Origin of the sequence: Gracilimonas halophila, from assembly GCF_042684365.1 — a bacterium.
Classification (GTDB): Bacteria; Bacteroidota; Rhodothermia; order Balneolales; family Balneolaceae; genus Gracilimonas; species Gracilimonas halophila.
The window spans coordinates 1-57,671 of record NZ_JBHULI010000005.1 but is presented as its reverse complement, the minus strand read 5'-3'; the positions used below and the strand labels follow the sequence as shown (position 1 = coordinate 57,671).

Annotated in this window: 48 protein-coding genes, 2 tRNA genes and 1 rRNA gene (1 of these 51 running past the window's edge); 11 read left to right on the top strand and 40 right to left on the bottom strand. The window is 41.5% G+C overall.

All coding sequences use genetic code 11. From position 1 onward, the window contains the following. The 3 genes from ACFSVN_RS04060 to ACFSVN_RS04050 form a co-directional block, all read right to left on the bottom strand. Nucleotides 1-1,212: the 5' portion of a PhoH family protein gene (locus tag ACFSVN_RS04060; RefSeq protein WP_390299003.1), read on the bottom strand. The gene continues 120 nt to the left of window position 1, outside the view; 1,212 of the gene's 1,332 nt are visible here — the first part of the coding sequence; the start codon lies at nucleotides 1,210-1,212; its stop codon lies off the left edge, out of view. Nucleotides 1,213-1,384: 172 nt separating this feature from the next. Beyond that, on the bottom strand, nucleotides 1,385-1,792 hold the full coding sequence (locus ACFSVN_RS04055; RefSeq protein ID WP_390299000.1) for a four helix bundle protein: 408 nt from the start codon (nucleotides 1,790-1,792) through the stop codon (nucleotides 1,385-1,387). A gap of 94 nt (nucleotides 1,793-1,886) precedes the next feature. Further along, nucleotides 1,887-2,654, bottom strand: a complete 768-nt coding sequence (locus ACFSVN_RS04050; RefSeq protein WP_390298997.1) for a TrmH family RNA methyltransferase — start codon at nucleotides 2,652-2,654, stop codon at nucleotides 1,887-1,889. A 118-nt stretch (nucleotides 2,655-2,772) separates the two neighbouring features. Here ACFSVN_RS04050 and amaB point away from each other — a divergent pair, with 118 nt between their 5' ends. Together amaB and ACFSVN_RS04040 are read left to right on the top strand one after the other, a co-directional pair. Next, nucleotides 2,773-4,281 (top strand): L-piperidine-6-carboxylate dehydrogenase, encoded by a 1,509-nt coding sequence (amaB, locus tag ACFSVN_RS04045; RefSeq protein ID WP_390298994.1) that lies wholly within the window; start codon nucleotides 2,773-2,775, stop codon nucleotides 4,279-4,281. Between the two features lie 196 nt (nucleotides 4,282-4,477). Then, nucleotides 4,478-4,741 (top strand): hypothetical protein, encoded by a 264-nt coding sequence (locus ACFSVN_RS04040; RefSeq protein ID WP_390298991.1) that lies wholly within the window; start codon nucleotides 4,478-4,480, stop codon nucleotides 4,739-4,741. 63 nt (nucleotides 4,742-4,804) lie between these two features. Here ACFSVN_RS04040 and ACFSVN_RS04035 read toward each other — a convergent pair whose 3' ends face one another. The 7 genes from ACFSVN_RS04035 to ACFSVN_RS04005 form a co-directional block, all read right to left on the bottom strand. Next, complete coding sequence (locus ACFSVN_RS04035) at nucleotides 4,805-7,030, bottom strand: sodium-translocating pyrophosphatase (RefSeq protein ID WP_390298988.1); 2,226 nt, start codon at nucleotides 7,028-7,030, stop codon at nucleotides 4,805-4,807. Nucleotides 7,031-7,080: 50 nt separating this feature from the next. After that, on the bottom strand, nucleotides 7,081-7,638 hold the full coding sequence (gene pth, locus ACFSVN_RS04030; RefSeq protein ID WP_390298985.1) for an aminoacyl-tRNA hydrolase: 558 nt from the start codon (nucleotides 7,636-7,638) through the stop codon (nucleotides 7,081-7,083). 44 nt (nucleotides 7,639-7,682) lie between these two features. Continuing rightward, nucleotides 7,683-8,405, bottom strand: a complete 723-nt coding sequence (locus ACFSVN_RS04025) for a 50S ribosomal protein L25 (protein WP_390298982.1) — start codon at nucleotides 8,403-8,405, stop codon at nucleotides 7,683-7,685. A gap of 19 nt (nucleotides 8,406-8,424) precedes the next feature. Further along, on the bottom strand, nucleotides 8,425-9,357 hold the full coding sequence (locus tag ACFSVN_RS04020; RefSeq protein WP_390298979.1) for a ribose-phosphate diphosphokinase: 933 nt from the start codon (nucleotides 9,355-9,357) through the stop codon (nucleotides 8,425-8,427). Between the two features lie 103 nt (nucleotides 9,358-9,460). Next, a tRNA-Gln gene (locus ACFSVN_RS04015) sits at nucleotides 9,461-9,531 on the bottom strand. A gap of 48 nt (nucleotides 9,532-9,579) precedes the next feature. Further along, on the bottom strand, nucleotides 9,580-10,746 hold the full coding sequence (locus ACFSVN_RS04010; protein WP_390298976.1) for a DUF2851 family protein: 1,167 nt from the start codon (nucleotides 10,744-10,746) through the stop codon (nucleotides 9,580-9,582). After that, on the bottom strand, nucleotides 10,739-11,017 hold the full coding sequence (locus tag ACFSVN_RS04005; protein WP_390298973.1) for a YtxH domain-containing protein: 279 nt from the start codon (nucleotides 11,015-11,017) through the stop codon (nucleotides 10,739-10,741). Before ACFSVN_RS04005 ends, ACFSVN_RS04010 begins: the two co-directional genes overlap by 8 nt. 120 nt (nucleotides 11,018-11,137) lie before the next feature. Here ACFSVN_RS04005 and ACFSVN_RS04000 point away from each other — a divergent pair, with 120 nt between their 5' ends. From ACFSVN_RS04000 to ACFSVN_RS03990, 3 genes are read left to right on the top strand one after another with little or no spacing between them, the layout of a single operon-like run. Further along, nucleotides 11,138-11,635 carry a phosphoribosyltransferase family protein gene (locus ACFSVN_RS04000; RefSeq protein ID WP_390298970.1) on the top strand — a complete coding sequence of 166 codons (498 nt, stop codon included), beginning with the start codon at nucleotides 11,138-11,140 and terminating at the stop codon, nucleotides 11,633-11,635. Between the two features lie 11 nt (nucleotides 11,636-11,646). Further along, nucleotides 11,647-12,522, top strand: coding sequence for a DUF3078 domain-containing protein (locus ACFSVN_RS03995; RefSeq protein ID WP_390298967.1), 876 nt, complete (start codon nucleotides 11,647-11,649; stop codon nucleotides 12,520-12,522). Then, nucleotides 12,522-13,862 (top strand): pyridoxal phosphate-dependent decarboxylase family protein, encoded by a 1,341-nt coding sequence (locus ACFSVN_RS03990; RefSeq protein WP_390298964.1) that lies wholly within the window; start codon nucleotides 12,522-12,524, stop codon nucleotides 13,860-13,862. Before ACFSVN_RS03995 ends, ACFSVN_RS03990 begins: the two co-directional genes overlap by 1 nt. Before the next feature lie 42 nt (nucleotides 13,863-13,904). Here ACFSVN_RS03990 and ACFSVN_RS03985 read toward each other — a convergent pair whose 3' ends face one another. Both ACFSVN_RS03985 and ACFSVN_RS03980 read right to left on the bottom strand, forming a co-directional pair. Next, on the bottom strand, nucleotides 13,905-15,374 hold the full coding sequence (locus ACFSVN_RS03985; RefSeq protein WP_390298961.1) for a hypothetical protein: 1,470 nt from the start codon (nucleotides 15,372-15,374) through the stop codon (nucleotides 13,905-13,907). A gap of 11 nt (nucleotides 15,375-15,385) precedes the next feature. After that, a complete protein-coding gene (locus ACFSVN_RS03980) occupies nucleotides 15,386-18,304 on the bottom strand; it encodes a TonB-dependent receptor domain-containing protein (RefSeq protein WP_390298958.1) in 2,919 nt (972 codons plus the stop codon). 451 nt (nucleotides 18,305-18,755) lie between these two features. On the opposite strand from ACFSVN_RS03980, the gene ACFSVN_RS03975 reads away from it, so the two are divergent. After that, on the top strand, nucleotides 18,756-19,424 hold the full coding sequence (locus tag ACFSVN_RS03975) for a hypothetical protein (RefSeq protein WP_390298955.1): 669 nt from the start codon (nucleotides 18,756-18,758) through the stop codon (nucleotides 19,422-19,424). Nucleotides 19,425-19,506: 82 nt separating this feature from the next. Here the strand turns inward: ACFSVN_RS03975 and ACFSVN_RS03970 are convergent, their stop codons facing one another. Further along, complete coding sequence (locus tag ACFSVN_RS03970) at nucleotides 19,507-22,845, bottom strand: amidohydrolase family protein (RefSeq protein WP_390298952.1); 3,339 nt, start codon at nucleotides 22,843-22,845, stop codon at nucleotides 19,507-19,509. A gap of 228 nt (nucleotides 22,846-23,073) precedes the next feature. Between ACFSVN_RS03970 and pyrF the strand changes: the two genes are divergently transcribed. Then, nucleotides 23,074-23,913: an orotidine-5'-phosphate decarboxylase gene (gene pyrF / locus ACFSVN_RS03965; RefSeq protein WP_390298949.1), complete on the top strand. Its 840-nt coding sequence runs from the start codon at nucleotides 23,074-23,076 to the stop codon at nucleotides 23,911-23,913. Beyond that, nucleotides 23,906-24,355, top strand: a complete 450-nt coding sequence (gene rnhA / locus ACFSVN_RS03960; protein ID WP_390298946.1) for a ribonuclease HI — start codon at nucleotides 23,906-23,908, stop codon at nucleotides 24,353-24,355. Before pyrF ends, rnhA begins: the two co-directional genes overlap by 8 nt. A 64-nt stretch (nucleotides 24,356-24,419) precedes the next feature. Here rnhA and tsaD read toward each other — a convergent pair whose 3' ends face one another. Together tsaD and ACFSVN_RS03950 are read right to left on the bottom strand one after the other, a co-directional pair. Beyond that, nucleotides 24,420-25,403 carry a tRNA (adenosine(37)-N6)-threonylcarbamoyltransferase complex transferase subunit TsaD gene (tsaD, locus tag ACFSVN_RS03955; protein WP_390298943.1) on the bottom strand — a complete coding sequence of 328 codons (984 nt, stop codon included), beginning with the start codon at nucleotides 25,401-25,403 and terminating at the stop codon, nucleotides 24,420-24,422. 188 nt (nucleotides 25,404-25,591) lie between these two features. Continuing rightward, a complete protein-coding gene (locus ACFSVN_RS03950; RefSeq protein WP_390298940.1) occupies nucleotides 25,592-27,442 on the bottom strand; it encodes a T9SS type A sorting domain-containing protein in 1,851 nt (616 codons plus the stop codon). 78 nt (nucleotides 27,443-27,520) lie between these two features. Here ACFSVN_RS03950 and ACFSVN_RS03945 point away from each other — a divergent pair, with 78 nt between their 5' ends. Further along, complete coding sequence (locus ACFSVN_RS03945; protein WP_390298938.1) at nucleotides 27,521-27,760, top strand: helix-turn-helix domain-containing protein; 240 nt, start codon at nucleotides 27,521-27,523, stop codon at nucleotides 27,758-27,760. A gap of 53 nt (nucleotides 27,761-27,813) precedes the next feature. On the opposite strand, the gene ACFSVN_RS03940 is transcribed toward ACFSVN_RS03945, so the two are convergent. The 11 genes from ACFSVN_RS03940 to ACFSVN_RS03890 all read right to left on the bottom strand — a co-directional run bounded on the left by ACFSVN_RS03940 (nucleotide 27,814) and on the right by ACFSVN_RS03890 (nucleotide 40,358). Then, the gene (locus tag ACFSVN_RS03940) at nucleotides 27,814-28,161 is read right to left on the bottom strand and encodes a hypothetical protein (RefSeq protein WP_390298935.1); all 348 of its coding nucleotides are present in this window, start codon (nucleotides 28,159-28,161) and stop codon (nucleotides 27,814-27,816) included. 20 nt (nucleotides 28,162-28,181) lie between these two features. Beyond that, nucleotides 28,182-28,288, bottom strand: a tRNA-OTHER gene (locus tag ACFSVN_RS03935). Between the two features lie 11 nt (nucleotides 28,289-28,299). Continuing rightward, on the bottom strand, nucleotides 28,300-28,536 hold the full coding sequence (locus ACFSVN_RS03930; protein ID WP_390298932.1) for a DUF2188 domain-containing protein: 237 nt from the start codon (nucleotides 28,534-28,536) through the stop codon (nucleotides 28,300-28,302). A gap of 69 nt (nucleotides 28,537-28,605) precedes the next feature. After that, nucleotides 28,606-30,555 (bottom strand): molecular chaperone DnaK, encoded by a 1,950-nt coding sequence (gene dnaK / locus ACFSVN_RS03925; protein ID WP_390298929.1) that lies wholly within the window; start codon nucleotides 30,553-30,555, stop codon nucleotides 28,606-28,608. 161 nt (nucleotides 30,556-30,716) lie between these two features. After that, nucleotides 30,717-31,151, bottom strand: coding sequence for an Hsp20/alpha crystallin family protein (locus tag ACFSVN_RS03920; RefSeq protein ID WP_390298926.1), 435 nt, complete (start codon nucleotides 31,149-31,151; stop codon nucleotides 30,717-30,719). 224 nt (nucleotides 31,152-31,375) lie between these two features. Beyond that, nucleotides 31,376-32,668: a 3-phosphoshikimate 1-carboxyvinyltransferase gene (aroA, locus tag ACFSVN_RS03915; RefSeq protein ID WP_390298923.1), complete on the bottom strand. Its 1,293-nt coding sequence runs from the start codon at nucleotides 32,666-32,668 to the stop codon at nucleotides 31,376-31,378. Further along, nucleotides 32,665-35,661: a tetratricopeptide repeat protein gene (locus ACFSVN_RS03910; protein WP_390298920.1), complete on the bottom strand. Its 2,997-nt coding sequence runs from the start codon at nucleotides 35,659-35,661 to the stop codon at nucleotides 32,665-32,667. Before ACFSVN_RS03910 ends, aroA begins: the two co-directional genes overlap by 4 nt. A 37-nt stretch (nucleotides 35,662-35,698) precedes the next feature. Beyond that, nucleotides 35,699-36,364, bottom strand: a complete 666-nt coding sequence (locus tag ACFSVN_RS03905; protein ID WP_390298917.1) for a CBS domain-containing protein — start codon at nucleotides 36,362-36,364, stop codon at nucleotides 35,699-35,701. Nucleotides 36,365-36,366: 2 nt separating this feature from the next. Continuing rightward, the gene (gene hflX / locus ACFSVN_RS03900) at nucleotides 36,367-37,656 is read right to left on the bottom strand and encodes a GTPase HflX (RefSeq protein WP_390298914.1); all 1,290 of its coding nucleotides are present in this window, start codon (nucleotides 37,654-37,656) and stop codon (nucleotides 36,367-36,369) included. Between the two features lie 15 nt (nucleotides 37,657-37,671). Further along, a complete protein-coding gene (locus tag ACFSVN_RS03895; protein WP_390298911.1) occupies nucleotides 37,672-38,256 on the bottom strand; it encodes a hypothetical protein in 585 nt (194 codons plus the stop codon). Next, a complete protein-coding gene (locus ACFSVN_RS03890; protein WP_390298908.1) occupies nucleotides 38,256-40,358 on the bottom strand; it encodes a BatA domain-containing protein in 2,103 nt (700 codons plus the stop codon). Before ACFSVN_RS03890 ends, ACFSVN_RS03895 begins: the two co-directional genes overlap by 1 nt. Before the next feature lie 106 nt (nucleotides 40,359-40,464). On the opposite strand from ACFSVN_RS03890, the gene ACFSVN_RS03885 reads away from it, so the two are divergent. Further along, nucleotides 40,465-43,095, top strand: a complete 2,631-nt coding sequence (locus tag ACFSVN_RS03885; RefSeq protein WP_390298905.1) for a hypothetical protein — start codon at nucleotides 40,465-40,467, stop codon at nucleotides 43,093-43,095. A gap of 57 nt (nucleotides 43,096-43,152) precedes the next feature. On the opposite strand, the gene ACFSVN_RS03880 is transcribed toward ACFSVN_RS03885, so the two are convergent. The 11 genes from ACFSVN_RS03880 to ACFSVN_RS03830 all read right to left on the bottom strand — a co-directional run bounded on the left by ACFSVN_RS03880 (nucleotide 43,153) and on the right by ACFSVN_RS03830 (nucleotide 51,826). Continuing rightward, a complete protein-coding gene (locus tag ACFSVN_RS03880) occupies nucleotides 43,153-44,049 on the bottom strand; it encodes a TIGR01777 family oxidoreductase (RefSeq protein WP_390298902.1) in 897 nt (298 codons plus the stop codon). Nucleotides 44,050-44,106: 57 nt separating this feature from the next. After that, nucleotides 44,107-45,132, bottom strand: a complete 1,026-nt coding sequence (locus ACFSVN_RS03875) for a dipeptide epimerase (protein ID WP_390298899.1) — start codon at nucleotides 45,130-45,132, stop codon at nucleotides 44,107-44,109. After that, the gene (locus ACFSVN_RS03870; protein WP_390298897.1) at nucleotides 45,119-45,940 is read right to left on the bottom strand and encodes a phosphatidate cytidylyltransferase; all 822 of its coding nucleotides are present in this window, start codon (nucleotides 45,938-45,940) and stop codon (nucleotides 45,119-45,121) included. The genes ACFSVN_RS03875 and ACFSVN_RS03870 overlap by 14 nt, the downstream gene beginning before the upstream one ends. An 11-nt stretch (nucleotides 45,941-45,951) precedes the next feature. Continuing rightward, a complete protein-coding gene (locus ACFSVN_RS03865) occupies nucleotides 45,952-46,233 on the bottom strand; it encodes a putative signal transducing protein (RefSeq protein WP_390298894.1) in 282 nt (93 codons plus the stop codon). A gap of 3 nt (nucleotides 46,234-46,236) precedes the next feature. Next, a complete protein-coding gene (locus ACFSVN_RS03860) occupies nucleotides 46,237-47,184 on the bottom strand; it encodes a CPBP family intramembrane glutamic endopeptidase (RefSeq protein ID WP_390298892.1) in 948 nt (315 codons plus the stop codon). Nucleotides 47,185-47,193: 9 nt separating this feature from the next. Beyond that, complete coding sequence (locus ACFSVN_RS03855) at nucleotides 47,194-47,739, bottom strand: DUF4199 domain-containing protein (RefSeq protein ID WP_390298889.1); 546 nt, start codon at nucleotides 47,737-47,739, stop codon at nucleotides 47,194-47,196. A gap of 1 nt (nucleotide 47,740) precedes the next feature. Then, nucleotides 47,741-48,214 (bottom strand): DUF2085 domain-containing protein, encoded by a 474-nt coding sequence (locus ACFSVN_RS03850; RefSeq protein ID WP_390298886.1) that lies wholly within the window; start codon nucleotides 48,212-48,214, stop codon nucleotides 47,741-47,743. Between the two features lie 9 nt (nucleotides 48,215-48,223). Continuing rightward, a complete protein-coding gene (locus ACFSVN_RS03845) occupies nucleotides 48,224-48,655 on the bottom strand; it encodes an acyl-CoA thioesterase (RefSeq protein WP_390298883.1) in 432 nt (143 codons plus the stop codon). Between the two features lie 5 nt (nucleotides 48,656-48,660). Beyond that, a complete protein-coding gene (locus ACFSVN_RS03840; RefSeq protein WP_390298880.1) occupies nucleotides 48,661-49,617 on the bottom strand; it encodes an acetyl-CoA carboxylase carboxyltransferase subunit alpha in 957 nt (318 codons plus the stop codon). A 68-nt stretch (nucleotides 49,618-49,685) separates the two neighbouring features. Beyond that, nucleotides 49,686-50,414 carry a polyprenol monophosphomannose synthase gene (locus ACFSVN_RS03835; RefSeq protein WP_390298878.1) on the bottom strand — a complete coding sequence of 243 codons (729 nt, stop codon included), beginning with the start codon at nucleotides 50,412-50,414 and terminating at the stop codon, nucleotides 49,686-49,688. Nucleotides 50,415-50,416: 2 nt separating this feature from the next. Beyond that, on the bottom strand, nucleotides 50,417-51,826 hold the full coding sequence (locus ACFSVN_RS03830) for a sugar transferase (RefSeq protein WP_390298876.1): 1,410 nt from the start codon (nucleotides 51,824-51,826) through the stop codon (nucleotides 50,417-50,419). Nucleotides 51,827-51,918: 92 nt separating this feature from the next. Here ACFSVN_RS03830 and tgt point away from each other — a divergent pair, with 92 nt between their 5' ends. Further along, nucleotides 51,919-53,046: a tRNA guanosine(34) transglycosylase Tgt gene (gene tgt / locus ACFSVN_RS03825; RefSeq protein WP_390298874.1), complete on the top strand. Its 1,128-nt coding sequence runs from the start codon at nucleotides 51,919-51,921 to the stop codon at nucleotides 53,044-53,046. Here the strand turns inward: tgt and ACFSVN_RS03820 are convergent. The 3 genes from ACFSVN_RS03820 to rrf form a co-directional block, all read right to left on the bottom strand. Then, nucleotides 53,043-55,118 (bottom strand): glycosyltransferase, encoded by a 2,076-nt coding sequence (locus ACFSVN_RS03820; protein WP_390298871.1) that lies wholly within the window; start codon nucleotides 55,116-55,118, stop codon nucleotides 53,043-53,045. The genes tgt and ACFSVN_RS03820 overlap by 4 nt on opposite strands. A 2-nt stretch (nucleotides 55,119-55,120) precedes the next feature. Further along, nucleotides 55,121-57,424: a type IX secretion system anionic LPS delivery protein PorZ gene (porZ, locus tag ACFSVN_RS03815; protein WP_390298868.1), complete on the bottom strand. Its 2,304-nt coding sequence runs from the start codon at nucleotides 57,422-57,424 to the stop codon at nucleotides 55,121-55,123. A 171-nt stretch (nucleotides 57,425-57,595) separates the two neighbouring features. Further along, a 5S ribosomal RNA gene (gene rrf / locus ACFSVN_RS13455) occupies nucleotides 57,596-57,671 on the bottom strand; the annotation flags it as partial.

The following is a 57,671-nucleotide window of genomic DNA, read 5'->3' as shown; positions in this document are numbered from 1 at the left end:
CGCATCCAGGTACGGCGTATCGATCTGAAAGATATCCCCGGTGAACACCACTTTCGTATTCTCTCCTGCTCTGGTGATGATGGTCTTCACTTCATGCGGTGTCAGATTCTGTGCTTCATCAATGATAAAGATCACGTTTGAAAGGCTTCGACCTCGAATATATGCCAGCGGCACGATCCGTAGCTTATCCGTCTGCAGCATCTCGTCAATTTTCTTGAACGGCTTGCTGGTTTCCTTGTACTGATTTTTGATGAAACTCAGGTTATCCCAAAGCGGCTGCATGTACGGGTCGATCTTTTGGTTGGCATCGCCTGGTAGAAAACCGATATCCTTGTTGCTCAATGGAACAATAGGCCGCGCCAGATACACCTGCTTAAAATTACTTCGTTGCTCCAGTGCTGAAGCTAGTGCTAATAATGTTTTTCCGGTACCGGCGGCTCCAGTAATGGTTGTACATAAAATATTGGGGTTTTGGAGCGCATGTAGCGCAAAGGTCTGCTCTGCGTTTTTGGGTTGAATGCCATAGGCATGCATCTTCTCGACTACTTCAACCATCTTACTTTTAGGGTTATACCATCCCAGTGCAGAGGAGCCGTGGCTTTTCATTATGTAGTAGTGATTACAGGTTGGATTCTCCTCCCCAATCTCTTTCGGATCAATTTCCCCCTCTTCATAAAACTTACTGATCACTGACGGATCATCGATATCAAGCTCGGTCTTACCACGGTACAAATGCTCAATATCTTTGATCTGTATGGTCTCATAATCTTCTGCCTCCAGATTCAATGCCCGTGCTTTCAATCGTAAATTGATATCCTTTGAAACCAAGATCACACGCTGATTCGGGTTTTCTTCCTTCAGGTGCAGCGCCGCATTTATGATGCGATGGTCGTTTTTGTCCGAGCCGTAAACCTGAGTAGCATCCTGAGAGTTAGTTCCCTGAGTTATCACCCTCAATTTACCATGCGAGCGACCATTAAGTGGGATCCAATTTTGGAGCATGTTGTCATCTGAAATTCCGTCCAGGTACCGGATGAATTCCCTGGCATGCAGATTAATTACGTTGTTTCCCTTTTTAAAGGTATCTAGTTCTTCCAGAACGGTGATTGGAATGGCTACATCATTTTTCTCAAAGTTACGAACGGCTTCATAATCATAGAGCAGAACGGAGGTGTCAAGTACGAAGATCTTCTTCTCTTTCTTCTTAGGCATAAAGGCGAGATTTGATTTGCAATATCTATTGTACCAGCCATAGTAGATGAATTGTGAACGGCTCTTTCAATAAAGCTAAAGCGGAACTCATTTGCAATGGGTAATGAGGATTTTACAGAGAATTATTTTAGGGAGGGTGAGAAAGTTGAGAGTTGAAAGTTGATAGGGTGATTTATGTATGTCTGCTTTTCCATCTCTGATCAGAGATCATTTTTTGAAGTAATTTTATAATGGAGGTTAGAACCTTAATCCTGGACATAGATTTCTTTTCAGATCGTATATGTCTGGATTTGAAATACCAATCTTTTGCTTCTCGGGCAGAACCAAGTGATATTTCGTAAAATCGTGCTTTTTCTTTTTTGGACTTTCGTGAATAACCTTCAATTATATTTGCACTTATAGAACCTATTGAACAATAAAGTTGGTCAGCTAGTGAAAATCTTTTTTCTGAAAGAATGATATTCGTGTCTTCCCAAAATGCGTCAGATAAAAACAGACTCAATCTGTATGCTTCCATTTTCCAAACTACATCTTCCTTAAATTCGATCGGCACTGTTCTTTCCCATTCACTAAATATCATTATTGAGCAAGCTTCTTTTGATTTTATAGTAAGAGCCAACTCGATCGTATTCCTTACAAAATTATTTCAAAAACTTTCATCACTCTATCAACTTTCAACTCTCAACTCTCAACCCCCACAAAGCTATACTAACCGCGACTGCCGCATTCAGGCTTTCTACTTTTTCCTGTGCGGAGCCAGATTCGATCTTTACTTTTTTTCTTCCTGAGTTCAACAGGTTTTCATTGATTCCATTCCCTTCATTCCCCACAACCAATATTGTTTTTTCTGCGGGTTGAATCGATCTCAGAGGCTCGGCTGATCCTCCCCCATCCAATAACATTACTTGCCAGCCAGATCTTTCCAACTCACTGAAAACTGCTTCCAGATCTCCGGTCAGAACAGGGATACTTCCGGTAGCGCCCGCCGTACTTCTTACCACTTTAGGGTGATAGACATCCACACTGCCCTTTCCGGCGATCAAAGCCTTTGCCCCAAACCATGCCGCCGTTCTCAGGATCGTCCCCATATTTCCGGGATCCTGAATGGCATCAGTCGCTACAATAATGCCGGTTTCCTCAGCTAATTTTTGGGGCCGAATTTCATCCGGCATCTTACAAACCGCCAATATCCCCTGCGGATTCTCCGTATCCGCCACTTCAACAAACACAGCCTCTTCTACAAAAACACTGAAAGCTGAAAGCTGATCGCTGACAGCTCTTCCCTCAACCACAAAAACCGTCTCCACCTCTATCAAACCATTGCCCACCACCTGCTCAACCGCCCGCTCCCCCTCCACCACAAACCGCTGCTCTTTCTCGCGATATTTTTTACGGGCAAGTTTTCGTAATAATTTGATCTCGTTGTTCGATGCTTTTCTCATGGCGGAAGAATACAGAACTCAGAATTCAGAATACAGAAGAAACTGAATTCTGAGTTCTGTATTCTGACTGCTTACTTCCCTATCTTCATTAAAAATTCAGCCAAAAAATATTATCGTCATGGAGTTTCTGAAAACATTAGGTATCGAAGGTATTAATCCCGGGACAAGCACCGGGCGTAAGCATATGGAAAGCAAGGAAACCATCAGCAGCTACACGCCCACTGATGGTGAACGCATTGCTACCGTTGGGGTAACCTCCCGCGAACAATACGATCATGTAGTTGAGGAAGCTCACAAAGCTTTTGAGGTCTGGAAAAACATGCCTGCTCCTCAGCGGGGTGAGATCGTCCGCCAGATCGGACAGAAACTCCGCGAATACAAAGAACCTCTTGGTAAACTGGTCACCTATGAAATGGGGAAGATCTACCAGGAAGGATTGGGCGAGGTCCAGGAAATGATCGACATCTGTGATTTTGCTGTGGGACAGTCGCGAATGTTATATGGAAAAACAATGCACAGTGAACGGCCTGAACATCGAATGTATGAGCAGTGGCACCCGCTTGGAATTGTGGGGATAATATCTGCCTTCAACTTTCCTGTGGCCGTATGGAGCTGGAATGCTATGATCGCTGCTGTGTGTGGAAACGTGATGATCTGGAAAGGCTCTGAAAAAACACCTTTGTGTGCCGTAGCTATTCAAAAAATTGTCGCCAAGGTTTTGAAAGAGAATGATCTTCCTGAAGGAATTTTTAATCTCGTTACCGGCGACCGACAAGTTGGCGAATGGATGACCGAAGACGAACGCATTCCGCTTATCTCAGCAACCGGCTCTATCCGTATGGGCAAAGAAGTTGGAAAAACCGTTGCATCCAGACTTGGTAAAACCATCCTGGAACTGGGCGGTAATAATGCCATCATCATCTCCGAAAATGCTGATCTTGAAATGGCCATACGCGCTACGGTATTCGGAGCGGTTGGAACGTGCGGTCAACGTTGTACCTCAACCCGGCGACTCATCATTCATGAATCCGTGTACGATCAGGTAAAAGAAAGATTGATGAGTATCTACAAAAATATCACGATCGGTGATCCGCTGGATGAAAATACCCTTGTTGGTCCCATGATAGACCAGGATGCCATAGATTTAATGCAAAAAGCTCTTAAAGAAATCGAAAGGGAGGGCGGCAAAGTGATATACGGTGGCGAGCCTTTGGATGAAGACGGATTTTATGTTCGCCCCGCCCTTGCTGAAGTACAAAACCACTACAATATAGTACAGGAAGAGACTTTTGCACCTATCCTCTATCTGATGAAATACAAGACCACCGAAGAAGCTATTGAAATGCACAACGGTGTAAAGCAGGGGCTAAGCTCTGCCATGTTTACGCTGAATATGCGTGAAGCCGAGCGTTTCTTGAGTGTCGGTGGATCTGATTGCGGTATCGCCAATATTAACATTGGAACGAGTGGTGCTGAAATTGGTGGTGCATTTGGTGGTGAAAAAGAAACCGGCGGTGGACGTGAGTCCGGTTCCGATTCCTGGAAAGCATATATGCGCCGGCAAACCAATACCATGAACTGGGGTGATTCACTTCCGCTTGCTCAAGGCATAGATTTCGATGTTTAATAGAAATGTTGGATGAGGAAATGTTGAATTTTAAATTGGCAGAAATAGAAATTACCTGACACCTTCAAAAATTCAGCCGGGCACTTCTGATGATCGGACCATGCAGGTAAGATAACAACAAGACTGGAATATCAACACAGTCGCTCCCCCGTTCTCCGTAGCAGCACGATGCATCGTGCTGTTAAGGGCAGATTGTGTGATAAAATTTTATGCCATGAAAGTAAATGTACCCACAGAAGAAGAGTATAAAAGAGATCAAAAAAGAAAGCGTATTCACGGCATATTCGGACTGCTTTTTGGGGTGATCTTCTTTGGGCTGGCCGGGACCCGCATCTTCAGATATGGTTTTGATGAAGTTGAGAACTATACATGGATCGCTTTAGGTCTTGGTATTGCCTCTTTTGGATGGTTGGCATACAAGTTTGGAGAGACATTTTGGAATACGTTGTTCAAAAATTAAAGCCATAAAAAGCCCCGCACATAAATTATGTACGGGGCTTTCAATTTTTTGCTTAGCTAAGCTTTAGATCATGGTAGCAATTACAAGAGCTACAACTGACATCAGCTTAAGCAAGATGTTCAGAGACGGGCCTGAAGTGTCCTTGAACGGATCGCCTACAGTATCTCCAACAACACCTGCTTTGTGAGGCTCAGAGCCTTTCCCGTACTCAACACCGTCGATGGTCACGCCTTCTTCGATCATCTTCTTAGCGTTATCCCATGCACCACCCGCATTAGACTGGAAGAGTGCCATAAGAACACCTGCAGAAGTTACACCTGCAAGAAGTCCGCCAAGCATTTCAGCTCCAAGTGTTGGGCTGTCGCTGATAAATCCCGGAACAAAGCCGAAAAGAACGGGAACAATTACAGCTAAGAGTCCTGGAACTACCATCTCACGAATAGAAGCCTGAGTTGAGATCTCAACACATTTTTCATATTCAGCTTTACCGTCGGCAGCTTCAAAAGTAGTACGATCTTCGTCAGACCAGTCAGCTAATTTCTTGCCTTCATTTCTGTTCATCGCAGCAAGTGCTTTGGTCAATTCAGGAATGTCACGGAACTGACGACGCACTTCTTCGATCATACTCATTGCGGCACGGCCTACGGCATTCATAGAAAGCGCAGAGAACAAGAATGGTAACATTGCTCCTACAAATAGTGCAGCCATTACAGAAGGATTGGTTACACTGATAATTACCTCTACCCCCGGGTTTACAGCCTCAAAAGCTGTAATGAAAGCTGCAAAAAGAGCAAGTGCAGTCAAGGCAGCAGAACCGATCGCAAAACCTTTTCCAATAGCAGCAGTAGTGTTACCTACAGCATCAAGCTTATCTGTACGCTCACGAACTTCACCGGGAAGCTCAGCCATCTCGGCGATACCACCGGCATTGTCAGATATTGGTCCGTATGCATCAACAGCTAACTGAATACCAGTGTTTGAAAGCATTCCAACAGCGGCAATTGCAATACCATAGAGTCCCGCAAATTCATAAGCACCGATAATTGCAACAGCGATGATAAGAATAGGGATAGCAGTTGAGATCATACCTACACCTAGTCCGGCAATGATGTTTGTTGCAGATCCTGTAACAGACTGCTTCACGATCGACCAAACCGGCTTAGTTCCGGTTCCGGTGTAATGCTCTGTGATCAATCCAATTCCGAGTCCGGCAGCAAGACCGAATATAGTAGCCCAAAAAACTCCGGTACTGCTATAAACTTCACCGTTGAATGTCCAGGTTTCAGGTAGCATCCAGGTAATGATAAAGTAAGAAGCGATCAGCATTACAGCCGCTGAAATAAACTCACCCATATTTAATGCCTTTTGAGGATCTCCGCCTTCTTTCACACGTACAAAAAACGTTCCAAGAATAGAGGTCAGAATTCCAACACCTGCAAGAACAAGCGGAAGAATTACGGCAGAAAGTCCGTTAAAAGCATCTGCCCAAACAGCGCCGTCAACTGTAGCGCCTGCTATAAATGCAGCACCCAATACCATTGTACCAATAATAGAACCAACGTATGATTCAAAAAGGTCAGCACCCATTCCGGCCACATCACCAACGTTATCACCAACGTTATCTGCAATAGTAGCAGGGTTCAGCGGGTGATCTTCAGGGATTCCGGCTTCTACTTTACCTACAAGGTCAGCACCGACATCGGCTGCTTTGGTGTAAATACCGCCACCCACACGTGCGAAGAGAGCAATTGAAGATGCACCGAATGAAAAACCGGTTACAACAGCCAATACTTTATTTACTGCACTTGCACCTTCAAGGCCAAATACATTACCGAAAATGATGAACAATCCACTTAATCCTAAAACTCCAAGGCCTACTACACCAAGCCCCATTACGGAACCTCCTGCAAACGCTACTTCAAGACCTTTACCAAGGCTTGTTCGTGCAGCATGAGTGGTTCTGACATTGGCTTTGGTTGCAACTTTCATTCCAATGAAACCTGCCAATCCTGAACAAATAGCACCAACAACAAAAGAGATGGCTACCATCCAGCTTGAAGTGGTCGGATCGGCACTGAAGCCAAGTATTACAGCTACTACAAGTACGAACACGGAAAGTACCCGATATTCAGCTTTTAGGAATGCCATGGCACCGCTCGCAATACTTTTGCTGATACGCTCCATGCGCTCGGTTCCGATCTCCTGTTTAGATACCCAGGATGTTTTAAAGACAGTGTACAGAAGTGCGATCACTCCGGCCACCGGTATTAAATAGATTATTGTATCCATTGTTTCCCGTTACGTTAGTTTAAGTTCAATAGGCCGAATTTCGGCCATTATTAATTAAAATTATTCATTGTTTTTACGATGCCGTCCCTCACAAAATTGAGTGATGCATCATGGGCTTTTTGTATGCCCTCTTCTAAATACTTTTGATCTGCATTGGTAAAAGGCGACAACACAAAATCTACTTGCCGGCCTCGTGGGAAATCATTCCCGATCCCGAATCGCAACCGGGGAAATTCCCTGCTGCCCAATTCATCGATGATACTTTGGATACCGTTATGGCCACCCGCACTTCCCTGTGCCCTCAGCCTAACATCTCCAACATCTAAATTCAGATCATCGTAAATGATCAGGCAATGCTCTATATCTGTGTTATATACTGAAAGAGCTTTTCGTACCGCCTTCCCACTTCTGTTCATATATGTAGTGGGTTTTATAAGTACTACATTTCTTCCTCTGTGCCTGCCCTCTGCAACCACAAAAGGCCCGTTGCCCGGGCCAAATGTAGTAGAAAGAGTTTCAGCTAAAGCATCAACTACTTCAAATCCTATGTTGTGCCGTGTCCCCTCATATTCTTGCCCAATATTTCCTAAACCTATAATAAGGGACATTTCAAAAAGAGGTTACGTTACAACTTTGCGATAATGAACAGAGATTATTCTTCTGTTTTGTCTTCAGAAGAATCTTCTCCTTCTTCACCTTCAGCAGCCTCTTCACCTTCGGCAAGTTCTTCGCCTTCAGCAACTTCTTCACCTTCAGCGGCCACTTCTTCTTCAGCCTCTTCAGTAACACCCGCAACAAGACTTTCAAGAAAGTCAGCTCCTTTAGGAGGACGAATGGTTACAATGGTTCGGCTCATATCATCCAAAGGAATGATGCCTTCCAGTTCCAGGTCGGATATGTGGAAAGACTGACCGATCTCAAGTGGTGAGATATCAATTTCAAATTCAGACGGGATTGCTTCAGGAAGTACTCGAATACGAATAAAATTCATTGGTTTGAAAACACGTCCACCATTTTCAACCACTCCTTTAGCGTTTCCTGAAATCTTAATAGGAACACGAAGCGTTACTTTTTGTCCGTCTGCAAGAACATAAAAATCTGCATGAACGGGACGATCGGTAACAGGATCAAATTCAGTTCTTTTAAGAAGTGTTTTGTACGTTTTTCCATCAACGGTCAATTCCTGAAGCTTGGTCTGAGGCTTTCTGAGAATTTTTTCCAATTCCAGTTCATCAATGGAGAAATGAATGTTTTCTTCAACTTCCGGGCCATAGAGAACAGCAGGAACACGCAGTTCCTCTCTCAGCGCTTTATTCGCTTTTTTACTGGTCTCTCTTTTCTTTCCTTCAAGTTTTACTAATTCTGGGTTTGCCATAATGCGTTTACCTTAATCATTAATTATCAAACAGTGCACTGATAGTGTCGTTAGTATGTATGCGTTGTATAGCTTCAGCAAAAATATTCGCGATGCTCAATACCTTTATCTTTTCAGAAGGTTGGCGAAGCTGAACCGTATCTGTTACCAACAACTCATCAATTGGCGAATCTTCGATTCGCTGATATGCCGGACCCGATAAAATCGGATGTGTACAAATTGCGATAATACTTAACGCCCCTCTTTCTTTTAAAGCGGCGGCAGCATTAGTCAATGTTCCGGCGGTGTCGATCAAATCATCGACAATTAACACATTCTTTCCTTCCACTTCACCGATCAGATTCATGATCTCTGATTCATTCGCTTTTGGCCTTCTTTTGTCAATAAAAGCCAAGCTTGCTCCCAATTTCTTCGAATATGCCCTGGACATTTTTAAGCTTCCTACATCAGGAGCTACCACAACCAGGTTATCAATGGGATTGGAGGTAAAGTGATCTATAAAAGCCCGGCTTGCATATAAATGGTCAAGCGGGATATCAAAAAATCCTTGTATCTGGGCAGCATGAAGATCCATAGTCAGTACACGATCGGCACCGGCTTTAACCAAAAGGTTTGCCATCAGTTTTGAACCGATGGAAACACGCGGCTGATCTTTTCGGTCTTGCCTGGCATATCCAAAATATGGAATTACAGCCGTTACCCTCTTAACCGAAGCTCGTTTCGCCGCATCCAAAAGCAGTAATAACTCAATTATGTTATCACCGGGAGGAGGCGTGGACTGGATCACAAAAATATCTTCTCCCCGAATGCTTTGCTCGTATTTCACATACTGCTCGCCATCGGAGAATTTCTTAATTGTCACGTCCCCTAAAGATGTACCATATTCCTCAGCAATTGCTCTTGCTAAAGCCGGGTTACTTGTTCCGGAAAATATCGCCAGGGGAGTGTCCACGTTGCAGGCTTAGTGTTCAGGTTATAACTATGAAAAAATCATCAATAAATGCTCACCAATAAACAAAAAGGATGGCCTCTCAGTCATCCTTTATAAGTTTGTGTTGCCCGGGGAGGATTCGAACCCCCACTGACTGGACCAAAACCAGCTGTCCTGCCATTAGACGACCGGGCAATTCATGTCATTGACAGACTCCAAAGATAGAAATCACTTTAAAAGCAATCAAGACTCAATCGCATTTTTTAGCACAAAACATTCTGAGCACCGATGATCATCACAATATGATTTTAATTGATGGATAGCACCCAGTTTCTTGCGATATGTTGAGCTGTTGAGGTTCAACGATTTGAATCTTTTAAGTAAAGATGCGGGAATAGGAGTTTTCAACCGCTTCCACTCTGAGAGTACATGCTGTGAAAGTTTCTGGTGAGCAAATAAATTTCCCAGCACATAGATGGATGGCAAATATACCGTTCCGTACAATATTTCAATGCGCGAAGACCTGTGCAGACCTGCCTCCTCAACCCATGTTTTCCAGATCTCAGTAGAGCGAGAAGAGAGTAAATTTTTGAAGGGCTCACGCAAGATCAAAGCAGTAAATTTTACAGCCTCTGTTATCCGCTGCTTCGGATGATTCGCCGGACGAACTGACTTCATGTTCCATTTTAGGTCATTTCCATCATCGTAAATACCGGCGATATTGAAAGCAAGCTCTGTTCCCTGACCTACAGAAGCACCCGACCATTTCTCAAGCAATTGTTGTGCTGTTTCCTGCATGGGCTCTCTATTGTGAGCGATCCCAAACCCATCCCATAATGATAAGATCAACGCATATTTCCATGCATCCGACGGAAGTTTATCGGGATCATAAAAACGTAAAAAATCATTTGATTTCTTTTCGAAGTACTCAATATGTGATTTTTCGATCTGTTTAAAAAAAGCTTCTTCTGATATAAAGCTAACACCCCTGCTGCAAGGCAAAGCTGCAGGATCTTCAAACCCCTTTAAAAAAACCCGCAACTTTTTTGACATATATGGCATCAAGTTCAGGGTATAAGGGGTACTTCCATTTTGTGTTATCACCGGTTGTGGGCTTCCATCAGTGACAACATGTAAAATTACAGTATTGAAGTTAGGATCATTTTGATGATCATGTGCATTCCACCCATTGCTTGTTACATGCATCTCAATATCCCCATGCCATATAAGATTATCTACCTCTAAAGCAGCATGCGTGAAATCGGGCCCGTCAGTGGTATTTAATACGCCCTGTCTTATAATATTTAATGATTTCCCACATGTCGTCTTAAGGTCTGTAAAATCAAACAGCAGATTTTCCCATATCCACTGTAAAAAAGCCTCTGAATGTTGAAATTCAGGTTTATCCATGCCTGGTTATTTCTTCGATCTCTTCTGCTTCAGAAAAATCGAGATTCTCCGTTGCTGCATAAAGGTCAGGAAATGTATCCTTCACAGTTTTTTTGATTCCTTTCGAAACCTGATCTATTCTCATTTCGCCGTCTTTTTTGAGCTTACGGCCTTGATTTTCCAGCCAGTCGAGGTTTTCTTTTCCACTTTTTGGGGTTAATAACAAACCGGCTATGATGCCACCGGCAAAGGCTGTTGCTCCAAATAATAATGTTCCGATTCCTCTTTTCATGGGTCTCTCTTTTAGGTTGAGGTTAACACTGTTAAGATACGAATATTCCTATCGTTTTTCGTTATTTTTTTAACACTGAGTATAGAAAACTGTACCTTCTTCTGAATTTAAAAGCAGCCTATGAAAAAGCAAATAACATTAATGGACCGCCCCCGGATGCAGCGTACACTGCACCGTATTGCAATACAGGTTTGGGAGCGCATGGGAAATGACAAAGAACTGGTGATCATTGGCCTGAACGAAAGAGGGTATGCAACGGCCCTGGAACTTTCTGAGAATATTGCTGATTTATTGGGTAAGGATATTTCAGCGCATCGGTACGAAGTGAGTGGCAACAGTTCTGAGACTCCCCTGCCGGATTGCAATGATAAGTTCGTCTTACTTGTGGATGATGTGATCTTTTCAGGAAAAACCATGTTTGAAGCTCTTTCAGCTATCTGTGGTATGTACGAACCTGATATCATTGAAATCGCCGTCTTGATAGACCGTGGCCACCGTAAGTACCCGTTACTCACACATATGTCCGGAATCACTGTCCCAACAAAAGCCGGTGAGCATATTGAGGTTATGCTGAAAGACTCAAAATTAAAAGAAGCTATACTATTTAAAAACAAGTAATTAGATAAAAAATGAGAACATTTTTATACTCTGCGATCACACTATCAATATTAATGATATGCAGCATATCTGCCACTGCTCAAAATATTTCCATACCCGATACCCTGAAAGGATGGGATCAAAGCTGGGTGGCAAGTTTAAACGGTTCTCAGGCAGCTTATAACAATTGGTCGCAAGGTGGCGTCAGCTCTATAAGTGGAACAGGATCATCAATCTTTACTTTATATTATAAACAAGGGCAATTTAGTTACGGATTCAGAACCAACCTGAAATACGGCCAATCTAACTCGAAGGGTCAGGGCGTACGAAAAACCGATGATTTGATCTCTATTAGGAATCGTTTTAACTATACCTTTAGAGAAGATGGAACTCTTTCCGGCTATGCCACCATTAACTTCAGAACTCAATTTGATCAAGGTTTTGAATACGCTACTGAAGACGGACAGCCAGATATTCAGATATCAAACTTTTTTGCACCGGCTTATTTAAGTGAAGGCATTGGTATTGCTTATGATCCTTCAGCGGCATTTACTTTTGAAGCAGGTTTAGGTCTAAAACAAACCTTTGTAACCGATGACGATCTTGCGACCAATTACGGCCTAGATGCCGGTGATAATTTTAGATCTGAAGGTGGTTTAACTACTGGGATAAACTTTGAGAAAGAGGTTTTTGAAAACATTCTGTATGCAAGTTCGGTAGAAACATTTACAAATTTCCTGATTCCTATAAACGAAACTGATGTATTTTGGTCTAATGAACTTATTGGTCAGATCAACAGCATTGTGAGTGCATCGTTTCAGTTTGAACTACGTTACGATAATGACTTTTCCAGTGAGATCCAGCTTAAGCAAGTCCTTTCTGCAGGTGTTTCTGTAAATCTCTACTAATGAATACGTCCTCCAAAAACATCTTGCATAATTCCCTTGCCACTTTAAAAGAGTGGCAAGACTCTTTTGGGGAATGGAGACAGGATGCGACACTCGAAGTTTCTGATGAAAAAATTGAAGCTACTTTTAACCGTCTGGCTCAGCGACTGAAATGTAACTTCCCTTTTCATCACCCCGCCTATGCCGGACAGATGCTAAAACCACCTCATCCATTAACCTGGGCAGCTTACGCCATGGCGATGAGCATCAACCCAAATAACCATGCCCTGGATGGTGGGCCACCCTCTTCTGAAATGGAGAAAGAAGCTGTAAATGAACTGGCTCATTTCTTTGGTTACGGAGATGAATTTTTAGGGCATCTTACTGCCAGCGGTACCATTGCAAACCTGGAAGCACTTTGGATAGCCCGGGAATCTCATCCCGATAAAAAGATCGCATTCTCATCACAAGCACATTACACTCATGAACGAATGTGTTCTGTTTTAAGGGTTGAGGGAGTAAAGATCCCGGTTTTTGAAGACGGAACTTTTGACCTGAATTCCATTGACACTGATACAATCGGCACTATTGTAGTTACCTTAGGGACTACGGGGCTTGGAGAGGTGGAGCCACTAGATCAAATCCTGCCGTGGGCGAAAGAGCATGGGATAAGAATTCACATTGATGCTGCTTATGGAGGCTTTTTCCGGACATTGAAAGACACTGACCTTATTGATGGAACTTCATGGAAGTTAATGGAACACGCTGATAGCATCGTTGTGGACCCTCACAAGCATGGACTTCAACCTTATGGTTGTGGATGTGTGTTATTTAAAGATCCCGCTGTCGGAAAATTTTATAAACATGACTCTCCTTATACCTATTTCACTTCTGAAGATCTGCATCTTGGAGAGATCAGTCTGGAATGTTCAAGAGCGGGAGCTGCTGCAGTCGCACTTTGGGCTACGCTTCAACTATTCCCATTGAAAGAGAAAGAAGGATTTGGACCAATTCTTGGAAAATGCCGAAATGCTGCGCTTAAAATGCATGAGCTGACTGAGGCAAGTTCGAAATTCAAGCCTTACAAAAAGCCTGAGCTTGACATCCTTGGATACTTTCCCTCTGATGTAACCACAACTTCAGAGATCTCTTCCAAATCTAAACGGATCTTTGATAGCGGCATGAAGGATCAGTCTTTTTATCTTTCCTTGTATCGAATTCCGGCCGAAGATTTTACTAAACTCCATCCCGAATTTAACGCTGACTCCGAAGATGTTACTATCTTAAGAAGTGTATTTATGAAACCGGAACATGAAAGGTATGTCGAAGAATTGATCGAAAAAATCTCCCTACATGTGTAAGAATTTCAACCTTGTTGATTTTCTCTGATTCTGACCTTCTCCTCAAAAATCGAGTTTTATATCCGTTCCTTTTAAGCCATTCACATCAATGGAGCTGATATTACTGCCAAAATTAGCATTCATGACTTTTATAATTTCATTTGCCAGTAATGCCTGCCCTCTATGATTCAATGTATAACCATCAGCTGAAACAACTGTTTTATTGTCAAAGCCTAAACTGTAGGTTACTCCATCGTAGGATACTAATCCATTATTTACCCCTTCGATCAAGCCGGCAAAATCGACTAAGTGGACCCTGGTATTGTTAGCAGCTATATTCTCAATGATAGCATTGTATGCTTCCCTTCTTTCTTCAGCAACTTCCTTTTCAGTTTTGGTTAAAATGAACATATCATCTATTGGTTGATATGAACCAAAAGTCACTTCATCATTCTGAATTCTCTCGGTGTATATTCTCTCTACATTATATAAGAAATGATCATCGTCGGTCATCTGACGATATTTTGGAATTGTATCACCTTCATTATTTTGTGCATCAGACAAGTACTTATCCTGAATTACTTTAGACCGAAACGCATTACCTCCGGTACCATCAAAAACTATGGTGGGTCGTCTCTCCTCTCTATCTGCAGTACTATTGTGTTCCTGCACGTCCTGATTGAAATCGAAATAGAGTCCAAATGGAGGATAACTTCCTGTAGTGATAGAGGCCCATTCTGACGGTGAAAAATACCAAATCAGTTCACTGAAATATGACATTGGTGTGAAGTCAGGGATATTCAGCATGAATATTTCAGAAGAAGATTCATTTAAAATTCTATTTATGGCATCATTGAGATTATCCTCAAAAACTGATTCCGGGGTGAGATCAGAATAGCTGATATCAGTTGCAAGAGGGTCCACTTCCCCAGCGGCTCCAAGTGTGACATGCCCTAAAATATCTTCTGTGCCCGGTTCAAACAACACAACAGTGGGGTCTTGTTGTAAAGCCAAATCCAAGAGGCTTTCATTTACCCCCTTGTCTAGAATTCTGTCAAAATATGTGTTCCCGCTTAGCGCATCGCTATCATCAATTTGGAATGATTTCAAGCCGGGGATACTAAAATTTGTAACCTGATTGATATCTCCATTAAAGTTAGAAATTGCCTCCCCATCTTCATTATACCTTGCCGGCCAGTCTTGGATTGGGTTTCTAAAAGAAAGATAAAACCGGCCTAATATACCCGAACCAGTATTACGATTATATCCATACTTACTGTCTATCGATAGTGGAGTAAATGAATCCATATTCAACAAACTGTCTATCAAAGCACCATAAGAATGGCTTTCCCCCTCATTGTATAAAGCACCATTCATATATCCAGCTGATATAGTACTCCCAATGATCGTCATTCGATCTAAATTCAGCTCTTTTAAATCCGGCTCTTCCGCAGTAGAAGAGGTTGGAAATTCATATCCACAACCCTGAAGTAGTAACAGGGAAAGTCCAAATAAAAATATTTTTGTCCGCATACTTTTAATGATCATTGAAACATTTTTGGATTAAAATTTAGCGTTGCAAACAGTATAGACCCTACGGAAGGTCCCCCAAAGATATTATAGTACTTATTGACCCCTAAATTAGTTACTCCAAATTTAAGGGTACTCTTGGCTTCAGGAAGTCTCACATTGAACTGAAAATCGAAATGACCATACATATCAATTGGGCCGTCTATAAACGAGCTCTCCCAGAAAAAAGCGGTCCGGTATCTATAGGTCATTTTAAACCCAACGTTGGTAATGAACTCTCTGTTTCCCCATTCAAAATTCATCTTAAACGGAGGAGTATTAAAACCGGGAGTAATAGGGTCCGTAGAGCTTTGTATTAACCTAGAATAGGAACCGTTCAGGCCTGCAAAAAAGCCTCCGGAAATATAGTCAAGTGCAAAAGAAGCACCGATCACGGTCATTTCATCCTGCGCATTGCTATACACATAATACCTATCACTTTCGAGACTGTTATTGATCTGACCGGACGCGATCAAAAGATCTGTAGCAGGGCTGGTTCTTGGCTTTACTACTCTCGTAACCCCAATAAAATCTTGATAGAAACTTACATATGAATTTAGATCCAAATACAATTGAGGGGTAATTAATTGCTTATAACCTACCTCAAAAGAATTGACCACTTCAGGATTTATGCTCACCAGTTGATCTTCAGCAAGAATCCCGTTTTCCAATATTGGTAAACTCTCAATTTCAGCCTGCAACCTGTCATATACTACCGGGTCATAAATAGATTCTTCCAATTTTTCAGTTACAGCCCTGTTAAATTCATTCACTGCATCTTGAGTAAATGCGTTACCTTGTAATTCGAGCGGGGCTACATTTTGTTGTAACCCTCCTATCAGATAGGCGGGGCCAAGGTCATCATTTACAAATTGCTCTCTTACACCCGGGTACCTGAAACCATACTGATAGGAAAACCTGAAAAAATGTTTGTCATTTAATGCATAGTTAATGGAAAACTGAGGGCTGATTCGAACATCAAAGTTTTCATTTTTATCAAACCTTACAGCAGAATTTATATTCAGCTCATCATCAAAAAAGGAATTTTCAGCTCTTAGAAAGCCGCCCAATTCATAATTTGTTATATTATTTGATGCCGTATCCGGGAAAATGGTACCTCCGGATGAAAGATCGAAAAATCGAAAATTCCCCCCCACATCAATTTTTGTATTTTGGATAAACTCAGGAACCTGGTACGAGCTCTGAACATGGTATAATTTTGAATTATCACGAATAGCAGCCCCCGAAGCCTGGTCCTGACTGTTAATGACCTTTTGCACCATTTCCCTAAACTCCGGTGTACCTTCCTCATATCGTGCATTCACCCCTTCTAAACCAGGCGTAACCGAATTCTTGGAGTCAGCAAACCTTCTTGCGAATTTAGTACTGGCAGGCGGTATACCAAGGCCGGGAAACCCAGTTTCGTATATCGCAAGATAATCCCGAAACCAATCAGCATCTTTTTTAGCACTTTGGATTAAAATGTCAGCCAGGGAAGTAACATCATAGGAGTTCCCTGAATTTTGCCATGTAGAATATCCGTGAATATTTAACCTGTCCAGTTGCAGTTCCAAACTCGTTTGATACATTTTGAAACCGGATAATCTTACCCTTGTATCGCCCGTGTAAATAGAATTGGTATTTCCGTATTTACCTTCGAGTTTGATCTTATAATTATCACTGAATTTATATTGCAGTGAAGTCGCTGTTCTTAAAGTCTCGATTCCATAGTCTACAAGATCTGCCTCTCTGTATCCTGTTCGGGTTACGGGCCCAAAATTTGCAGGAGGAACTATATATGTTCCTGTCTCCGGATCGTATTCGGCCTCTCCATCTGAATGTACTTTCATGTAAACAAAATCTTCGTCCCCATAGGTATTCACCCCATTATATCCCGGTTGATCATTTCTGTTTGCATAAGGTTTTCCATATCCAATGTTATCATAATTTTCAGCCATCCAGTCAACACCGGTTGTGTAAACTCCGGTAACTTTAAAAGCAAATTTATCATTGAATGCCTTTGCATATCGTCCTTGTATATCATACATCCCGTCACCACTTGCGGATGAAAATGAGCTGCCATTCAGATTTAAGTTATTCACCCCGGTTTTGATTTCAGCCGATATCCCCTGGTCCTCAAATGGATCCCTGCTGTTCATCAATAGCACCCCATTGAGTGCACTTGAGCCGTATTGGGTGGATGAGGGGCCGGGAAGTATCTCAACTGAGGATACATCCACATCCGGTAGTCCCATTAAATTACCTATCGGAAAACTTAACCCGGGTGCCCTGTTATCTATTCCATCTGTAAGCTGAAGGAACCTTTTATTTGCACTGGCATTAAAACCCCTTGTATTAACAGACTGCATTGTCATACTTTGAGTTGCTACATCAACCTCTCTTAATGTAGAAACCAGATCATAAACGTCAAATGATGCGAGCTGTTGAACATCTACTGTACTTAACCTGTCAATGGTCTTTGTCTGCTTCATCTCACTTTCAGTAGCCAAAGGAGCCGTTACAAACAGATCTTGCCCCAAGATATTTGGTGACAAGGGTATTATAAGGTTAAGCGCTTCTTCTTGTTCACGAATTATGAGCTCAAAAGGTCTGAATGAAACATGAGACACCCGTATTTTAAAAGGAAATTTATAGGGAAAATAAAGGTCGAACGTTCCGTCTCTTTTTGTTACTGTTCCAATACCAGCAGGGTCTTCCTCGCCTGGTTGTGCAGCTAATACCTGCACTGATGCTTCTTCTATTGCATTCTGAGTCTCATTGCTTATTACCCGACCTGAGATATGAATAGTTGTTGTTTGAGCATATGCGCTAATAAAAATATGACTAAAAAAAAGAACAACTATTATTCGTTTTAGACTGAACTTACATGCCATCTTAATATTCTTAAATCTTTGATCTACTTATAGGATGCAATTATGCATGGCAGACAGATTTTACTCTAAAATTAAAATTTGCCACGTTGAAGGTATAGAATTTATCTATATCATTATTGTATTAATAACTTTTAAAATTTTGAAGAGCCTAGATAAAAGAATCAACAATATGAAACTAACTATATTTTACTGAATCGCCACATTTTGTTATTAAAAAGCCTGTTTTTTGGTTTTAATATTTATTTAATGATCTTTTAAAATAGTAAAAGAACTATCCAGGCTATTAATTTAGTTTTTAGTTAATACCAAATTGGGGAAGTACCCCAGGGCTGCTCACAGTTCTCAACTAAAGCCATTTCAGCTACTAATGACACTTTTAGGAGTACCTTAATCTTCGTAGAGTATTTCATTAACTTTCGATGTAATATATATCACTTTTTACTTTTAATACATGAACACTGATATCTTCAAACTTATATTTCACCACGATCAACGCCTCGACAAATTAGCCGAACGTAACACCCGTGATAACCCAAGGGAAATGGAAACCTCGCTTGAGGACTTCATGAAACCCGATCCTACCTATTCCAAATTCTACCTCACAGGAACAGATCTTGAAAACGAACGTTTTGGACTGAATGCATTATCGGCTTATGATGAAGTGATAGGTGCACTTGAAGTTGCTTTCCAAAGCAAAAAAATCTTCACGTACAAAACACAATTTCCCTCCATACAAAAAGCTGTTCAGGATATGGAGTTAGGCGATGTTTTTATCTTAACCGATAGCGATAAGGTTGATCTGGATATCACTTCTCTACATATCGACATCAATTCCAATGTGGGTCATTTGAAGGAAGAATTAAAAGAAGCGCTGGAAGCCGGATATATCGTAGTCTATAAAGAACAGGCCAAAGACGGCTTTGACCTGCATATGTTTTCAAAAAAGAATGTGTATCGAGAGATGTTCTTTCCGATGCAAAAATTAGTACCGGAAGCCTTCCGCTTTTTCAGCATCAATGGCAAGAAATTCAGGTCGGAACGCCATTTCTATTTTGAGACCTGGACACTGGACAAACCTCCCCACGGCTTTGAAGAAGTTCACCCTGAGACGGTGCTTTAGTGTTATGGTGCGATGGTGTTAAAGTGTTACCGTCAGAAAATTTGGTAACACTTTAACACCATAACACTCTCGTACCGTAACACTATTTTTCTACTCCAGGAACTCCCAAAGGCTCGTTATTCTGCCACCAGAATGTTGGTAACTCTTTCTGATCCGGGAATACCTCATTTAAGGTTTCTGCTTCGTACATATATCCATTCTTCATGATGTAATGGATATCTTTGGAATTGCGGATATTTTCCAACGGGTTCGAATTCAGGATCAGCAGATCAGCCAGCTTTCCTTCTTCTACTGTTCCAAGATCAGTATCTAATCCAATGGCTTCTGCGCCCTGTATGGTGGCTACTTTCAAGATATCATGCTCGGATATACCTCCCGCCTGCATTGCCCATAACTCCCAATGATAACCTAGCCCTTGAAGCTGTCCGTGACTCCCAACGCCCGCGCGACCACCCGCTTCAACCAGGTCTTTTACAAACACAGATTGTTCTTCAAATACATGTTCCTCTTCCATAAACCACCCTGCATTGCGTCGACGTGTTCGCTCATCTAAATTTTGATGCGGCATAAATCGCTGCAGTTTAGGCTCGTCATGTGGACGCTCTGTAGCATAATAATAATTCTCTGCCCAAGGACCGCCATACGCAACCAGCAAGGTAGGCGTGTAAACGGTTCTGGAAAAAGCCACCAAGTCAATCACATCCTTATACAGTGGAAATACCGGGAATGAATGCTCATGGCCGGGATAACCATCGATCACTTGTGTCAGGTTTTCCTTGAAGTCGAGCGAACCTTCCGTAGTTGGCATCAGCTCTTGCTCTTTGGAAGCCTGAATGATCCATTGGCGCTGTTCACGATTTCCAGCTCCATACATCTTTATAGTTTTCGTGTCGTAATATTCGCTGTAGCGTTTCATTACATCTCGGGCGTGATCAAGGTCTTTGATATTCTCACTACTGAATACCCCCGGACCGGTTGAATATACTCTTGGACCAAGCAGTTTTCCGGCATGAACAAGATCCTGATAGGTCAACACATCCGTAGTGGCAGTCTGCGGATCTCTTGTTGTGATAACACCGTACGCCAGATTCGTCATGTAGCTCCAAAATTCACCTCGGTGCAAATTCACCGGATGACGAAAGTGTGCGTGAGTATCCACAAATCCCGGGATAATGGTCTTGCCGGAAACTTCCTTGATCTCCGCACCGGATGGGATATCAACTTCACCGCGTGCTCCAATTCCCGTAATGCGATTATTCTCTATCAAAAGATCTGCATTTTCAATGATCTCATCACCGTTCATTGTGATAACTGTAGCACCCCGAAGTACAAGAGTTCCTTCCGGAATATCACGATCGGCCATCACACTGATCTCAATTTCATCAGGTTTATACCCTTCGTCTTTTTCAGACTTCTCTTCTTTTTCTTCCTCAGATTCTTCATCCCCTTCTTCTTCACCAGATTCCGCCCCCTCAGCTTCTTCCTCCATCTCTTTGGCTGCCTCCACGCTGTCTTTGTAGGCTTCTTCAGCTTCAAAATCATAGATCACGTGTGCATTTCCGATGGACCAATGCACGCGATTAGCATCCCGGCTCCAGGCAGGAAATTGCCCACCAATATCGGTTAGCTTTTTACTTGGGAACGCACTTGAAGAGCCTCCTACACGAATGGATGGAGCTTCACCTCCAACTTGAGGTACGGTTACGATAAATAAGTCGGTTCCTATCTGGGCAAGCGCTTGATCACCCTCAGGAGCCATACGGATCCAGGATGCTCTTCCGCCACCGCTTCGTGTTACTTCCAGATGTTCTTTCTCATCGGTTCCATCCCATCGAATGGAGGTCAACCCACTCCAGCTTGAGAGATATATTCGGTCTGAATCTTTCACAAAATGAGGATTGGAACGCCCGTTGGTATAGGTAATGAAATTATTCTCACTTCCATCAGCATCGATCCAAACCAAATCACTCGTTCCCTGAAATGCCGAACGCCGAGTCGCGTTTCTAAAATCTTGTGGCTGTCCTTTGATCACCACAATTCGGCTTCCATCGTTATTCCAAACAGGATCCTGGAACACCCCTTCTTCTTCATTCAACTGCTGTAGTCGCCTGCCGTTTTCACGGACTTTATATAACTTCCCTGTCTCAGGAGTCCATGTTACAAAAGCTATCCACTCACCATCAGGCGACCATATAGGTTGAGCCTGAATTTCATCCAGCTCCACCAATTTTCGCGGTTCACCATCGGGTAATTCCATGGTGTAAATCTCATTTAAAGCGGTGAATGCTATTTTCTTTCCATCGGGTGAAGGAACTGCATCCCGGATCTGTGTGATCTTAAACTGAGGGGTGTCTTCAATCGGATAGTTGAAGTCCAGTTCGGGACCAAGGTCAATACTTCCGGTAACTCGAAACGGAATTTCCTCAGCGTCGCCACCGTTTATGGGGAGCTTCCAGATCTTACCGCCGTATGAAGTTACCACAAATTCACTATCAGGGGTGAAAGACATTCCGGGCAGTACATCCCGCGAAGCCCGTGATTCCTGATCATCATGTTGAACCGGATAGGCCAGCCAGTCTTCATCACCTGTTTCCAAATTTCGTTTTACTAGTCCGGTGTGTTCATCGTGTCGGGTACCATACACCAGCCACTTTCCATCATTGGAAAGTGTTGCTCGAAATGAAGATCCGTATCTATCGCTCTGCGTGGTGATATCCCCCGTTTCACGGTCATATGTCGCAATCTGATACTGAGGGAGTGAAGCATTATAGTTCCAGGTTCCAGATCTTCTGGAAAACCAGACATACCGTTCATCCGCACCAAATGCCCCTTCAGTCATACGGAGATTGCCGGGCTCATCAACTAAAGGCGTTCCCGACCCACCGTCGATATGATACAACCAGATCTTATGGTTTCCCGGATCATCTTTAGAGGCGATCACATATTTACCATCTGGTGTCCATTCAGGCGACTGATATTCATTATCTTTTCCGCGAGTCAACTGCTTCGATTCTTCTGTTTCAAGATCATAAATCCAAACTCCCTCTCCACCTGATGCATCAGATATAAAAGCTATTTTATTCCCGTCAGGGCTGAACCTGGGTTGGCTGTCAAACTGCATCCCCTCGGTGACCTGTGTAGCTTCTCCTCCTTCTATCGGAATCGTGTACAGGTCTCCCAGAAAATCAAAAACAATGGTTTGTCCGTTTGGACTCACATCCAGCGAGATCCACGAGCCTTCGGTCAAATCAAAAGAAAATTCGCGACCGGGCTTTAAAGGTAACTCATTAAGCTCTTCCGATTCTGTTGAATCTGATTCAGCTTCACCATCCTGCGCCCACAACATTTCGGGGGAGAAGAGCATAATTAAAAGCATTACAAAAAGTTTTAAAAAAGTTGATATGACATCGATCAGTCTCATATTTTGCTGTTTTGTTATAATTGAATGAAGCTAAAAATTTTAAAAACCCAGCCCAATGATTTTATAAGTATAAACAAGTCATTTGGAAAGTGCTAAAAACACCCTAATTCTTGAGCTCTGCAGAAACATGATCTGTGTACCATTCTCATTCTTAACCATGTGTCATGCAATCTTACAATTATAAAATATTAGATTTAAGAATGTTATCTTTCTGAAAAATTTTCATCTATGACATTTCTCCAAAAACTAAAAAAATCGGTATCCCGAACCGGGTCAACATTATGTGTAGGTTTAGATCCCAATCTCGATCTGCTTCCCCTGCCGGTCAAAGACCAATTTGATACGCCCGAAGAACAAGTGACCTATTTCTGTAAACTTGTGATCGATTACACTTCCGAATATTGTGCAGCTTTCAAACCCAATCTTGCTTTTTTTGAGGCATTGGGATCAAATGGGCTTTCAGTTTTAGAAGAAATAATCCGCCATATTCCGGATGATAAAATCATCATAGCCGATGCAAAACGCGGAGATATAAGTTCTACGGCAGAGCATTACAAAAAAGCCTTCTGGGATAGTTTTAATGTTGATGCTATCACACTGAACCCTCTCATGGGTTTTGATACACTGGAGGCATTCTCCAAAGATGAGACAAAAGGAATTTACGTGCTTACACTTACTTCCAATCCCGGAGCCGCTGATTTTTTGAAGCAGCCATTTTCAGGTTTTGATATGATGAGTCAATTTATAGCTAAACAATTGAGTAAAAGGTCTTCATCTTCCAGCTCTCACCTGGGAATGGTGATCGGTGCTACCCAAGCTGAAGAAGCCGAATCCGTTTTATCCTACCACACTGAAGGTGCATTGTTAATTCCGGGTATCGGTGCTCAGGGAGGTTCACTATCAGAACTATCGAAAGCACTAAAAGATCACAAGGGAATCCCATTGATCAACTCCAGCCGCGGAATCATCTATGCCGGAAAAGATGAGGGTGATTGGCCTGAATATGTAGCCGATGCTGCTAAATCCATGAAACAGAAATTGAACCAGATCAGTCATCAATATGTCTAATAAACCTGAAGTTATTGTTTATACCGATGGAGCCTGTAGTGGAAATCCCGGTCCGGGCGGGTGGGGAGCCATCCTTAAATGGAATGGAAAGGAAAAGGAACTATCAGGTGGAGATTCCCAAACCACCAATAACCGGATGGAGATGCAGGCGGTGATCGAAGCTTTGAAAGCACTCAAGAAACCCTGTGTGGTTAAAATTCACAGTGACAGTGCCCTTATCATAAATGCATTCACCAAAGGCTGGATCGATAACTGGCAAAAGAAAGGCTGGAGAAAATCTGATAAAAAACCCGTTGAAAACAAAGAACTTTGGCAAGATATGCTTGAAGCTATGAAGCCCCATGAAGTAGTATGGGTGAAGGTAAAAGGACATTCCGGCATCGTATTGAATGAACGGGCAGATCAACTGGCAGTCGCAGCTTCGCAGCGAATTCAAAATTAAAAATTCAAAATTTAGAATTGGTTCTGTACCAATTTTTCATTTTTAATTTTGAATCTTTAATTCCTTACAAGGAGGAAAAAGGCACCATATCCAAATCATCAAATTGTCCCAGGTCGGCTTTCATTTTCCCGGTAATGGCGATCATGGCGGCATTATCGGTACAATAGCTAATTTTTGGGGAATAAAGCTGAATGCCCAATTCATCGGTCATCTTTTGGCTTTTCTCCCGCAGCATTGAATTGGCTGAAACTCCTCCGGCCAGCAACACGGTTCTTACTCCGGTTTGTTTAATCGCTCGTTTCAATTTCTTCACCAATACTTCCGATATCGCAAAAGACACACTTGCACAAATATCATTTAGGTGTTCCTGGATCCAATCTTCCTCTTTATCCTGCAAATAATACAATACACTGGTTTTTAATCCTGAGAAACTAAAATCGAGTCCTTCCTGCAGAAGAGCCTGCGGAAATTTATGGAATTTCGGATCACCGTCTTTAGCAAGCTTATCCATATGCGGGCCTGCAGGATACGGCAAACCCAGCAACTTACCGATCTTATCAAATGCTTCCCCTGCAGCGTCGTCTCGGGTCTTACCTATAACCTCATGTTCAAAGGGGGATGTAACGTGTACGAGTTGGGTATGTCCACCGGAAACAGTAAGTGCGATCAGCGGAAATTCAGGTTGGTGATCAATGAAATTTGCATAAATATGCGCATCCATATGGTTCACCCCAATAAGAGGAATATTGCGGGAAAGAGCCAATCCTTTGGCAAAACAAATCCCTACCAATAACGAACCGAGCAGCCCCGGTCCCTGGGTCACCGCGATCGCTTCAATTTCATCCAAAGAGATACTCCCCTCTTCAAGTGCCTGCTGTACCGTTTGAGTGATAGTTTTTTGATGCGCTCTTGAAGCCAACTCCGGCACCACCCCGCCAAATTGCAGGTGTACCGACTGAGAAGAGATAATATTTGATTGGATGCCCTGATCCGTGAAAACCGCCGCAGAGGTATCGTCACAGGATGATTCGATGGCTAAAATATTCATGCTTCAAAGATACAAATGTTGGGCTTAAAAGACATGAGGAATGGAACGTGGTTGAAGCAGACATCTGATGAGCTCTGTAGCGGTCTGACGGCTAAGAGTCCGTCTGACCGTTTTTTGAGACTGATAAACTAAATTACACCAATCCATCAGACGGGCTATCCGTCAGATGGATAATCAACTTTAACTTTCTACTTAATCAACATCAGCTTCTTCGTACTCACAAACTCGCCTGCCTGAATACGGTAAATATAGAAACCACTTGAAAGACCGGAAGCATCAAAAGTAGCAGTGTGCCAACCGGCAGATTGTTTTTGGTTGACCAAGGTGACCACTTTTTGCCCAAGCATATTAAATATGGTAAGCTCTACTTCTGCTGCCTGAGGTATTCCATAGCGAATTTGGGTAGTTGGATTGAAGGGATTGGGATAGTTTTGTAATAATCTATAATCGTTAATTGCTTCTGATTTTTCAATACTTGTAGGAATTCCTTCAACCTCTTCCCATTGTAATGCAGGAAACTCTTCAGTTACTTTCCAAATATTTGTAAAATCAAATTCTACCATATTCTGGCTTGCAGAAGTTCCTGTCATTTCATTCGTATTTAATCTATTTATTCCATCGTAATATCCCCTTCCTACAGGGCGATTTACTGAGCTTGAGTCTTCATTCCAATAACTTCCTGAAATCGAACCAGAATTTACCCCTGCAAATGCGCCAAAATCCTCTTCTCCTTCTACACTTACGGAAATAAAAGCATTAGATATCTCAATAAATTCTGCATTAACGCCTATTGCACCTCCAACCTCAGTATTACCTGCTACTTGACCCAGAGCATATACGTCATGAATTGAACTATCTTCAGTGTAATTATATCCAACTATACCACCTACTTTGTCAATTCCAGTTACAATACTTTTTGAATATGACTTACGAATAATGGATGTATTAGTCCCTACTAAACCTCCAACATAATTGATACCATTTATTGTACTTAATGATTTAGAGCTTTCAATTACGCCATAACCAGAATTAAGCCCAGCAATACCCCCAATCTCTGAACTTTCGGCATTCAAGATTCCATTATACATAGAATTATAAATTTCCCCAGAATTTGTCCCTGCTAATCCCCCAACTTGACTAAATGCATATATTTCACTGCTTGAACTAGAACTATCAATAACTCCAAATCTATTATTAAGACCTACAAGTCCACCGGTAATATTACCGAAACTAGCACTATCAACTATTACTGTAGCACTAGATGATGAATTTTTTATAACCGCATTATCTGATCCATAGTTAGTTAAACCATTAATCCCAACCAAACCGCCAATTGTAGAAATACCTTTAACATGTCCATTCATATGAACATTTATTAAAGAGCCACTTCTATTTTCACCTACTATACCACCAACTTCATTTACCCCATCTACCTCAGCATTAACTTCTACGTTTTCTATTAAGCTATTAGTTGATATTCGCCCAGCAATAGCACCAACAATATAACTTTCGGCTTTAATTACACCTGAAAGAGTTACGTTTGAAATTTTAGAGCTATGCATTGTTCCAACAACTCCCCCCACATAACTCGATCCTGATACTCTAATATTTGAAATATTTAAATTACGGATAGTTGCCCCTACAATAACGCGAAATAATCCTGCATAATAATTTGTTTCAGAACTTATACCTCTCTTAATAAAGAGGCTATCTATTGTATAATTACCCCCATCAAGACTACCCGTGAAGTTAAAATCAGAGTCACCAATTGTCTCAAATCCTGTGCTATCGTTCCAAGTACTAGTTATACTAGCATCAATATCATTTATCAATATGAAATTGCTACTTAAATAATATTTTATTTCTTGCAGCTGCTCCACGGTAGAAATTTGATAAGGATCTTCTTCTGTTCCACTCCCCCCGGCAAATTGTGCAATACTATTAGCGGTTCCAAATACGGTAATCAAAAGCCCCAAGAGTATAATTCTTTTCAGCATAATTCTCTTTTTAAGTTCATTCTTATCACCAAGTATAGACAAATACAGGCCTTAATTTACAATTAAATTTGCACACATTAGTACGCAATAGCAAATAACTAATACACGCATCTTTTTTCCATGGAATCAGATGCACAATTATTAAACGCAGTTGCTATTGTACTCAGGAAATTAAGGGAGGAGAGGAACTTTTCTCAAGAGTACTTGGCTGCTGAGGCTGACTTATCCCGAAGTATGATTGATAAAATTGAGCGACGAAAACGACTCCCCTCTCTTCCTGTTCTTATCAAAATTGCAGGTGCATTTGGGATGTCCGCTTCTGAACTAGTTAAAAGAATCGAGATTGATTTAAATAAATAAAAAATCCCGACTTCATTAGTCGGGATTTATAGTTTTTATATTTAATAAAGTTTCTAGCTAAATTTTTGCTCTTTATTTTCTGGAGGTTCCTCCACTATGATTTGATAATCAAGTTCCCCAATCAATTCTCCACCATTTACTTCAGAACTAAGTTCACCCTCCTGCACTCCCTCCGGATATTCTATTAGTGTGAATCTAATACCTATATCATTATTGCATTCTGGACATGCTAATGTTAATTCTTCACTACCATGCCATAGCCTTGTATCCATTTCTCCCCTTTCAGAATCTTCTACCTCCCAATTTAGTAAGGCTGCATCTTGTTTTATAGTTGCATCGCATTCATTGCATTTTAAGTTTACTGTACCACTGCATATTATTTTACCCAAAACTACCTCCACTTTTATTTATTGATTAATTGTAGGAGCAAAGGGATTCGAACCCTTACGACTGTTTAGTCAAAGCTTTGTTCAGAAATCCTAAAATCTCTGAGCAAAAGCTTCGTGTCTACCATTCCACCATGCTCCCAATTTTTAGAACTATCCCTTTATGCTTCTGGGTTCGTTACCAGGGCTAATTGTATCTTTATCTCTAATTTTACCATTCAAGCCCTTAATTATTAATTCTCCACCACCTTGATTTTTTAAATTTTTTCTGGCTTGGGCAGCAGCATCAGACTGGGTATTATGAATAGATCCTTTTGAAGCATCATTTCTTTTATTAACCCATTTTCCATCATCTCGTTTGTATACTGTTCTATCTTGTGGTTTACTCATGTCTTTTTCACTCTTATATTTTAAAAATTAAAAAGCCATCACCGGTTGGTGATGGCTTTTAATTTTTTATTACTTTTTCTCGTCATCATCAACTACTTCATAGTCGGCATCAACGGCATCGTCGCCGCTGTCTTCGCCGTCACCGGAAGCAGCTTCACCTTCAGCGCTTGCGCCGGCACCATCAGCACCAGCGGCTCCGCCTGCAGCAGCTTCTTCCTGAGTCGCTTTGTAGATCTCTTCAGAAGCACCAGACCAAGCCTGATTTACAGCTTCTATAGCTGCATCGATCTCTTCCATGTTTTCTTCTTTATGAGCTTTCTCAAGGGTTTCAATAGCCTCTTCGATCGCTTTCTTATTATCATCGGAGATCTTGTCACCGTATTCATCAAGCTGCTTCTTGGTAGAGAACATCAGACTGTCGGCCTGATTCATTTTCTCCACACGCTCTTTGACCTGCTTGTCTTCTTCTGCGTGTTCTTCGGCAGCTTTCTTCATTTTTTCGATTTCCTCTTCGGATAGTCCAGAAGAAGATTCGATGCGAATACTCTGCTCTTTTCCGGTTCCTTTGTCTTTCGCTTTGATATTCAAGACACCGTTTGCGTCAATATCGAATGTTACTTCGATCTGAGGCACTCCTCGTGGAGCCGGTGGAATTCCATCTAAGTGGAAACGGCCAAGCGTTCTGTTATCCTGAGCTTTAGCCCGTTCACCCTGCAGTACATGAATTTCTACGCTGGACTGATTATCAGCTGCGGTAGAGAATGTCTGTGACTTGCTGGTTGGAATCGTGCTGTTAGACTCGATCAATGGAGTCATCACGCCACCCATCGTTTCAATACCCAGAGTAAGCGGTGTTACGTCAAGAAGAACAACATCTTCTACATCTCCTGACATGACACCACCCTGAATAGCAGCACCTACAGCAACCACTTCATCAGGATTTACACCTTTGCTTGGGTCTTTGCCAAAGAAAGCTTTTACTTCTTCCTGAATTTTTGGAATTCGGGTTGAACCACCCACAAGAATTACCTGATCAATGTCAGACTTACTCAAGCCGGCATCATCAAGGGCTTTTTTACAAGGATCGATAGACCGTTTTACAAGGTCATCAACAAGTTGCTCAAATTTGGCGCGGCTCAAATCGATGTTCAGGTGTTTTGGTCCTGAGTCGGTAGCCGTCACAAAAGGCAGGTTGATATTGGTTTTTTGTGAACTTGACAGCTCGATCTTAGCTTTCTCAGCAGCATCTTTCAGTCGCTGCATCGCCATTGGATCTTTGCGAAGATCAATGCCTTCATCTTTCTTAAATTCATCTGCCAGGAAGTCAATGATGCGCTGATCAAAGTCATCACCACCAAGGTGGGTATCACCATTAGTTGATTTCACTTCAAATACACCGTCACCGAGTTCAAGAATAGAAACATCAAAAGTACCACCACCGAGGTCATATACTGCGATGGTTTGATCCTGATCTTTCTTATCCAATCCGTATGCCAAAGAAGCAGCGGTCGGCTCGTTGATGATACGCTTCACTTCCAGTCCGGCAATTTTACCGGCTTCCTGTGTTGCCTTACGCTGGGCATCGTTGAAGTAGGCGGGAACTGTAATAACAGCTTCCGTTACTTTCTCTCCCAGATATTCTTCAGCGGTTTGCTTCATTTTCTGAAGTACCATTGCTGAAATTTCCTGTGGTGCATATTTACGGTCTTCGATCTGAACACGTGCCGTGTTATCGTCGCCCTTCACCACTTTATAAGAAACCTGCTTGGTTTCATCTTTCACTTCGTCAAACATGCGGCCCATGAAACGCTTCACGGATGCCACGGTCTTATCCGGATTGGTGATAGCCTGACGTTTTGCAGGTGCACCTACCAGCCGTTCACCGTCTTTGGTGAAAGCCACAACAGAAGGAGTAGTTCTCCCACCCTCACTATTTTGGATTACCACCGGTTCATTACCTTCCATTACGGCAACGCATGAGTTGGTAGTTCCTAAGTCAATTCCTATGATTTTTCCCATTGGTCTGTTCTGTTTTACTTTTAACTGTTATAAATATTCTTTTGATACGATTTTATTTCAAAAATCAATTTCTTCATTTGTTAGTGATGAAGTGAGAAAGTGATGAAGTAGACTAAATTCTACTATCGATTTACTTTATCACTCATCACTTCATCAATAAACTATTTAACCGGAATGGACTGTGAGTCCTTTAACGCCTCCGATTTGGGCATGGCGATCGTGAGTACACCATTTCTGAAACTGGCTGACACTTCAGCCGCATTTACATTTTGAGGAACGGCAAACGCACGGGCAAAAGCACCGCGTCGTCTTTCCTGTCGTTTAAACTCCTCACCGTCTCCGGCTTCAACTTCACGTTCACCTTTCACCGTAAGCACATTATTCTTCAGTGAGATCCCGATCTCTTTTTTTGATAATCCGGGAAGATCGAGCAGGATCTTGAATTCCTCTTCACTTTCCAGGATATCACAATCGGGAGCAAAATCCTTGTCTTCATTGGCCAATGGCACCACTTTTTCTACAAACTGCTGAATGTCTTTCCCCAGCTTGGATAGGTGCCGCTCAATTTCGATACCAAATTCTGTAAAATCTCCCATGTGCGTATTGGTTTATTCAAATTCACTTTTAGATAAGCAATACCAATGCCAATTACGGATGGGGGGTAGAAAACTGACGTATTGACCGACGTATTGTCAGGAAGCCTGTGGAACATCGGACATTGAACAAGGAATATCTAACTCAGAAGGGTTTTGAGAGTTGAAAGTTGATAGGGTGGGGTTCTTACGAACGAACTCTATCACCCTATCACCCTATCACCCTATCAACTTTCAACTCTCAACTTATCGAGATCTTTCCAAAAAGTTGGATAGGAAACCGAAGCAGATTCCGCATCTTTGATGGAGCTCTCTTTTATTCCTTTTAAAGATAAAACCGCTGATGCCATGGCAATTCTATGATCATGGAAGGATTCGAATTCAGCAGACTGAAAAGCGAATTCCGGATCGCCATGGATGATGAGGCCGTCTTCCTTTTCTTCGAAACTGGATTCGACGGCTTTTAGCATTTTGGAAATTGCCATGATGCGGTCGGTTTCTTTGTGTCGGAGTTCTTCAGCACCGGAAATAGTGGAAGTTCCTTCTGCAAATAGCATAGCCACGGCAAGGATAGGCAGTTCATCGATGCAGTTGGGGATCATCTTGGGGTCAATATCCACTGCTTTCAGATCAGAGCCTTTCACAATAATATCTCCGGCCGGCTCGGCTCCTTCCATACGTTCATTTTCGATGGTAATATCGGCTCCCATTTCACCCAGAATGTCCAAGAGTGCATTTCTTGTTGGATTCAATCCTACATTGCTGATCAATAATTCAGCATCTTTCTGAATGGCGCCGGCCACCAGCCAGAATGCGGCTGCCGAGAAATCACCGGGGATGGTGTAGCTTTGTTCAGGTATCTCATCCGACAAACTTGCAGAAATGATCTTTCTTCCTTGTACTAATTTCTGATCAAGATTCAACAACCGTTCGGTATGGTCGCGACTTGGGAGGATTTCGATCACTTGTGTCATTTCTTCCCCAAACAATCCTGCCAAAAGAATACAGGACTTCAACTGTGCACTTGGAATAGGAAGGTCAAACTTTAGCGGCTTCAGCGGCTCATTCCGATTTATAAAAAGTGGTGCATACGCCAAATTCCTTGCTAAAATATGCGCCCCCATTTGCTCCAGCGGGTTGATGATTCGTGTCATCGTACGTCCACTGAGGGAAGCATCTCCCACTAATTTGGTGGAAATGCCGGCTCCAACAAGTACACCCGACAACAAGCGCATAGCAGTTCCTGAATTACCACAATCCAGGTCTTTTTCAGGTGTCTTTAATTGTTTTCGCCCGGTTCCCTTGATAACCAATTTTCCATCCCTCTCCTGAACCACTGCACCCAATTGCTGTACACAGTTCAGGGTACTTTGAGGGTCTTGAGCTGATGAATAATTTCCTACTTCAGAAATTCCATCATACAACAATGAAAAAATAGCTGCACGTTGAGAAATAGATTTGTCGGGCGGAAGTATGACCTCCCCCTTCAGAGAACTGGCAGGAACTATTTTTTTTATCATGACTCCGTTCTGTTGAGTAAGTCCTGAGCTTTACGTTCTGCTTCAGTATCCGGATATGTCATAATAATGGAGTTCAGTATGGTCATTGCTTCTCCCCGATTACCTAGCCTTATGTGGCACTCAGCGCTGTTATACATAGATTCAGATACCCACTCATCAAAGGCTTCAAACAGCACTTTAACTTTTGCATACTCTTCAATGGCAGCATTGAACTGCCCTTGTTCTTGTAAGATCTTGCCAAGGTAATACTGAGCCTCTGCTCCAACTTCTGTAGTACTTTCATCAGCTATCGGTTGTAACAGTTCTTCTGCCCTTTCATAATTTTCTTCGGCAATAGCGATCTTACCAAGTCCCACTTTAGCTGGCTGACTTCCGGAATTCACCTCCAATGCAGAACCATATTCTTCCCTTGCACGGTCAATGTTATTCTGAGCCAGACTGGCATTACCCATCCCAACGTAAGCTTCCTGCCGATATCTTGGAGCTGTTTCCAGAAGCTGGGCATAATTGGAATATGAAGCTGCAAAATCTCCTCTCTCATAATTTAGTGAACCTAAAGAAGTCAGCGCGGAAGATGCGAGATCATCCTCAGGGAATTCTTCCACAATGGTACGATATGCCTCAATTGCATTACCAACCTGATCGAGCTGGCGATATGACTCTGCCAAATTTGAGTATGCTTCGGGAATCCGGCTTTCGGAATTGGTAACCCGCAGATACTGTCTGAATTCATTAACTGCATTTTCATAATCTCCGGACTGAAATACATTCAATGCCTGACGATAACGTAACTGATCGGCCGTCGCACTGGTTGGATTATCACTAAGAAATTCTTCCAGGATCACCGAACTGCTGTCGGAGCGACCCGCAGAAAGTTGTGCATACTGAATCCCATTTATCGCTTCTATGATATAATCACTACGTGGATATTCATCCAACACTTGCTGGTAAGCCGATATCGCACGGTCATATTCTCCGGCGTTGTAGTAGGCATCACCGATGTTATATTGAGAACGGGCTGCCCAGTCAGTACCCGGATATTTATTGATCACAGTCTGAAATTCTTCCACTGCCTGCGAATAATTGTTGGTATTCAGATAGATATAAGCAATGTTATATTGGGCTTGTTCCCGTAAACGACTGAATGGATAGATGCGCAAAGTTTTACGAAAATTGGAAACAGCATCAAAGGTGCGGCCTGCTCTGTAGTAGCTGTTTGCCACCTGGAACATAGCATAATCTCCCCCAGGTTCAGCACCAATTGCCTTGTTATAGCTCTCAATAGCTTCCCTATAGTTTCCAATAGCGTAGTGAGCATCTCCTATGCGAAGCTGGGTATCAGTATCATAAGGGAACAAGGCCGTTTCAGGAGGTTCATAATTTTCAAGAAAATCTTCCAAAGGACCTACCGCTTGTTGATAATTACCCATTTCAAAATAACTCCAGCCCAAAGAATATAGGGCTGCCCCCATCATATCACTATTAGAGTAATTATCTGTATAAATTTTAAAACGCCTTGCAGCATCACTGTATTGACGCATTTTATAATGACTATCGGCACTCCAAAACAGGGCTTCCCTCCCTACATCAGAATTAGGTGCCTCAGCATATACCGCTTCAAAAATAGGCTGTGCTTGTTCATATGCCTGATTTCGGTATAAGATCCAAGCCTTTTGAAATCGGGCTTGTCGTTTCAAGGCCGGATCAATGTTCCCGGCCGCTTCTGCTTCTTCAAATGCCTGAATAGCTCTTGTATATTCAGCATTTGCAAAAAAAGCTTCTCCAAGCATGGTGTAGATCTTACCCGGATCTTTTAGCTCGGTATCACTTCGAACCAGGCCTAGTAATACTTCAACAGACTCATCATAACGAGATGCCTCGAATGCTGAAACCGACCACTCGTAATAGGCTTCTTCCACCCAAAGTCCGGTCTTGAAACGATCTCCAAAATCACGAAACGAATTCAGAGACTTCCCATATTGTGAACCTAATTTCTCGTTGACAGCCTTATAATATTGAGCCTTTCTGGCGATCTCATCATCTCCAACCGAAGCCCTTCCAAAAGATTCTGCCGCCCAGTGATAGATCTCTTGCTTGTGATACACCCATCCCAATCCATAGTGAGCAATTCGCTCTTCAGGAGTGCCTTTAGTCAGGTTTATATAGCGAAGGTATGATTTTGAAGCTTCTCCGTAATCCCCTAAATAATTCTGGCTTTCCGCTATCAGGAATACCGCTTTTATGGTAGATTCTTCATCCAGATAAGGCAGGGCTGACTGTAAAGTTTCGATCGCCTCTTCGTATTTCCCCTGTTGATAATAAGACTCACCAAGAGCGGTACCTACTCTTCGGGTGATCGCATTGTTGGGAAATCGTTCTCGTAATACTTCAAATGCTGAAGAAGCTGCATTGTATTGTTGTTGGCTTAGATAAAGTCGTCCTCTGGCATACAAGGCTTTTGGAGCCCACTCTGAGCGGGGGTAATTATTTGCTACATCCATAAAAAAGACACGTGCATCAGAGTAGTCACCATTTTCAGCAGCAGCTTCAGCTATCCAATACTGTGTTTGAGCAGCATGTTTATCGCTCATCCAGGAATCCATCGCCTGCTCATAATAAGTGATGGCGGATTCGTAATCTCCGGTAGCTGTAAACCGATGCCCCAAGTCTCTGAGCAATACCTCCGAAAGTTCACTTCCCGGATACCTTTGAACAAACTTTTGATAATAGGATTCAATGCTTGTTGAGTCCATTCCGGTTTTAGCTCTCGTCAGGTAGAAATCAGAAGAAATACGCAGATCATGATCGGGATAGGTGGTGCTAAATTCTTCAAAATTTTGTGCAGCTTCCTCAAAAAAGCCGTTATCATATAATGTTATTCCCAACTCATATAATTGGGTTGAGGGTGATTGAATATCCTGGGCAGATACCAAATTCACTATAAAAAATGCACATAGAAATGAAAGAAAGCTGCTTTTTGGAACGGAGAGCATGAAACTCGAGTGGATAAAAGGGGTTAATAGTTACTTCTTATATGTCAAGATAGCGAATAAGTTCATCAGCACGATCAGAAAAATTATGCTCCAGCACTTCGCTGTTAGCTTCTGAGACCACCGTATAACCGAATCGCTTCAAACCTGCACTTACAACTGAGGAATCTTCCAAATTCAATTTAAACGAAATACGGTAGGAAGGATTTTCAGCCCTTGGCTGCTGCACGGCTACACCTAATATTTTAGCCCCCTCCATCTCAATGATGCGAACAAGATCTGATAAAGTAAAATCAGCCTGGCTTAACTCAACAGCAATAACAGAACCAAAAGTTGAGAGATTGAATACATCACCCAAAGCAGTAAGTACGCTGCGTTTCTTGATCATGCCTTGAAATACCATCTCATTATCAACAACAGGCATTAGATATAATTCTTTAGCAAGCATTACTCTTGAGGCCTCAAACAAGTGTTGGTCCTGAGGTACATAAAGAGGTTCTTCAAGCTCGATCTCTGATAATTGAGAATTCTCATCGATCACTTCGATCAGTTTTTCGAGCGCAGCCATACCTACTATCTTTCCTGACTCATCAACTACACAAAACTTAGTAGTGTGCAACAGTTCGATCTTCATCAAGGCCGTAGCTACGGTATCCGTCAATTTAAGCGGAGATATTTCGGTATTTATGATTTCTTTTACTAGCATAGTTATACAACTTCGCCATTAGTCCCAATAGTATCTAACAAATGGGATAATTGCTTAAAATCTTTTTTTGCTATGTGAAAAGTTAGCTCCACATCCGTTCCTTCGTAGGATTCTTCTTCTACTGTTGCGTTTTCATGAATAAAAGCAACTGCTTTGTATTTTGAAACCGGAATTTGCATCGTATGGCGACTATATTCCAGCTCGATCATGTCTTCAATACTTTTCTCAAGCTCTTTTAAGCCTATTCGTTGCTCTGCTGAGACAAAGACGGCATTTGGATATGCACGCTTCATTTCTGAAACCTGATCCGCGCTCATCTTATCAACTTTATTGAATACTAAAATCGTTCTTTTGTTCGTGGCTTCTATCTCTTTGAGTGTTTCTTCAACTACCTCAATATACTCATGTGCCATTTTTGAAGAAGCATCAACCACATGTAATAATATATCAGCTTCCCGAACTTCATCTAAAGTAGACTTAAAACTCTCTACCAGATTATGAGGAAGTTTTCGGATGAACCCTACGGTATCCGAAAGTAATATTGAGTGATTTTCCATTTCGTGGCGCCGGACAGTTGAATCCAGTGTAGCAAAAAGCCGGTCTTCTGCAAAAACCCCGGATTCTGTAAGTGCATTCATCAATGTTGACTTACCGGCGTTGGTATATCCAACCAATGAAATTCGATTCATACCTTCCCGGCCTTTCCGCTGAGTGGTGCGCTGCTTACTTAGCTTTTCCAGCTTATCCTTTAATAGCGCAATACGCCGGCCAATGAGTCTTCTATCCGTCTCAATCTGTGTTTCACCGGGACCTTTCGTTCCAATTCCCCCTTTCTGTCGGGAAAGGTGAGTCCAGTATCGGGTAAGACGAGGTAATAAATATTGCAACTGAGCTAACTCAACCTGAGTTTTGGCCGCAGCTGTTTTGGCACGAGATGCAAAAATATCCAGGATCAATGAACTTCGGTCCAGTACTTTGGAGTCTGTGCCTTTTTCAATATTTCGAAGCTGAGTCGGCGAGAGGTCATCGTCAAATATAACCGTATCAATATTCTTTTCTTCCATGATCCGCTTCAGCTCATTCAGCTTACCTTTACCTATGTAAGTAGATGGATCAGGGTGTGTTTTATTCTGAAGGATCTTTTCAACTGTGATCCCTCCGGCGGTATCTGCCAACAGGGCAAGCTCTTCTAAATATTCTTCAGCCTGAAAACGTGTCGTTTCAGGGCCGTAAAGCCCTACCAATACAACTCGTTCTCGTTCTATATCGGAATTTTTTACGTCGTCTAACAAATGGGTAAACCTTAATTAATCTTCTTGAATTCTCTTGAGGTCGATATCTGGGATAGATTGTCCTTCAAACTTATTTCCCAGCTTTAAAGATACAATTTTTTTTACTGTCTTATATCTCTTCTGTGGGACGAATAATTTCAGCTGCTTATACCCTTCAGATAGGGTTTTGTCCATTTCTGAATAATTGAAAAGGTATTCTACACCATCTTTTTTGGGATACTCTACATAATCAAGGATCTGAAACCAAGGAATTGTTTGGGAAGGCTCGTTGATATTCTTAACGATCCCATAATCGGTTATGTAATACTTTGATGCCAGGTAACTTGCTATAAACCACATGCTGCCGATCCATATATAGGCTGCAAAAATGGGATATCGGGATACATCTCCGGTAAGTAAGACTATAGCTGACAGGCTCATTATCACTCCAATAAAAACTGTTGCAAAAAGCGGATACCCCTTCAGCTTGCCCGCCCTCCAGCTCATACGCACTGTTCTAAGCCTGAATTTATTCTGCAATGAATAACCGGCAAGTAAGGTAGATGCGATGATGAACATCACAATAACTCCTCTAAAAAATATCGATAAGAATTCTTCCATTAACTCACTGTTTCCGCTTTATACCACATGGACACCAAAGATTCCGTAACTAAAAATAACAAGCCTGCTAACATAAACCAGCTCCATATTTCTCTGCCAAAACCGGAAGCCATGATCTCCTCCTGTAACTCCTGCTCTCCAAGTTCTCCGGCTGCAACCCACATTGGGTCTGCTTCTTCCATCAAGTTCTCAAATTGTTCTTCATTTATAGAGGTAAAATCAGATTCATCGGGGCTTAGGTTTGATGAGATTATATAACTGTTGGTTTCATCTTTTATGGTTATCCACCCCGGTTGCCATTCTTCCGCAGGATAGCTCAACCTGATTCCTGATGGCACGACATCAACTGTTGGCTTGATGACATCTTCACCTATTTCAATAACGGCTTCTTCACTGTCAATATTTCCCCGCCAGCTAAATGCATCTCCCAATTTATGAGCTGCAAACCCACCCTGATCAGATGATGCGGAATACAATAAAAGCCTGTAATAGAGTGGGGCAAAAAGCGGCTTAACTGAGAAATTTGACCATCCGGGATCATTGCCTATAGCTGATATTGTAAGTGAACCTTCTCCAAATCTTTTTTCATACAACAGAACATCCCCATTATTCATAGTCATTAAGTCGAATCCTGTTCCTGAGTTTGGCTTCAATAGCTTCAAATAGTAATAGATGTCAGGTGTTGTAAAACGAAGTTCTTCATTGTCATCTTGCTCAAACATACCCGTAAATGCCGGGTGATCTTGAAGTAGCTCGTCTGCTGAAGCCACCGTCCTGAAAGAAGCATATTCCCCTTGAATGCCCCCAAACCTTCCGGCGTTGAATTGAGAAAAAAGACTGTTATAGTTACTTAGATCTCCATCTTCAGATGGGAAAAATATTACTCCGCCACCATTTTGCACATAATCTTGTAAGAGATTAAAGCTATACTCAGGAACGTTGTCAACTCCATCTATGAGTACTGCGTTGAATTCACTCAGGTCTCCGGTCTCCAAAAAATCTACGGTTGCTTGCCGATAAGAAAACTGGGCATCATTCTCACCGACCACACGAAGCATAGTACCGGTATATGAAATAAATTCAGGATTCTGATTCCCATCATTTATCCAAAGTATATTACGGCTTTCAGGAACCTGAACAGTAAAATAAAATTCGTTATCCGGCTGGAATTCATCTCCTTCGATCTCGATCTTTCCCTTTGCAGAACCGGTTTGAGATGGGGTGATTTCAAAAGTAAATATTTTCTCCTCATTTGGTTCAAGGGCTACGGAATATTGCCCGGCCGTTTCACCCTCAAACTCGAGAGAGACAAATTGATTAACGGCGTTTATATCACCTATATTTGCTAACTCCACATTAAGAATAAATGGAATATTTGCACCAATCATGTTTGTGGATGTGCTGATTTCAGAGACCTTGGTATTCTGTAATTCAACATCACCTACATCAATAACTGTGAGTTTAATGTCATTCAGTTCTTGATCCTGGAGTCCCTGAAGCTGGCTTAGCTGTCCGTCGGTAATAATGAAAATATTCTTGTTTTGATAAGGGGTTTCCCTAACGGAAGTGATCAGTTCTTGTAACCGTTTATCAATGAAATTCCCTGCAGGTTTTACCTCCACACTCTCCAGTGATCTTTGAATATTTGTATGGCTCATTATACTGCCATATTCGCCCTCACCATTGGTCAATTGTAACATAAAGCGATCTTCATCTTTAGAAGATTCCTCGATCTTATTAATGATCTCTATCCCATATTCAAAAAGTGGGCCTTGAGTACCAATTCTGGACATGCTTATACTATTGTCTAATAAAATGGCGTTAAGTGTGGGTGCCTGAGCACTTCCTCCACCTGATAATCCCGGAGGTAAAAATGGGCGTGCCAATACCATTGCCAGACAAGCAATAGCGGCCAGACGTAACAGAAGTAGGAGGTATTTTTTTATACGAATACGCCGGATGGTTGTATTTTTCAGTTCCCTGAAAAATGCTAATGTAGAAAATGCTACCTTCTGCGGTCGCCTGAGATTTAACAAGTGAATGAGAAGGGGTAATCCCACCGCAATTAAAGCAAGTAAAAAAATTGGATTCAGAAAACTCATTTAGCGCTCAAAAAATGTTACCTTTATATTTTATAATGGAACTTTTAATCTTCCGGAAATTAGCCCTTATAGTATAATTTCTTAAACAGCTTATTTTTTCTTATTGATGCAACGCTTAATTCAGATCTTAATTACTTTTTTCATCATTGGCCAATTTTCCAACTGTTCATCAGTTCCAAATAAGGATTGGCACGCGTTAATTCCGGAAAATACCACACTGATCGTTGTCCCTGAACCGGGTATGAATGTACAAGATATAGTTAACAAAAAATACGCCTCATATCTTGATGACCTCACCCCTTCTGCCATTCAGCAAATATCGGGATTGGATACCGAAGTTAGCAATCAGCTTCAAGTTAAAGCACTTGTTTTGAACCCTACTACTTCGGTTTCATCAAGCTTGTTATGGATCACGGACTTACCTGAGCAAAATTTACAAACATGGGCCCAACGGTTCTATCAACCTTTTACTCAGAATAATTACGAATTTAACGGGCTCACCATTCATAAACTTTTTTTCAACAGGCAAAATGTTTTTGCTGCACAGGTCAGAGACTATTTGATATTATCTGAATCAAGTCTACTTATCGAAAGTTCAATTCGAAGTTATCTGGGAAAGTCACCATCTATAAAGCTTAGTAAAAATCCTGATTTCTCAACGTTGGTAATAAATACTTCTGAACTGGATAACTGGATCGAGCAGTTTTCTTTAGTGAGTCACAGACCAGCTATAATGAATAAATTTTCCGGCACCGAACCGGTCTCTCTTACCTTAAGCGCAACTGGAGACACCACCGATAATATTCACCTATCCGGGCGAATTCAGCTTCAAGATAACCGTTCCGTTTTAGTTGATGCCTTTTCTTATGAAAATACTCCGATTACATTAGACCGCCACATAGCCAGTAATTCAGCAGGTTTTGCAATTCTGAGGTTACCTCCCTCTTCAGTTCCTATTGAGCCTTCTGACGGCATTATTACCCCTTTAGACTCCCTGTTACTCAACGATCTCGATACTTACCAGGAACTGGCTAACAAACTTGGCAACGAGTTTGCTTTTGAGGCTTTCCCTGAATCCGGGTTATTGGAAAACGGCGAGTTCCTCTTCATGCGTAAATTAAATGATCGTACAGGATTTCGTAATCAACTGAACGAGCTTGTGAGAGAAGGGGTCGTTAATCGAACTGATAATTCCTATCAAATGAGCAGTCGGGTCATGGCAGAACTCATAGGTTCTGAATTGAGTAGTTTGAGGGATTTCTACTTGTCGTTTTCAAATGATGTAGTTGTAATTGCCAAGAGAAGAGGACTCGCTGAAAGTGTAAACGCTGATCGTATTCGACGACGTGTTGTATATTATGATGAGACATACTCCGGAATCAGGAATGATTTACCCGATGAAGTAAGCGGATTTGTGTGGGGCAACTCTGCTGAATTTCTAAGGTTTATCAACCCAACACTAAAGCCTGATAATATTGCAGGCGGCTTACTTAGCAGATTTGACATCATCTCTATGACCATGATAGCCGGAAATAATACTGTTGACCTTAGCTTGAATACCTATTCACAAGAAGGATCATCACTTCCTTATGAAGAGCTTTGGGTGCTTCCACTATCAAACTTTGAGCTGAGTGGAGAGCCAGTTCTTGGCGATATTGTTGGAAGCAGCACAGAAGAAATTATTATTTCTACAAATGATGGCAGAGTATATGGACTTGCCATAGATGGTACTATTGCCATGCAAACTTCAACTGAGGGATTATCTCCCGTAGGTGGACCACAATTATATGATTGGTATGGGAACAACCAGCAAATTGTATTTCTTGCTGCAGGATCAAAGATCTTTGCCTGGAATGAAAACGGTAACTTGCTCCCCCGGTTTCCTCTTGAGATGAACGAACAAATTACCGCTCCGATTTTGGTAGAAGATATACTACGCAATGGAGTTCCAGAGATCGTAGTAGCTACGGATGACCGTAAAGTACATGTTCTTGATGGCAGGGGTGAAAACGTTCGCGGATGGCCTCAAAACACAAATACAACTGTCACTTCCAAACCTGTTTTTGAAATGAAAGATGATATTTGGTCGATTTGGGCTTTTTCTGAGAATGCTCTTCACAGCTGGCTTAGAAATGGAAACGCACGTCCCGGATATCCTCAGTTTGTGAACGCTCGGTTTACCGGATCCCCCATCATCTATCGAAATCAAATAATAGCAAGCGCCGCTGATGGATACCTTTATTCAATTGGAATGAACCCGCTATTTTCCGATTCTGCAGGAACTACCATATCAGAGGATTCTATTTCAGTACGGTCATTTTATGTATCAAACAGTGAGCTTTCCTCAGTGCGTGTTGAAGAGAATGTACTCCTAAAAGATTCTACTGACTTTTACAGGGAGGATCTTTTTATAACTCAAAGCGCCAATGGGTCACTGTTCTTATATAACACTGAAGGAAAACTCAGATATACCAAAAGCCTTGGCCAACCCGGTTCCAATACCTTTGTTCCACAGTTAGCTGATATTAATTCTGACCGCAACCAAGAATTGCTGGCATTGGCTGAATTTGGACGATTGTTTGCCTGGGAGATCCTGACGGAGGAGCGCTTATTCGGGCTTCCTACTTCCGGAATGAAATACCCGATCATCACGGATCTAAATGGAGATGGACAAAAAGAATTGATTGCCCAGACTCGAGAAGGATTAAGGTGCTGGACGATCAAGCAGGAGGATTGAAGATAAGATCTTAAATATAGGTACCAAGGACCTATAACTCCGGCACCTATTACCTGATCACAAAATATCTGCTAAGGCTTCTTCCAACTCCTCAAAGCGAAATTCAAATCCCGCTACCTGTAGTTTTTTAGGCTGCATTCGAATACTGTCAGTTACGGGTTTAGAAGCTTCTCCCAAGACTATATCCAAAACAAATTTAGGTACCCGAAATATAGATGGCCGGCTCATCACATCCCCCAAAACCTTTGCGAATTCATTCATTGTTACCGGAGTAGGGGCACATACATTATAAGGGCCTTTTAATTCCTTATTTGTTATAGGGAAGATCAGCGATTCACAAAGGTCTTGACGATGGACCCAACTCATGTACTGCTCACCAGATCCTATCGGACCACCCATAAAGAAACTAAATGGCGGAATCATTTTTTCAAGGGCACCTCCTCCCTTTTCCAAAACAATTCCTATTCTCGGATTCACTACACGAACTCCAAATTCCGCAGCCTTCTGAGATTCACTTTCCCAAGATTTACATACTTGCGCAAGAAAATCATTCGCGGCCTCTTCTTCTTCCGTCAGCACTGTTTCGCCCTGATCTCCATAAATCCCTGAAGCTGATGCTGATACAAAAACTTCCGGCTTTACTTCAGAAGATCTCATAGCCTCAACCAATTTCCTGGTTGATTCAACACGACTATCCATTATTCGCTTCTTTACTTCATCAGTCCATCGCTGCCCAAATAAATTTTCTCCTGCAAGGTTAATAACTGCATGAACTTCATTCATTTCCGCAACCAGATCATCTTCCCAAGAGACAAAACGTTGGTTTTTTGCGTTCTCATCTTCATATTTCTTGGGACTTCTTGTTATGATCACCAGATTATGTCCTTCTCTGAGTAATAACGTTCGAAGCTCTTCACCAATAAATCCGGTTCCGCCTGTAATAAGAATATTCATAATCTATAATCTCTTTTCTATACTTTGAAGGTAAACCAATTATTCAGCAAAAAGCATTCATTTTTCAACACCGAGTCCGGGTAGATCAGATAATTTCAGCTGACCAGAGCCCTTTAACTCCAGACCGTTAAAAATATCGTTGCTGATCAAAAGGTGACCATCCAGATCAGCATATTCTGCATTTAGAGCTACCAGTGCCCCGGCCGCATTTGCCAATGAACTTTCGATCATACAGCCAACCATTACCCGAAGTCCATGCTCATGAGCCTGATTCAGCACTCTCCTTGCTTTCATTATACTACCCATTTTCATGAGTTTTATATTGACCACATGAAAAGCTTTCGCAATTTTTTGAAGATCTTCATTTCCAATAAAGCTTTCATCAGCAGCAAGCGGTAAAGGAGACCATTCCTTTAGCTGTTTCATCAACTTAAATTCTGACGAAGGCATAGGTTGCTCAATAAGCTCTACATTTTGTGTGGACAAAAACTGAATCTCCTCTTGAGCCTTTTCTAGTGTAGACCAACCTTCATTTGCATCAACTCGAAGAGGTTTATCAGTGACCTCCCGAATGGCCTCTATGATCTCTCTATCATGATCCGTTCCCAGTTTAATTTTGTACACAGGACATTGCTCAGCGTCCCTTATCTTGGCTTGCATCTTTTCCGGGGAGTCTATCCCAATAGTAAAGGAAGTTACAGGAGTGGTCGAGTTTTTCTCACCTAAAAGCTCCCACAAGGGTTTATTTTGTGATTTTGCCCACCAATCAAGCCATGCCATTTCGATAGCCGTTTTTGCAGATTGAACAGGCTCAGGATTTAAATTACTAATCATGGACTCGACTTCATCCAGAGAGTAAATATCATTAAAAAACCCGGAAGGTATACTTTCAAAGTCAGAGACTACCATTTCAGGTGTTTCATTATATCTGGTATTCGGGCCGGCTTCCCCATATCCGGTGATCCCATCTTTAGTAATCGAGAGAAAAACGTTAGCAACTTGAGATCTTGAGCTTCTTGAAATCGTAAATACTTCTTTTAATCTAAGCGGTATGATCTCCCACTCGATCTTAAAGCCCGACATATCCAAATTCCTGAATGAGCTTGATATAGATATAGACTGCCGGTGCTGCCAAGAGCAGAGCATCGAAACGGTCAAAAAAACCTCCGTGACCTGGTAATAAGCTAGACGAATCTTTAACTCCTGCTTTTCTTTTGATCTTGCTTTCTATCAAATCCCCGATCGGACCGAAGGTGCCAACAAACAATATCAACGGCAGAGCAAGAGTCAGAGACAGTCCGGTTTCAATGGGCAGTAGATAGATGGCTGCGGCTAATCCGACAAAACAACCGATATATCCTGAGAAAAAACCTTCCCAGGTTTTATTTGGACTAATATCCGGAGCAAGCTTTCTTTTACCGAAAGACTTCCCGCCAAAGTAAGCGAAAATATCTCCGCCCCAAACCATTAATACAGTGGCTATAGTTAAAAGAAACCCTGTTTCAGGACTACCCATATCACGAAGCAACATAAGGGTTAAAAGCCCAATAGGTGCATATAAGCCTGCGAAAAAAGTGGTGCTTAGCTGTGTGATGCTTTCTTCAGAAATGTTAAAGGTTTGGATCGCGATAAAGATCAAAAGTATGCTAAGGCCTATCTCCACTGCAAATGGAATCACTGGAAATAGCATCACCCATAAACCAATGGTATAAGGAAAGTATTGATCGGTTGGATTTCCAGAGGAGTCCAATAATCGCATCACTTCTTGTTGAATAAAAAACCCGATCATGATGATGAAGACCTTGAAATACCAACCTCCAAGCCAGGTCAGGTAAATAAAAAGCGCTGCAGCGGGAACAGCAAATAGGACGCGCTTCAGTAGTTCACTCAAACCAGCCTCCGTTATTCTTCTTCCGAATTAAAACCCGGATGTTCGCCTTCAAGTTCAGCCAAGGCCTTGCGGGCTTTCTTCTCAAATTCTTTCGGCACATAAAGATAGACCATCGCCATTTCACCAATATTCAAGCTATACGCAGAATCACGTTTAGACAATATGTTGGAAGGGATCTTGAGATTTGACAAATAATTTTTAGCCATTTCAACATCAAGATCTGTGTTTGCCTCAAGTACACAAACCCAGTTTTCAATATCACTTGGTTTTGGAGCATCAGAGAAAAAACCCATCCTTTATTCCTCTTTAGGTTTCAAAGAATATAAATAATATAAAATTCCTGTAGTGAGTGCCAAACTCACTATGACAAGGAAGACTGGGATGTCCATTTCAGGAGTGATCTTCTCATCCAGCATTTCAGGATAAAAATTACTGGCTATAACCTGACCTCCATTATTCACAAAGTGGGCTACCATAGCCGGCACCAAACTGTCCGAAATGTATGTCAGGTAAGCAAGGAATACTCCAAGTGTTGCCAATGGAATAAAGTTTGAGATCTGTAAGTGATAGGCTCCAAAAATTGCCCCTGAAATTAATATTGCAGCTACAATCCCCCAGCTTTTTTCAAATGCCCGCTGAACGTATCCACGATACATGATCTCTTCACAAATAGCAGGAACAACCCCTATATGAAATACTCCCAAAAGAAGTACATTATCTGACCTTAAAAAATTAGCGATCATTTCGGCCATTGTCTCCTGCATTTCAGCCATTACTTGTGGAACCGGAATGAATGAGTTTAACCAACCCAGAAACAGGATCGTTGGCTGAGCAACTATAAAAAGTATCGCTCCTACAGCAGTTACCTGCCATACATTTTCTGATAACTTAAGCCGAAGAAACTCTTTTCTTTCCCCCTTTACCGCGTGCAATTTTACTATCAATAGGGTAGCCAATGCCATTACCAGGATCTGCCCTGATGAATTGGCAAGAAACAGAATATCAAAATTACTTGACAACTGCTCTACCATTGTCTCCATGTCAAGACTGTCTGATGTAGCCAGCACACCGATCACGCCAACTACTGCCCCAACAATATTAAAAGCAATGAGTGCTATCAATACCCAGGAAATAGCCATAGCCCAATGGGCAAAACCATTTCGTTCTACCCATGGGGACGGCTTATTCTCTTGATAAATTTCTTTGTATTCGCTAGATGAGGAGATGTTTTCCTGCTGATCCATTAAATCCTTTTATTCTTCTGAAGCAAAAACCTTAGCGCCAATTAATCCTGATATTACATTTACAATTCCTAAACCTATGAAGGTAAATAAAGCCTGTAAGCCAATATTTTGCAATGAATTGGGGTCATCAAATCCAGCCATTGCCTGTTCTCTGGCTTCTGCAGGCATCTGCATTGCTTCCAGATTTTGAATATTCCATTCAATCAAAGCTTCTTGAAAACCGGGATCTATAACATTCCAAATTTGAGAAATTATCACTGAAAAGATGGTGGCACCTAAACCTACCATTAATCCCAGGAGTGCTCCCTTACCGATCTTATAGGTTACATCATTTTCCTTAACATAATGCCAGTTTGCAAATAACCCGCCTAATGCTCCAACAAGGCATCCTATGGTACTAAACAATTGTGCTGAACTGAAGAAAGACCCTGAAGGCTCAGTCCCTAAAGTCATGTATCCTCCAATAAGCGAAAAAGCAGTTACTACAATAGCTGTTATCAGTGAGGCTAAAATTACCGAATTCCAATAGCTTGGTTGTGTCTGTTCGTTTTCCATGTTACTCCGATTTGTTGGTTGTGAAAAATTCATTAGTCAAGATCAGTGCCAGTATTATACCAAAGGCACCCCCAAGTAAAAATCTACTTATGTGAGTATTCGACCATATCCCGAAATAGTTACCTATTACGTCCACTAAATTTAAAAGAATAGCGGCAATTAACCACTTTATTTCTTGTTTTTGTAAAGAAGGTTTAACCAGTGCAAATACCGGCATACTCATCATTCCAAAAAAGAAAAATCCATAAATACTAATACACCGGGAGCAAACGGCCATCTGTACTCCGCTGATATTAAATGACCTTGCTGAATCCTGATGGCAAAGTAACTCAAAAACCCGGTATTGCCAGCTACCAATACTTTCTGAGGCTCTTACGTCTAGTATACCCGGACCCAAAGCTGCTAAAAAAAAAAATCCTGAACCTGCTAAAACACTAAGGTAAAGTGCTTTGTTATGTACTTGAAGACGCTTCACATTTCAGGTCTAAAGTGTGTTCTCGAAACTTTTAATAAGCGACTGTGGAGCACGACATGGTTTTCGGGTCTCGGTATCGGCAAAGCAGAGACTAACTTCTCCATATACGTGCACTGCTTCTGACTGCCTGGTCCTCACCTCATAAAATGTTTGCAATCTAACTTCTGGCACATCATAAACCATCACTTTTATAAACATTTCCTCATCATATAAAATGGGGATCTTGTACTCGATCTCAGAGTGAATGACAGGAAGCATCACCCCGGATTCCTCCATTTCTCTGTAGGAAATACCATAGGAGCGAATCAACTCCGTTCTGGCTACTTCAAAAAACTCCAGATATCTCCCATAGTATACGTAGCCCATACGGTCTGTTTCCCCATATCGGCTGCGAAGGGTATGGGTATATTCTGCAATGGGAGATTTATCTGGGAACTGCAAAGCGACTATTTAACCGTTTTCCATGCACCCATAGATGCATATTTTTCGATTCGCTGTTCGATTAGCTTTTCCGGTTTTAGTTTTTTCAGTCTTTTCAAACTTTGCAAAATCTGCTTTTTGACAGCCTCCGCTGACATCTCATGATCTCGATGAGCTCCCCCCAATGGTTCCGGTATCACGCCATCAACAACTTTGAGTTCTTTAAGATCCGGTGCTGTCAATTTTAACACTGCAGCAGCCTGTTCTTTATAGTCCCAGGTTTTCCATAAAATGGATGAGCAAGATTCAGGGGAGATCACTGAATACCAGGTATTTTCCATCATATATACCTCGTTACCCATACCAATTCCGATTGCACCGCCACTGGCGCCTTCACCAATCACGATAGTAATAAAAGGTACTTTCAGCATAGCCATCATTTTCAAATTCTTTGCTATGGCCTCTGCTTGTCCCCGCTCTTCTGCTTCCAGTCCCGGATAGGCACCCGGTGTATCCAAAAGAGTTATGATCGGGACATCAAATTTCTCAGCAAGTTTCATAAGGCGATGGGCTTTACGATATCCTTCCGGATTCGCCATTCCAAAATTCCGGTATTTTCTACTGGTAGTATCTCGCCCTTTTTGATGACCGATTATCATTACCGACTGCCCATCAATAGTCGCAAATCCACCCACAATTGCTTTATCATCGGCATGGTAGCGATCTCCGTGCAGTTCCACGAAGTTTTCGGTCATCTTGAAAATATAATCAAGGGTATATGGCCGATCGGGATGGCGTGCAAGCTGTACACGTTGCCATCTTGTAAGATTAGTAAATATGGATTTTCGAAGCTTGTCAACTCGCTTTCTTAGACTGTCGATTTCTTTATCAAGTACCCCATCGCTTACATTTGAGAGGTTTTTAAGCTCTTCAATTTTACTCTCTAATTCTGCAATGGGTTGTTCAAAATCTAAATACTGCATATCTGCTTTTTAGTTTTAATCTGAAACAATATAAGTAATCTTGTACTGAGGTGAGAACGTAAGTATGTTCAAAGTGTTCCGAAAATACTTCGAAATTTTAATGCCCAAACCCGCCAAATAGCCTCCCTCACAATAGCCTTAGACATTTTTGATACACCTTCTTCCCTTTCACGGAACACGATCGAGACTTCTTTTAAATTGAACCCTGCTTTCCACGCTCTGAAGTGTAACTCTATCTGGAAAGCATATCCGTTCGACTTTATTCGATCTATCGAAATTTTTTCAAGTACTTTTCGGTGAATACACTTAAAACCGGCGGTGGTATCAAAAATCGGCAGGCCTGTAATGGTACTGGCATAAATATTAGCACAATATGAAAGTATAAGTCGGCTGAGCGGCCAATTAATAATACTGATCCCATTTTTATACCTAGATCCTATAGCCACATCAGCGTTTCCTGATCTGACTTCATTTATGAGCCGATCTGCATCTTCAGGGTCATGTGAAAAATCTGCATCCATTTCGCAAATGTATTGGTACTTTTTATCTAAAGCGTATTCAAATCCTTTTACATAAGCTGTTCCCAGTCCTAATTTCCCTGGACGTTCAATCAAGGCTACTCTATCCTGAAATTTTGTCTGTGCATTTTTTACAAAGTCAGCTGTTTTATCAGGAGAGCCATCATCAATTACCAAAACATCTACTTTATTAGCCAACTCCATAAGTTTATCGATGAGCCGTTCAATGTTATGTGCTTCATTATATGTGGGAATAACGATCAAAGTATCTGAAGCCATCACTATTGTCCCTGTCCTTTTATTATGGTGAGAATAGTATTTATCAATATTTTTGCGTCCATCTTTAATGATGCGTTTTCGATATAAAAAAGATCGTATTTGGTTTTTTCCCGAACGGTATCCAACGAGCCTCCGTACTTCCATTTTACTTGAGCCCAGCCGGTAATACCCGGTCTTACCCTGAGCCTACGTGTATATAAAGGTATTTGTTCAGTAAATTGTTTTACAAAGTGAGGGCGTTCCGGTCGTGGTCCCACCAAACTCATATCACCTTTAAGAACGTTAATAAATTGTGGTATCTCATCAATCCGGAGCTTCCTTAACCAGTATCCAACCTTTGTTACCCTGGGGTCATTCTCTTCAGCCCATACCGGACCCGTGTTTTCTTCTGCATTTTCATACATGGTTCGGAATTTCAATATGGTAAACGTTTTGCCATTCATCCCGACTCTAACCTGCCGGAAAATAATACCACCTTTTGAAGTAAATTTTACTGCAATACTAACCACTAATATAATAGGTAAAGTAATAACAAGGGCGATCAATGAAACCAAAATGTCAAACAAACGTTTTGTGGTCTTTTCCCAAAAAGGCATTGGTTCCGGGGATACTTCTATTAATGGAAGACCAAAAATCTGATTTGTTTTACTGAGTCCGCTTACCATTTGATAGAAATCAGGAAGTAATTTAAGTGAAATGTCAGGGGAGTCGACTTCAGAAATAACATCAACCAGGTCTTGTTTACTTTCAGGTTCCAGGGCCACCAATACTTCTTGTATTTGCCACTCGTTCATTATCCGGCCGATCTGATCCAGACTTCCAAGCACCTCACTTTCTTTTATTCCTACTGAGCTGTCAGGGGCCTTCCCATTGAATTGAATAAAACCAAGCACTTCCATTCCCAGAGTTTTATTTCTCTTTAGGTCATCATACGCCATTTTTGCAGCATGCCCGGTTCCTATAATAATAGCCCGATGCAGTCCCTTTCCATGTTGAGCAAAATACCTTTGAATAGTTCTGATGATGAAACGGTTTAAGGCTAACAATCCAAAAATTGTGGCCCCATATAAACTCACAATACTCCGTTGATCTTCGATCGAGATCTCCCCGGTTTGCTCGGTAATAAAAAATAGGATCAAAACTCCAAGTATACTGGCTTTCAACACATTTAAGAATTCATCCAGCCTTGATACCAAGTACAGTTTTTTATAAGCCCCCATCACCACAAAAATAACGAGCCAATACATGCTTATGACCATACCCTGTCCAAAAAAACCAATATCAACGTATCTGATGAGAATGCTCATGCTATCGGGATAATTGATATGGAATAAAAACCATCCGGCCAGGATGATCATAAAATCCAGAATACTGGTAAAAATAACTTCCCGATATCTTTTTAACTTAAACACGTTGTTTTATACTTAGCCTCTTTATTTTAAGATGCCAAAATAAGGAATTTTGGATAGGCTGCATAACACCATAAACTTTAAATTTATTTAGATTGTACGAACTAAAACAGACTTGTTCGACCACCAAAGCACGACTTGGAGAATTAAAAACTGACCACGGCTCTATTCAAACCCCCATCTTCATGCCGGTTGGCACATTGGGTACGGTAAAAGGTGTTTCACAGGATACATTGATAGAGCAGATAAAAGCTCAGATCATTTTAGGAAACACCTATCATTTGTACCTGCGGCCCGGGTGTGATATCATCAAAGAAGCCGGCGGACTACATGCTTTTATGCAATGGGATCTTCCCATCCTAACCGACTCCGGCGGATACCAGATATTTTCACTTTCTGACATCAGGGATCTCGATGAAGAAGGTGCCCATTTCCAAAGCCACATTGATGGGTCAAAGCATTCCTTCACTCCGGAAAATGTCGTGGAAACACAACGTATTTTAGGTTCCGATATCATGATGTTGCTTGATGAATGCCCCCCTTATCCAAGTTCCTATGAGTATGCAAAAAAATCTATGGAACTCACCCATCGCTGGGCCAAAAGAGGACGAAAGGCTTTCTTAGAAACAGAACCTTTATATGGCCATAAGCAAGCTCAGTTTGGGATCGTTCAGGGTGGTACCTATAAAGATCTGAGAATTGAGTCTTCTAAATTTATGGCTGATCAGGACTTTGAAGGAATAGCGATTGGAGGACTCAGTGTTGGAGAACCCATCGAATTGATGTATGAATTCACGGACTTGAATACTGATTATCTACCAAAAGACAAAGCCCGTTACCTGATGGGGGTAGGTACACCTGCGAATTTATTGGAAGGAGTTGCTCGAGGAGTTGATATGTTTGACTGTGTGATGCCAACCCGAAATGCCCGTAACGGAACTATTTTCACTAAAAATGGACGGGTTAATATCCGAAATGCACAATGGAAAAATCATCATGATCATTTAGATCCTGATTTTCCCAGTGACCTTTGCAGTAAGTATTCCATGGCCTATATCCATCACCTTATCAGAAACAATGAGATCTTTGGATTAGTGCTGGCCTCCATTCATAACCTAACCTTTTATCTCTGGCTGATGGAAGAAGTTAGAAAGCGGATTGCAGATGATACATTTGGAGAATGGTATCCCGGAATGGTGGAGCAACTGGAGCAGCGGATCTAAGATTTTGCCAGATCCCGTTCTTCCAAGATCTCCAGCGGATGTGGCTGATTAAATATAGTTTTGAGGATGATATCAATATCCATCCACACGGAATAGTTCTGCAAATAGTATAATGCGAAATTTTCTGCTTCTTCTTCAGTGCTGATCTTATTACTGTTGATCTGAATGATTCCGGTGATCCCTTTTTTTGCCACTTTTTCAGAATTCGATGATTTTATTGGAGCACCTACTAAACTTAATCTTCCCAGGATCACATATCCCAGCAATCTTAGCCTGTTTTTCCAGGAATGCTTTGTTACAGGTGAATATAGTTTGATATCATCAAAACTTTGGGAAGCTTTGTCCTTGAATAATAGAGCCGGCCAGGTAAAAAACAGCAAAATCAGGTAAAGCGGAATGGCAACTGCAAGATCCATTAGCCTCTTAAGCATTTGATTAAATGGATTTGAATATTTGAATTCGACCTCAACCAATGGCACTGCTTCCATATACTCTACATTTGATTTCCCAAGAATAAAGTCCATAGAATCGGGTATCAATTTAAAAATCAGACCTTCACCTTGCAGCTCAGATATCTTCATTAACATTTCTTTATAGCTTATACTGTTCAATGCAAAGAACACCTGATCTGCATGATAAGCTTTAACAAGCTCTTTCAGCTGAACCACACTTCCCAGCCGTTCAGAATCGAAAGTCTCCTCATTCACTGATACATTACCTATAATTTGATAATTCCAGTCCGGTCTGGAATGTATTCTTGATTTAATCTCAGCCGTATGTTCAGTATCACCTACGATCAACACTCTTGCAGTCTTAACCTTACCTCGCTGATGATCTTTCCCAAACCTGTTTATGTTTAACAGCTTATGAACTACAAAAAATATCACCCCAAAAATAAAACCGAGAATAAGTCCCAACCGGGTATATGCCAAATTTCTGACAAAAAACGTTATAACAACAACTCCTGCGTAGGTTAACGTAAGAGCTTTCAGTGTACGTGAAATTGACTCCCTGTTTTGTCTGAACAATCCAAATATACTACCGCTTATTAAATATGAAATAGATCCAAGGATATTGATCCATAAATATTTTACACCTTCAGGGTTGATTATATTCTCTCCCAATAAAGCGTACCTGACTACAAAACCCACAGCTATAGAAAGATTGAGTATAAGAAGATCAATTATTACTGATCGTATCTTCCTGGTATTTGAAGTGAATAAATTCAGGATCGTCTTCAGCCATGTGGCTATATAGATCAGTGTCTTTGAAAAGATGCTGTATTTATAGCTGTAATGTTTTTCAAAGAATGTATATAAGCCTTTATTGAATATGCGAATGTGTTTGAGATCTCCTTTCTTCGCGCTTTCCCCTTTGTAATGAATGATGGAGGTTTCCGAAACATAATCGATATGGTAAGGTGTTTCCTGAACTCTATAACAGAGATCATCATCTTCACCATACATGAAAAAATCTTCATCAAACCCACCGAGTTCCTTTAACAGAGACGTGCGCCAAAACATACATGACCCGCTTATGACGGGAACTTGGTTAGATTCTGTTTCAGGTAACCAGCCCAGATATCTTTTCCCGAATAATTTGCTATGAGGGAACAAAGAATCCAATGAAAGCACTCGGAAGATCGCTGATCTTACATCGGGGATTGATCTTCTGCATTCTCTTGCAAACTCGCCATCAGGACTTAAGATCTTGCAACCAGCAGCACCACATTCAGGGTTTGCCTCCATGTGCTTTATCAGTACTTCCAGCGTATCCTCGCTCACTAAAGTGTCAGGATTTATGATGAGGGTATATTCACCCTTAGCTTGCTTTAAAGCCTGATTGTTTGCTCTTCCAAAGCCAATATTTTCTTGATTTGCGATGTAATGTACTTCAGGAAAATGCTCTTCTAAATATGAGATCGAGTCATCTCCAGATGCATTATCAACTACAAAGATCTCAAGCTTTAAATCATGCTGAGCTTTTTTGATCGAGTTCAGGAGGTTCGCTATATACTCCTTCACCTTATAATTAACTATGATAACTGAGATATGTGGATTTTGAGAACTCAATGCTATCTTACAATGACCACTTTTCCGAGTCCCCTCTCTCTTCCGCTCTCTTCATATGCTATCACAAAATAGACTCCGGAACCCAATTGGTTGCCATTATAATCATATCCGTCCCAGCTGATTCTTCCACCCTGCGCGCTCAATTCATTAACTACAAAACCATCCACTCCTATAATTTTGATCCTTGTTGCATCGCTCAATCCCTCTATCAAAATTTGATCATGTCTGGAATATTGAAAAGGATTAGGGTATACCTTTAATTTATCCATTTCAGGTACCGGAGCTTTTGGGATATCCTGATAACTTACTAAACCAAGATCAGTAGCGATAAAAACCTCACCCGTACTGTTGTCGATTGCGATAGAGTTTATGTTATCCGAGATCAAGTTACTGTTCTCACTTGTAAATCGTTTTTCAATCCTGCTGCCATCTTCATTTAAAAGCCATAACCCCTGATTTTCACTCCCTATCCATTTTTGATTTGCATCATTTACAGCCATGGCTGATACATTCACATCCCGTAACAAAAACCTTGAAGTCGCAGTGGTGTCTTCATTTATCAGCCATTGAGCTTCTCGCTCATTCGCTCCTCCCTCTATCATTAATTCCGGAAATACAAATCGTGCGATTCCGCGTTCGGTACCAATCCAAACTTCATCTCTTTTATCCTGGATGAATGTTTTTACCTTATCGTCCGGAAGGTTGCCATTTCCTGAACCTGAGGTCAATTTAGTATATCTGTCATCATTAGGGTTTTCAACATCTTCACTGTCTATGATCAATAATCCTAACCCGGTATTCGAAGTTGTAATAAGTGATATCCATTTTTGATCAAAAGAATCAATGAATAGTTTATAATAGTTATCACTACCGCTCACATTTTGAAATGAGTCCCATTGTTCACTCCCCTCAAGTTGTACATAAAGAGGATCTTGTGAATTGTATGACACTGCCCATACATTATTCCTTGAATCACTTTCGATCCCGGATATTACTACATAACTCGGATCAGAAAATATTCCCGTCAAATTTGAATTTGAGCTATTGTACACCGTAATATTATCCGAAGATTTTTCGTGTTTGATAATACCATGTCCCCAACTTCCTAAATAATAGCTTGAGTCATTTTGGCAAACTGTGTACACGGTCTCAACGGTTGACAATTCACTAGCCGTGTTCCTGTTATAATTTTCCCAAATTCCATCATTATATATATAATAACTTCTGATCGGGTTTAGAATATCTGCACTTGGAAATTCTGAAGTGGATGCAGCCACAAGATTACCTTCATCAATAACCATTTCGTTAAAGAAATTCAGATAGGGTCCTGAAGGTAAATAAGATTGTATGTTCTCACTCATTAAATTAGCTATAACTAAACCTTCATTTGAGGTTCCAATTGCCAATTCGCCGTTTAGGATCTCAAAATCGGTAATAATACTTTCAAGTTCAGGCGATACCGTTACTGATTCTTGTTGATCATCCAGCGTGATAATACTTGTAGAAGTCGATGCTCCCAGAATTTCGCCGGTTAAGTTGGTCTTTATATTTAAAACTTCTCCAGGAGGGAATGCTTCAAACTCTTCCCAACTTCCATTTTGAAATATCAGTACTGTTTGCTCATTAACTGCATACTTACCCTCGTCAAAAAAAGCCACGTCGGAGATTTGATCTGTGTTAAACCCATTGAAGGAGTTATAGGTTATCCAGTTTGTTGCCTGATCTAAATTATCATTTAAACTTGCCAAACCTGCTCCCTGATCTGTAGCAACCAATATAGAATCTGATTTTATATCCAATTGATTGATCTCCGTCCCGATATCAAAATCACCGATCTGCACAAAACTATTTTCAACAACCAGATCCTGGAGATCATAAACTACAATCCCAAACTGAGTGGCCACATATAGATCTCCCACATGGATCTTAAATTCGTTGATTCCTTTAGAACTAAAACGATCAACTCTTCTTATATCCTCCAACCTTTGGACATTCTTATCCTGGAAATTTATTATATCAATAGTCCCATCTATATACCCGGCGAATATTCTCTCGTATTCCACATCATAAACTATGCTACTTGGGTTGGATCGATATAGACCATCCATTGTAGTTACTGTTATGAGCTCGTTGTCTTCTACCTTAAAAACCCCTCCCAATGTACCTGCATATATTACTTCCGAATCACTGGTTAAGCTGACAATAGTAGAAAATGAAGGATAGACTTCCCAACCGTCCAGCTCTTGAGACCAACCGTACTGCGCACTTAGAAATAGAACAGAAAAGAATAGTATGAATTTTCCCATATAATTATATGCAATAGATATTCAATCAGTTAACAACATAACAATAAGAAAGTTATTTAAGATAAAATTTCGATTAACATAAGAAAAAGAAAAGCAGATAACGGGAATTCTTTGCATGAATAAAAAAAGCCTCCGCGGTCGGAAGACCAGGGAGGCTTGGGGTAAAAAGGAAGAAGGCGACGACCTACTCTACCGCTATTGCAGTACCATCGGCGCTGCAGGGCTTAACGGCCGTGTTCGGGATGGG

Bases quoted from the DNA above. Each gene is read 5' to 3' on its own strand.
- ACFSVN_RS03995 (WP_390298967.1), top strand. From the start codon at position 11,647: ATGAGAACATTTTTATACTCTGCGATCACACTATCAATATTAATGATA.
- ACFSVN_RS03930 (WP_390298932.1), bottom strand. From the start codon at position 28,536: ATGAGTAAACCACAAGATAGAACAGTATACAAACGAGATGATGGAAAA.
- ACFSVN_RS04025 (WP_390298982.1), bottom strand. From the start codon at position 8,405: ATGGCAAACCCAGAATTAGTAAAACTTGAAGGAAAGAAAAGAGAGACC.
- ACFSVN_RS04050 (WP_390298997.1), bottom strand. From the start codon at position 2,654: ATGAGAAAAGCATCGAACAACGAGATCAAATTATTACGAAAACTTGCC.
- pth (WP_390298985.1), bottom strand. From the start codon at position 7,638: ATGTCCCTTATTATAGGTTTAGGAAATATTGGGCAAGAATATGAGGGG.
- ACFSVN_RS03985 (WP_390298961.1), bottom strand. From the start codon at position 15,374: ATGCGGACAAAAATATTTTTATTTGGACTTTCCCTGTTACTACTTCAG.
- ACFSVN_RS03860 (WP_390298892.1), bottom strand. From the start codon at position 47,184: ATGGATCAGCAGGAAAACATCTCCTCATCTAGCGAATACAAAGAAATT.
- aroA (WP_390298923.1), bottom strand. From the start codon at position 32,668: ATGATAAAAAAAATAGTTCCTGCCAGTTCTCTGAAGGGGGAGGTCATA.
- ACFSVN_RS03910 (WP_390298920.1), bottom strand. From the start codon at position 35,661: ATGCTCTCCGTTCCAAAAAGCAGCTTTCTTTCATTTCTATGTGCATTT.
- ACFSVN_RS03865 (WP_390298894.1), bottom strand. From the start codon at position 46,233: ATGGGTTTTTTCTCTGATGCTCCAAAACCAAGTGATATTGAAAACTGG.
- ACFSVN_RS04000 (WP_390298970.1), top strand. From the start codon at position 11,138: ATGAAAAAGCAAATAACATTAATGGACCGCCCCCGGATGCAGCGTACA.
- ACFSVN_RS03895 (WP_390298911.1), bottom strand. From the start codon at position 38,256: ATGGAAGAATTCTTATCGATATTTTTTAGAGGAGTTATTGTGATGTTC.
- ACFSVN_RS03990 (WP_390298964.1), top strand. From the start codon at position 12,522: ATGAATACGTCCTCCAAAAACATCTTGCATAATTCCCTTGCCACTTTA.
- ACFSVN_RS03840 (WP_390298880.1), bottom strand. From the start codon at position 49,617: ATGCAGTATTTAGATTTTGAACAACCCATTGCAGAATTAGAGAGTAAA.
- ACFSVN_RS03945 (WP_390298938.1), top strand. From the start codon at position 27,521: ATGGAATCAGATGCACAATTATTAAACGCAGTTGCTATTGTACTCAGG.
- pyrF (WP_390298949.1), top strand. From the start codon at position 23,074: ATGACATTTCTCCAAAAACTAAAAAAATCGGTATCCCGAACCGGGTCA.
- ACFSVN_RS03920 (WP_390298926.1), bottom strand. From the start codon at position 31,151: ATGGGAGATTTTACAGAATTTGGTATCGAAATTGAGCGGCACCTATCC.
- ACFSVN_RS03835 (WP_390298878.1), bottom strand. From the start codon at position 50,414: ATGGCTTCAGATACTTTGATCGTTATTCCCACATATAATGAAGCACAT.
- ACFSVN_RS03875 (WP_390298899.1), bottom strand. From the start codon at position 45,132: ATGTCGGGCTTTAAGATCGAGTGGGAGATCATACCGCTTAGATTAAAA.
- dnaK (WP_390298929.1), bottom strand. From the start codon at position 30,555: ATGGGAAAAATCATAGGAATTGACTTAGGAACTACCAACTCATGCGTT.
- ACFSVN_RS04055 (WP_390299000.1), bottom strand. From the start codon at position 1,792: ATGATATTTAGTGAATGGGAAAGAACAGTGCCGATCGAATTTAAGGAA.
- porZ (WP_390298868.1), bottom strand. From the start codon at position 57,424: ATGGGAAAATTCATACTATTCTTTTCTGTTCTATTTCTAAGTGCGCAG.
- ACFSVN_RS03975 (WP_390298955.1), top strand. From the start codon at position 18,756: ATGAACACTGATATCTTCAAACTTATATTTCACCACGATCAACGCCTC.
- ACFSVN_RS03855 (WP_390298889.1), bottom strand. From the start codon at position 47,739: ATGGAAAACGAACAGACACAACCAAGCTATTGGAATTCGGTAATTTTA.
- ACFSVN_RS03980 (WP_390298958.1), bottom strand. From the start codon at position 18,304: ATGGCATGTAAGTTCAGTCTAAAACGAATAATAGTTGTTCTTTTTTTT.
- ACFSVN_RS03880 (WP_390298902.1), bottom strand. From the start codon at position 44,049: ATGAATATTCTTATTACAGGCGGAACCGGATTTATTGGTGAAGAGCTT.
- ACFSVN_RS03905 (WP_390298917.1), bottom strand. From the start codon at position 36,364: ATGCTAGTAAAAGAAATCATAAATACCGAAATATCTCCGCTTAAATTG.
- ACFSVN_RS04010 (WP_390298976.1), bottom strand. From the start codon at position 10,746: ATGGATAAACCTGAATTTCAACATTCAGAGGCTTTTTTACAGTGGATA.
- ACFSVN_RS04035 (WP_390298988.1), bottom strand. From the start codon at position 7,030: ATGGATACAATAATCTATTTAATACCGGTGGCCGGAGTGATCGCACTT.
- tsaD (WP_390298943.1), bottom strand. From the start codon at position 25,403: ATGAATATTTTAGCCATCGAATCATCCTGTGACGATACCTCTGCGGCG.
- ACFSVN_RS03885 (WP_390298905.1), top strand. From the start codon at position 40,465: ATGCAACGCTTAATTCAGATCTTAATTACTTTTTTCATCATTGGCCAA.
- ACFSVN_RS03890 (WP_390298908.1), bottom strand. From the start codon at position 40,358: ATGAGTTTTCTGAATCCAATTTTTTTACTTGCTTTAATTGCGGTGGGA.
- ACFSVN_RS03970 (WP_390298952.1), bottom strand. From the start codon at position 22,845: ATGAGACTGATCGATGTCATATCAACTTTTTTAAAACTTTTTGTAATG.
- rnhA (WP_390298946.1), top strand. From the start codon at position 23,906: ATGTCTAATAAACCTGAAGTTATTGTTTATACCGATGGAGCCTGTAGT.
- amaB (WP_390298994.1), top strand. From the start codon at position 2,773: ATGGAGTTTCTGAAAACATTAGGTATCGAAGGTATTAATCCCGGGACA.
- ACFSVN_RS04005 (WP_390298973.1), bottom strand. From the start codon at position 11,017: ATGAAAAGAGGAATCGGAACATTATTATTTGGAGCAACAGCCTTTGCC.